The sequence below is a fragment of the Nostoc cf. commune SO-36 genome, assembly GCF_023734775.1.
GTDB classification, from domain to species: Bacteria; Cyanobacteriota; Cyanobacteriia; order Cyanobacteriales; family Nostocaceae; genus Nostoc; species Nostoc commune_A.
The window spans coordinates 2,088,529-2,146,199 of record NZ_AP025732.1 but is presented as its reverse complement, the minus strand read 5'-3'; the positions used below and the strand labels follow the sequence as shown (position 1 = coordinate 2,146,199).

The 57,671-nt window shown below is 41.2% G+C and carries 41 protein-coding genes, 1 tRNA gene, 1 other RNA gene and 6 pseudogenes (2 of these 49 only partly in view); 27 read left to right on the top strand and 22 right to left on the bottom strand.

The window, feature by feature from the left end:
- The 3 genes from ANSO36C_RS09450 to ANSO36C_RS09440 form a co-directional block, all read right to left on the bottom strand.
- On the bottom strand, positions 1-423 hold the start of the coding sequence (locus tag ANSO36C_RS09450; protein ID WP_251959319.1) for an acyl-CoA synthetase. It extends 1,080 nt beyond the left edge of the window; 423 of the gene's 1,503 nt are visible here — the first part of the coding sequence; it begins with the start codon at positions 421-423; the stop codon falls past the left edge of the window.
- Between the two features lie 227 nt (positions 424-650).
- Positions 651-1,631, bottom strand: coding sequence for a magnesium transporter CorA family protein (locus ANSO36C_RS09445; protein ID WP_251959318.1), 981 nt, complete (start codon positions 1,629-1,631; stop codon positions 651-653).
- A gap of 549 nt (positions 1,632-2,180) precedes the next feature.
- Positions 2,181-4,241, bottom strand: coding sequence for a serine/threonine-protein kinase (locus ANSO36C_RS09440; RefSeq protein WP_251959317.1), 2,061 nt, complete (start codon positions 4,239-4,241; stop codon positions 2,181-2,183).
- Between the two features lie 473 nt (positions 4,242-4,714).
- Here ANSO36C_RS09440 and ANSO36C_RS34190 point away from each other — a divergent pair, with 473 nt between their 5' ends.
- The gene (locus ANSO36C_RS34190; protein WP_323374576.1) at positions 4,715-5,989 is read left to right on the top strand and encodes a calcium-binding protein; all 1,275 of its coding nucleotides are present in this window, start codon (positions 4,715-4,717) and stop codon (positions 5,987-5,989) included.
- 253 nt (positions 5,990-6,242) lie between these two features.
- Here the strand turns inward: ANSO36C_RS34190 and ANSO36C_RS09430 are convergent, their stop codons facing one another.
- The 5 genes from ANSO36C_RS09430 to ANSO36C_RS09425 all read right to left on the bottom strand — a co-directional run bounded on the left by ANSO36C_RS09430 (position 6,243) and on the right by ANSO36C_RS09425 (position 8,775).
- Complete coding sequence (locus ANSO36C_RS09430) at positions 6,243-7,481, bottom strand: ACT domain-containing protein (protein ID WP_410174712.1); 1,239 nt, start codon at positions 7,479-7,481, stop codon at positions 6,243-6,245.
- 1 nt (position 7,482) lies between these two features.
- Positions 7,483-7,608 (bottom strand): amino acid kinase family protein, encoded by a 126-nt coding sequence (locus ANSO36C_RS34810; protein ID WP_410174684.1) that lies wholly within the window; start codon positions 7,606-7,608, stop codon positions 7,483-7,485.
- Complete coding sequence (locus ANSO36C_RS34805; RefSeq protein ID WP_410174711.1) at positions 7,587-7,916, bottom strand: amino acid kinase family protein; 330 nt, start codon at positions 7,914-7,916, stop codon at positions 7,587-7,589. The genes ANSO36C_RS34810 and ANSO36C_RS34805 overlap by 22 nt, the downstream gene beginning before the upstream one ends.
- A 4-nt stretch (positions 7,917-7,920) precedes the next feature.
- Positions 7,921-8,085, bottom strand: coding sequence for an amino acid kinase family protein (locus ANSO36C_RS34800; protein WP_410174683.1), 165 nt, complete (start codon positions 8,083-8,085; stop codon positions 7,921-7,923).
- A 120-nt stretch (positions 8,086-8,205) separates the two neighbouring features.
- On the bottom strand, positions 8,206-8,775 hold the full coding sequence (locus tag ANSO36C_RS09425; RefSeq protein WP_251959316.1) for a Uma2 family endonuclease: 570 nt from the start codon (positions 8,773-8,775) through the stop codon (positions 8,206-8,208).
- Positions 8,776-9,051: 276 nt separating this feature from the next.
- Between ANSO36C_RS09425 and ANSO36C_RS09420 the strand changes: the two genes are divergently transcribed.
- Positions 9,052-9,122 (top strand) — tRNA-Gln (locus ANSO36C_RS09420).
- 90 nt (positions 9,123-9,212) lie between these two features.
- Here ANSO36C_RS09420 and ANSO36C_RS09415 read toward each other — a convergent pair.
- Positions 9,213-9,692 (bottom strand): hypothetical protein, encoded by a 480-nt coding sequence (locus ANSO36C_RS09415; protein ID WP_251959315.1) that lies wholly within the window; start codon positions 9,690-9,692, stop codon positions 9,213-9,215.
- Positions 9,693-9,897: 205 nt separating this feature from the next.
- Here ANSO36C_RS09415 and ANSO36C_RS09410 point away from each other — a divergent pair.
- Together ANSO36C_RS09410 and ANSO36C_RS09405 are read left to right on the top strand one after the other, a co-directional pair.
- Positions 9,898-11,121, top strand: a pseudogene (locus ANSO36C_RS09410) (RNA-guided endonuclease InsQ/TnpB family protein).
- 58 nt (positions 11,122-11,179) lie between these two features.
- Positions 11,180-12,487: a hypothetical protein gene (locus ANSO36C_RS09405; RefSeq protein ID WP_251959314.1), complete on the top strand. Its 1,308-nt coding sequence runs from the start codon at positions 11,180-11,182 to the stop codon at positions 12,485-12,487.
- 72 nt (positions 12,488-12,559) lie between these two features.
- Here ANSO36C_RS09405 and ANSO36C_RS09400 read toward each other — a convergent pair whose 3' ends face one another.
- From ANSO36C_RS09400 to ANSO36C_RS09380, 5 genes and pseudogenes are all read right to left on the bottom strand, one after another.
- Positions 12,560-13,705 carry a SpoIID/LytB domain-containing protein gene (locus ANSO36C_RS09400; RefSeq protein WP_251959313.1) on the bottom strand — a complete coding sequence of 382 codons (1,146 nt, stop codon included), beginning with the start codon at positions 13,703-13,705 and terminating at the stop codon, positions 12,560-12,562.
- Between the two features lie 292 nt (positions 13,706-13,997).
- On the bottom strand, positions 13,998-15,173 hold the full coding sequence (locus ANSO36C_RS09395; protein ID WP_251959312.1) for a homospermidine biosynthesis protein: 1,176 nt from the start codon (positions 15,171-15,173) through the stop codon (positions 13,998-14,000).
- 285 nt (positions 15,174-15,458) lie between these two features.
- Positions 15,459-16,522, bottom strand: a pseudogene (locus ANSO36C_RS09390) (ISAzo13 family transposase).
- Positions 16,523-16,718: 196 nt separating this feature from the next.
- A complete protein-coding gene (locus ANSO36C_RS09385) occupies positions 16,719-17,216 on the bottom strand; it encodes an ImmA/IrrE family metallo-endopeptidase (protein ID WP_251959311.1) in 498 nt (165 codons plus the stop codon).
- Between the two features lie 4 nt (positions 17,217-17,220).
- On the bottom strand, positions 17,221-17,586 hold the full coding sequence (locus tag ANSO36C_RS09380; protein WP_104900453.1) for a helix-turn-helix domain-containing protein: 366 nt from the start codon (positions 17,584-17,586) through the stop codon (positions 17,221-17,223).
- Between the two features lie 144 nt (positions 17,587-17,730).
- Here ANSO36C_RS09380 and ANSO36C_RS09375 point away from each other — a divergent pair, with 144 nt between their 5' ends.
- The 6 genes and pseudogenes from ANSO36C_RS09375 to ANSO36C_RS09345 all read left to right on the top strand — a co-directional run bounded on the left by ANSO36C_RS09375 (position 17,731) and on the right by ANSO36C_RS09345 (position 29,112).
- Positions 17,731-18,867 (top strand): restriction endonuclease-related protein, encoded by a 1,137-nt coding sequence (locus ANSO36C_RS09375; protein WP_251959310.1) that lies wholly within the window; start codon positions 17,731-17,733, stop codon positions 18,865-18,867.
- Between the two features lie 3 nt (positions 18,868-18,870).
- Positions 18,871-22,497, top strand: coding sequence for a pPIWI_RE_Z domain-containing protein (locus ANSO36C_RS09370; RefSeq protein WP_251959309.1), 3,627 nt, complete (start codon positions 18,871-18,873; stop codon positions 22,495-22,497).
- Between the two features lie 25 nt (positions 22,498-22,522).
- Complete coding sequence (locus tag ANSO36C_RS09365; RefSeq protein ID WP_251959308.1) at positions 22,523-25,513, top strand: RNaseH domain-containing protein; 2,991 nt, start codon at positions 22,523-22,525, stop codon at positions 25,511-25,513.
- 385 nt (positions 25,514-25,898) lie between these two features.
- Positions 25,899-26,403, top strand: a pseudogene (locus ANSO36C_RS34795) (FGGY family carbohydrate kinase).
- 78 nt (positions 26,404-26,481) lie between these two features.
- Complete coding sequence (locus ANSO36C_RS09350; RefSeq protein WP_251959305.1) at positions 26,482-27,357, top strand: FGGY-family carbohydrate kinase; 876 nt, start codon at positions 26,482-26,484, stop codon at positions 27,355-27,357.
- Between the two features lie 468 nt (positions 27,358-27,825).
- A complete protein-coding gene (locus tag ANSO36C_RS09345; RefSeq protein WP_251959304.1) occupies positions 27,826-29,112 on the top strand; it encodes a mechanosensitive ion channel family protein in 1,287 nt (428 codons plus the stop codon).
- A gap of 335 nt (positions 29,113-29,447) precedes the next feature.
- Here the strand turns inward: ANSO36C_RS09345 and ANSO36C_RS09340 are convergent, their stop codons facing one another.
- A complete protein-coding gene (locus ANSO36C_RS09340) occupies positions 29,448-29,657 on the bottom strand; it encodes a hypothetical protein (protein WP_251959303.1) in 210 nt (69 codons plus the stop codon).
- A gap of 390 nt (positions 29,658-30,047) precedes the next feature.
- On the opposite strand from ANSO36C_RS09340, the gene ANSO36C_RS09335 reads away from it, so the two are divergent.
- The 12 genes and pseudogenes from ANSO36C_RS09335 (at position 30,048) to ANSO36C_RS09280 (ending at position 47,448) form a co-directional block, all read left to right on the top strand.
- Positions 30,048-30,317 (top strand): DUF2171 domain-containing protein, encoded by a 270-nt coding sequence (locus tag ANSO36C_RS09335; protein WP_251959302.1) that lies wholly within the window; start codon positions 30,048-30,050, stop codon positions 30,315-30,317.
- 126 nt (positions 30,318-30,443) lie between these two features.
- Entirely contained in the window at positions 30,444-31,229 is a 786-nt protein-coding gene (locus tag ANSO36C_RS09330; RefSeq protein ID WP_251959301.1) for a hypothetical protein, read from the top strand.
- 222 nt (positions 31,230-31,451) lie between these two features.
- A complete protein-coding gene (locus ANSO36C_RS09325) occupies positions 31,452-32,054 on the top strand; it encodes a hypothetical protein (protein WP_251959300.1) in 603 nt (200 codons plus the stop codon).
- Positions 32,055-32,597: 543 nt separating this feature from the next.
- Positions 32,598-33,090 (top strand): annotated as a pseudogene (locus ANSO36C_RS09320) (pentapeptide repeat-containing protein).
- Positions 33,087-34,238, top strand: coding sequence for a 5-(carboxyamino)imidazole ribonucleotide synthase (locus tag ANSO36C_RS09315; RefSeq protein ID WP_251959299.1), 1,152 nt, complete (start codon positions 33,087-33,089; stop codon positions 34,236-34,238). The pseudogene ANSO36C_RS09320 and the gene ANSO36C_RS09315 overlap by 4 nt, the downstream one beginning before the upstream one ends.
- 60 nt (positions 34,239-34,298) lie before the next feature.
- Positions 34,299-34,482, top strand: a non-coding RNA gene (ssrS, locus tag ANSO36C_RS09310) — 6S RNA.
- 136 nt (positions 34,483-34,618) lie between these two features.
- Positions 34,619-40,507: an ATP-binding sensor histidine kinase gene (locus tag ANSO36C_RS09305; RefSeq protein ID WP_251959298.1), complete on the top strand. Its 5,889-nt coding sequence runs from the start codon at positions 34,619-34,621 to the stop codon at positions 40,505-40,507.
- 167 nt (positions 40,508-40,674) lie between these two features.
- Positions 40,675-41,940: a M16 family metallopeptidase gene (locus ANSO36C_RS09300; protein ID WP_251959297.1), complete on the top strand. Its 1,266-nt coding sequence runs from the start codon at positions 40,675-40,677 to the stop codon at positions 41,938-41,940.
- A gap of 52 nt (positions 41,941-41,992) precedes the next feature.
- Positions 41,993-43,270 (top strand): M16 family metallopeptidase, encoded by a 1,278-nt coding sequence (locus tag ANSO36C_RS09295; protein ID WP_251959296.1) that lies wholly within the window; start codon positions 41,993-41,995, stop codon positions 43,268-43,270.
- Positions 43,271-43,436: 166 nt separating this feature from the next.
- Complete coding sequence (locus ANSO36C_RS09290) at positions 43,437-45,398, top strand: bluetail domain-containing putative surface protein (protein ID WP_251959295.1); 1,962 nt, start codon at positions 43,437-43,439, stop codon at positions 45,396-45,398.
- 300 nt (positions 45,399-45,698) lie between these two features.
- The gene (locus ANSO36C_RS09285; RefSeq protein ID WP_251959294.1) at positions 45,699-46,730 is read left to right on the top strand and encodes a peptidoglycan-binding domain-containing protein; all 1,032 of its coding nucleotides are present in this window, start codon (positions 45,699-45,701) and stop codon (positions 46,728-46,730) included.
- Between the two features lie 364 nt (positions 46,731-47,094).
- Positions 47,095-47,448: a phage holin family protein gene (locus ANSO36C_RS09280; protein ID WP_190941826.1), complete on the top strand. Its 354-nt coding sequence runs from the start codon at positions 47,095-47,097 to the stop codon at positions 47,446-47,448.
- 5 nt (positions 47,449-47,453) lie between these two features.
- Here the strand turns inward: ANSO36C_RS09280 and ANSO36C_RS09275 are convergent, their stop codons facing one another.
- The 3 genes from ANSO36C_RS09275 to argS all read right to left on the bottom strand — a co-directional run bounded on the left by ANSO36C_RS09275 (position 47,454) and on the right by argS (position 50,387).
- A complete protein-coding gene (locus ANSO36C_RS09275; protein ID WP_251959293.1) occupies positions 47,454-47,921 on the bottom strand; it encodes a cobalamin biosynthesis protein in 468 nt (155 codons plus the stop codon).
- A gap of 37 nt (positions 47,922-47,958) precedes the next feature.
- Positions 47,959-48,522, bottom strand: coding sequence for a Uma2 family endonuclease (locus tag ANSO36C_RS09270; protein WP_251959292.1), 564 nt, complete (start codon positions 48,520-48,522; stop codon positions 47,959-47,961).
- 101 nt (positions 48,523-48,623) lie between these two features.
- Positions 48,624-50,387 carry an arginine--tRNA ligase gene (argS, locus tag ANSO36C_RS09265; protein WP_251959291.1) on the bottom strand — a complete coding sequence of 588 codons (1,764 nt, stop codon included), beginning with the start codon at positions 50,385-50,387 and terminating at the stop codon, positions 48,624-48,626.
- Positions 50,388-51,124: 737 nt separating this feature from the next.
- Between argS and ANSO36C_RS09260 the strand changes: the two genes are divergently transcribed.
- Entirely contained in the window at positions 51,125-51,955 is an 831-nt protein-coding gene (locus ANSO36C_RS09260; protein ID WP_251959290.1) for a PEP-CTERM sorting domain-containing protein, read from the top strand.
- Positions 51,956-52,075: 120 nt separating this feature from the next.
- On the opposite strand, the gene ANSO36C_RS09255 is transcribed toward ANSO36C_RS09260, so the two are convergent.
- Positions 52,076-53,344 (bottom strand): tetratricopeptide repeat protein, encoded by a 1,269-nt coding sequence (locus tag ANSO36C_RS09255; RefSeq protein WP_251959289.1) that lies wholly within the window; start codon positions 53,342-53,344, stop codon positions 52,076-52,078.
- A 298-nt stretch (positions 53,345-53,642) separates the two neighbouring features.
- Between ANSO36C_RS09255 and ANSO36C_RS09250 the strand changes: the two are divergent.
- Positions 53,643-53,777 (top strand): annotated as a pseudogene (locus ANSO36C_RS09250) (DUF711 family protein); the annotation flags it as partial.
- Between the two features lie 2 nt (positions 53,778-53,779).
- Here ANSO36C_RS09250 and ANSO36C_RS09245 read toward each other — a convergent pair.
- A pseudogene (locus ANSO36C_RS09245) lies at positions 53,780-54,449 on the bottom strand (2OG-Fe dioxygenase family protein).
- A gap of 239 nt (positions 54,450-54,688) precedes the next feature.
- Here ANSO36C_RS09245 and sfsA point away from each other — a divergent pair.
- Positions 54,689-55,414, top strand: a complete 726-nt coding sequence (gene sfsA, locus ANSO36C_RS09240; protein ID WP_251959288.1) for a DNA/RNA nuclease SfsA — start codon at positions 54,689-54,691, stop codon at positions 55,412-55,414.
- 170 nt (positions 55,415-55,584) lie between these two features.
- Here sfsA and ANSO36C_RS09235 read toward each other — a convergent pair whose 3' ends face one another.
- Both ANSO36C_RS09235 and ANSO36C_RS09230 read right to left on the bottom strand, forming a co-directional pair.
- Positions 55,585-55,986, bottom strand: coding sequence for a fasciclin domain-containing protein (locus tag ANSO36C_RS09235; protein ID WP_251959287.1), 402 nt, complete (start codon positions 55,984-55,986; stop codon positions 55,585-55,587).
- A gap of 233 nt (positions 55,987-56,219) precedes the next feature.
- Positions 56,220-56,387, bottom strand: a complete 168-nt coding sequence (locus tag ANSO36C_RS09230) for a hypothetical protein (RefSeq protein WP_251959286.1) — start codon at positions 56,385-56,387, stop codon at positions 56,220-56,222.
- A 72-nt stretch (positions 56,388-56,459) separates the two neighbouring features.
- Here ANSO36C_RS09230 and ANSO36C_RS09225 point away from each other — a divergent pair, with 72 nt between their 5' ends.
- Positions 56,460-57,119 carry a class I SAM-dependent methyltransferase gene (locus tag ANSO36C_RS09225; RefSeq protein WP_251959285.1) on the top strand — a complete coding sequence of 220 codons (660 nt, stop codon included), beginning with the start codon at positions 56,460-56,462 and terminating at the stop codon, positions 57,117-57,119.
- 224 nt (positions 57,120-57,343) lie between these two features.
- A protein-coding gene (gene htpG / locus ANSO36C_RS09220) for a molecular chaperone HtpG (protein WP_251959284.1) crosses the window boundary here: on the top strand, positions 57,344-57,671 show its 5' end (the start). 1,664 nt of this gene lie beyond the right edge of the window; only the first 328 of its 1,992 coding nucleotides appear in the window; it begins with the start codon at positions 57,344-57,346; the stop codon falls past the right edge of the window.

Genomic DNA, 57,671 nt, shown 5'->3' with positions numbered 1-57,671 from the left:
CAAAGCAATATCAGATGGGAGCGTTTCTGAGGTAAGGATAAATCTCAAATTGTGTTTTTCGGCGAGCGATGCCTGCGGCGGTAAACTACGCAGTATACCTTCAAAATTAGGATGAGCAACAATAATTGATGCTCCAGAATTGGTAATTACATACTCCAATTCTGGGCGCGGATGGGAAACACACAGAGGTACAGCTATGCCACCAGCACGCCAAATTCCCCATTGAGTGGCTACATACTCAAACCCAGGCGGAATCAAAAAGGCAACTCGCTGCTCCTGTAAATCTTCTTCAAAATGCAGAAGAACTGTTGCTATTTGACCAGAAGTGTGTAGCAAATCCCGGTAAGTAAATGCTCCGTCTGTTGCAGCAATTGCTATTTTGTCGTTATGTTCTTCAGCACGAATAATTAATGGGAGATTCACGTTTGTTTACCGATTTAGGGTTGATTCAGTCTAGTTACTGAAAGTATATATAGTAATCCGATTTTATTTACCTTCTACCGACAGGCTTATACCATTTCACAAAATGCCTGATGCAGATACATGAGTTGAGGCGTACAGCCGATTTATTCATTACATTTTTTTTAAATTGCATTAAACCTCGATTTCATCAATAAGTCTGCGAGATTTTATTCGTAACTTTATAGATACTACAACCAACGTTGTTTTTTGACATAAACAATACTAGCAATCACAATTAATGCCATCATGCAGATCACAACTGGATAAGCCCAAGGCTGTTCTAATTCCGGCATATATTTGAAGTTCATACCATAGAAACCAGACAGAAAAGTTATTGGTAAGAATACAGTTGAGAGGATAGTTAGGCGATTAATTCGTTCACCTGTTTTGCTAGCAATATTATCGCGTTGAATTTCCATTAATTCTGACATCCAGACTCTCAAAGCTTGATATTCTTGCCATAGTTTATCAACATGATGAACTAATTCTTGATTGAATAGTTCTTTCACTGGCTGGCTGATCCATTGGCAATCTTCATGATCCATAATAGCCATAAGTAATTTGATACTTTGAAAATTCCGCCGTCCAGAACGAGTAGATTGCCTCATCGTGGCAATTTTTTTGTACGTTGATTCATCACCGGAATTATCTAGAACTTCATCTTCTAAATCATCAAGTTTTCTAGAAATACAGTCAAAAACAGTATGGTAATTATTCAAAATATCTTTAATTATAAGATAATAAAGATAGTCAATTCCCCACTTTTTAATATCTAAATTTCGCTTTTGCAGATTGTTAGATAAAATACTTAAAACTTTTAGTTCATTTATTTCAAAAGTGATAATAAAATTATTTCCAATCACAATATTGCCACGGGCAACCTCAAACTCATGATTTTTTATCTGAGGAGTTAGGATTTCATAGCTGTCAAATAAACAATCTTCTACATCCTCATCAATTCCTACAGGGGAATGATTGAAAATCATGTTAACGCGAGATGGATTGAGTTCAAAGTGCTTGATGATTTTGGCTGTTCCAGTTCGATCGCGGAAGTGAATACAGCGCAACCAAGTATTGTGAGAACCATCAATTTTATTCAATACTGTATCGACATCCGTACTGGTGAATATTTCCAGATTATCTGGATAAAAAGTGAGGAGAATTAGCATATAGCAATCCTAATTGAGTCGTAACAAAATACGGTGACTCACATTGAGCAATAATTTATTTGACTACAACTACAGAGAAAATGTCAAAGCATACAATTTATGATGGTAAGTAGTAAGGAGTTTACTGCTTACTACCAACCTTCAAAACTAACTTAAAAAAGTGCAAGTCGTAAAATTGTAAGTTAAAACACACTTAAATAGCCCAATTACTCTTTAAGAGTTTTGGCACTTGACAGTTAGCATTATATTGAGTTTTTACCAAACAGAATTCAGGAGTCAGGAGCCAGAATGGGCTAAACGCACCGCTACCGCTAACAGAATGAATTCTGCGCGACTGGCGGATAGCGCAGCGTAAAGCCTGCGGCATGGCTTCGCTTAGAGCGAGTATTCGAGCGTCGCGTCTGAATAAACGGGTTTAAGACCCCCACCAAATTGAAAATTTGGTGGTCTACAATGAGTGGCGGGTCTGAATCCCCCACTCATTGATTCTGACTCCTGTTAGCGGTAGCGGGGCGTTTAGCCCATTCTGGCTTCTGAATTCTTCTTCAATCAATTTTTTCCTCTTTTCCCAGATTTAGGGCGAGTACTTGGCGCTGGTGCTGACTTATTTTGCAGAATTGCAATTTCTCTTTGTGCATCTTGATAACTATCTTTTTCCCCTTGCTGTCGGAATAGTTTGGCAGCTTTTTTGAAATCTGCGATCGCACCCTGTTTATTTTTCTGCTTGGTGCGAATCACACCCCGGTTATAATAGGCTAAGGCATTGTTAGCATTAATTGCGATCGCTCGTGAATAATCCTGATTTGCAGCTTTTTTATTTCCTAATTCCAGATAGGCGTTACCACGGTTGTTATAAGCTGCTACATTATTAGTATCTAGTTTCAGCGCAGCAGTGTAATCTTCAACAGCACCTTTATAATCTCCGAAAGAAAAGCGGTGAATACCTCTGTGAATATAAGCTGCAATAAATTTAGGATCAATCTGTAAAATAGTATTGTAATCTTCAGTAGCTTCTACTTTATTTCCCAGATCGCTGTAAATATCACCACGATTAAGATAGGCTTCTATGTATTTGGGATTGATGTTAATTGCATCTGTGTAATCTTTAAGTGCTGCATATTTTTGCTTATTAATAGATTGAGTTAAACCCCTTTGATAATAAGCTTTAGCATCAGTAGGATTATTCTTAATTATTTTATCAAAATCTTGGATTGCTTCAAGTCTTTGTCTAAGGCGACGGCGAAGAATCCCTCGCTGTAAGTAGGCTTCGTTATACTCAGGTTTGAGAGCGATCGCTTTGTTAAAATCTTCAATTGCGCCTTTATTATCCTTCGATTGAACACGAGCTAATCCTCGTCCATAGTAAGCATAAGCGTCTTTAGAATTTAATTTAATTGCTTGGTTATAATCTGCGATCGCTTCTTTGTATTTGTTTAATTCCGAAAAAGCAAATCCTCGGTCAAAATAGGCATTAGCATCTTCAGGATTGAGCAAAATAGCTTGACTAGAATCTGCTTGTGCTTGCTCGTAGTCTCCTAATCGATAATAAGCATCACCTCGCCGATTATAAGCTAAAGCGTTTTGCGGATCTAATTCAATAGACTGATTAAAATCTTGAATTGCTCCTTCATAGTTTCCTGTATTATATTTATTTACTCCCTTTTGGTAAAATGTTTTTTGAGCATCATTTACAGGTTTTGACAATTTCAATTGCCACACTCCAATACCAAGAGTGATACAGCCAGCTATTCCTGCCACAACTAGTAATAATTTTTTCTGATCCTGTTTTTGTTGATCTTGCTCAACATTTTTTATCTTTTTCAGATCGTCTAAAACTTCAGTTGCATACTGGTAGCGCTTACGATAGTCAAAACGCACCATTCGATCAATAATTTTGGCTAATTTTCTGTTAATTTTGAGATTTTTGTTCTGCCAAATTATTTCACCTGTCAGCTTATTTTTCTGATTTCGTATATTAGATAATTCCTTTGCAGATAAACCTAGAAGTGCTGCGATCGCCACAATCCCTAATGCATATATATCGCTATTATATTTGAGGTTGCCGTTAATTTGTTCTATCGGCATATACTCCCCATTGCCAACGCTATTAGTGATGGCTTCATTAACAGTTTCAAAATTAATCAAAACTAACTTTTTATCTGACTCACGACGAATAATATTTGCTGGTTTAATATTCCGATGAATCACGCCATAGCTGTGTACAACAACTAAAATTTCTAATATATCTGACAAAAGACTAATTACTTCGTCTTCTCTCAGAGGTTGTCCCTGAATAATTTCGTCAGTTAAAGGATTACCGGGAATGAACTCTTGAACTATATAAAATTTTTCATTTTCTTCAAAATAAGCAATTAGCTTTTGAATTTGCTCGTGTTCCTGTCCTAGTTCTTCTAAAGTTTTAGACTTGTTAGCAAACAATCGACGTAGAATTGTTAAAGCTTGGGGATTACTACTAGTAGAAAGTAACTGCTTTATGATAAATTGGCTGCCAAGAAAATTAACATCTTCAACTAGATAGGTTTTCTCGTTTTCACCATCATTGAGAACTTTTAGTATTCGATAATGTCCATCCAGTAAATGACTATTCATCGATATAAATATAGTCTGATAAATTGCTAGATTATAACTTATATGTTATTACTGCTGATTTTAAAATATAAATATTTATTTATTAAGTTGTAGGGGCAATTCATTAATTGCCCTACAGCTTAATAAAGTGCAGCCTCACATAAAATTAGTATAAGCGGCTCTAGCCCATTCTAAGAGCTAAATCCACTGACTACAAATCTTGAATTATCTACGCCTACTTATTGCCAAATATTCAGTCTGCTATGCCTGCGGTGTTCTTGTTGCCATCGCATTTGTTGTCTAATCCGTGACTGAAGATTAACTGTATCTGGTATCACTCGTGTGAGGAAGGTGTCTGAGCAATGGCTCACACGAGTTCAAGTCACACTCAAACAAAGGGGAATGATGCAATGTGAAGAATTGTGATAGTCTGTGCAGACAGAGGCTTTTATTTTTATTATGAGGTTCATAAGATTAACTTAACACAACCGAATATGGCTATTTACACGTTAACTACCAACGGAGACAATCTTGTTGGCACCGTTGGTGACGACACATTTAATGGCACTTATGATGGTACGGTAACGGATACCTTTGGTGCTAATGATTTTGTCAATGGTGGCACAGGCATAGATACGCTCTATATTGACCATCTTCTGGATGTTGCCATCACACCGCCTGATAATCTTTGGACTAATGTGAAAAGAATAGAGAGAGTTGAAATTAATACAACAGGTAATGGGGCACAAACCATTACTACAGGTGCTAAATTTCAAGCAGCATTCGCATTCGGCGTAAACCTAAAAACAGAAACATCCGGGGCTGGTGCGATTAACATTGATATGACCACATTCACTGGTGTGGCAACACTCACAACAACATCCATAGCAGGCGCTCAAACTATTGTGACGGGTTCAGGTGTTACTACAGTAACAGCAACATCCGATGCAGGGGCACTGAATATTAAAGGTGTAGGTCTTAAGACGGTTTCTGCAACCACCACTGGGGCGGGTGCGCAGATTATTGGTGACGGTAGTGGTAATGGTCGAAATCTTACCCTAGTGAACGCCACATCAGCTGGAGGTGTACAAACTATAACAAGTACCAGTTCAAGTGCGGTTGTAGTGAATGCAACATCCAGTGTGGGGCAACAAATTATTACAACTAATTCAGGTGCAGATACCATAACGGCATCAACAACAAACGCTACTAATATAATTAATACGGGGGCAGGCAACGATAGGGTTACGATTTCGGCTACGACTTCGGGTAGTTACACTGTTAATGGCGGTACAGGGAATGACACTCTCATTGGTGGGGCTGGGAATGACACTCTCATTGGTGAGGCAGGGAATGACAGCTTAGTTGGCGGCGCAGGGAATGACAGCTTAGTTGGCGGCGCAGGGAATGACACTCTCATTGGCGGCGCAGGCAATGACATCTTGACAGGTGGTATTGGTAGTGACAGGTTCACCTTCACGGCTAAGACACAAGGCATTGACACCATCACTGACTTCAATGTAATAGATGACACAATAGTAGTTTCAGCATCTGGTTTTGGAGGAAACTTGACGGCTGGAGCTGTTATCACGCCTGCCCAGTTCAGGTTAGGGACGGTAGCTCTGGGTGCTGGGGATCGATTTATCTATAGCAACACAGGTGCGTTGCTATTTGATGCGGATGGCTTAGGGGGAATTGCAGCGGTGCAAATTGCTAATCTCACGGGCAGCCCAAGTCTCACCAATGCTGACATTCTGGTAATTGCCTAGTGTTCCTTTGGGTGACTTCTATTGCACAATGTTGATGCCCATTAGTTGGATGCCTAAGTCGGGAAGGTGACTTAGGCATCCAAGTGATGGGACTGTATAGCAGTTGCCAAAGCCGTTAGGACAGTTGGTAGCAAACGCGCCTTCAACAGCTTAAATTGTGATTTTATTGCTGTCCTAAGCTCCCTGTCTGTTGCTATACTTACCAGAAAAGTAAATAAACCACGCAGTTAATTACGAATTATTCAGTCAGTTTTTACGCCGGCACGACAAATTTTTCGCTACCAGCCAGTTTAAAGGCTGCATGAATGGCTTGCAAAGCTTTAACACCTTGCTCTTGTGCCACGACACAGCTAATTTTGATTTCTGAAGTGGCAATCATTTGAATATTAATTTGTTGTTGGGCTAAAGCTTCAAACATTTTAGCGGCAATACCTGGTTGTCCCACCATTCCTGCGCCGACAATACTCACCTTAGCGATCGCACTATCTAAAACAACTTCACCCCATCCTAATTCTGCCGCTACTTGGGTGAGCATTTCTTTTGCATTTTCTCCATCCATCCGCGAGACTGTAAAAGCAATATCTCGTCTGGGAACACCATCAATTACCCGACAGCGCTGAGATTGGATAATCATATCAACGCTAATATTATGCTGCGCTAACAGTCCAAACAACTTCGCCGCCATCCCCGGACGATCTGGTAATTGGCGAATAGCAAGACGCGCTTGGTTCAAATCGAGAGCTACACCACGAACGGGGGGTGGGGAGTGAGGAGTTAGGAGTGAGGAGTTAGGAGTAAAGAGTTCTCCCCTGCTCCCTGCTCCCTCCTCCCCTGCCTCTATTTCAAAGGCGGTGCGGAGTGCGCTCACAGCGCGATCGCATTGGTTGGCATCGACTACGCAACTAACTTTAACTTCGCTGGTGGAAATCATTTGGATATTCACACCTGCTTCTGCTAGGGTGGCGAACATCTTCGCAGCCACGCCGGGACGGCCAATCATTCCCGCACCTGCGATACTGACTTTGGCAATGTTATGTTCTAACATTACCTCGGCTTCTTCCGATTTCGGGTTAGATTGACTCCTCAGTGATGGGGCGATCGCTGCTGCTACTGCTTCTGCCCGTTTTAATATTGGTGTTGTAACAGTAAAGGCAATGTCATTACTATTACCTTCATGAACTGACTGAATAATCAAATCTACGTCTACTTTCTGCCGCGAAATTTCGCCAAATAACCTTGCTGCTACACCTGGTTTATCGGGTACGCGCAACAAAGCCACCTTCGCTTGGTTAGTGTCAAATTCTACAGCATCTACTGGACGGGCAATTTCTAGATTGATTAGCGATCGCCCTTGGGGTTTAGCTGATGTCACCCAAGTACCGGGGGCATCTGTCCAGCTAGACCTAACCACTAGGGGAACACCATAGTTACGGGCAATTTCCACGGCACGGGGATGCAATACTTTTGCGCCCAAGCTAGCTAATTCCAACATTTCATTGCAGGTGATGGCATCCATCAACTGAGCTTCGGCAAACTAAGCGGGGGTCTGTAGTGAGAATCCCAGGAACATCTGTATAAATTTCGCAAAAATTCGCTCTTAATGCAGCTGCGATCGCCACTGCTGACGTGTCGGAACCACCACGACCAAAGTCGTAATTTCCATCTCTCCGGCGCTGGAGATACCTTGGAACCCGGCTACAACAACTACTTTACCTTCATTTATGTGGCGATTTAGGCGAGTAGTTTCAATATCCACAATCCGAGCGCGGCTGTATTCGGCTTCGGTAACAATTCCTACCTGAGCGCCAGTCATGGAAATTGCTGGTTGTCCAAGTTCCTGCAAAGCCATGCTGAGTAAGGCAATGGTTACTTGTTCGCCAGTGGAAAGCAGCATATCCATTTCCCGGCGGTTAGGATTTGAAGAAATTTCATTAGCTAGTTTGACGAGTCCATCGGTGGTCTTTGCCCATTGCCGAAACCACTACAACGATAGAGTTTCCAGCTTTGACCGTTTTATAAACACGCTGTGCAACAGCTTGAATACGTTCGACTGAACCGACAGATGTACCACCGTATTTCTGAACTATGAGCGCCATAACTTTTTTTTAATCAATTGTGCCTGCTTCGCTCAACCCTTCCGCCGGGTCAAGAAGCTTTCAAGGCTTATCAGTTATATAGTTTACTAAATATCGTGCAGAATACGCTATCATAATTGATTATTCAAAAACTACATCTTCGTAGAGTGCTGCCATTGTTTCCTCAAAATCCACGCTGTTGAGTCTAAATGATTGATGTTCTGATGTATAGGATTGTAAAACCCACATCCCTTGCTCATTGCGTCGAAAACACTCAACTCGCTGACGTTTTGTATTAATTAAAACATACTCTTGCAGACTTTCCAGTGTTTGATAATCCGCGAATTTGTCGCCGCGATCAAAGGCTTCAGTAGAATTAGATAAAACTTCGACAATTAAACAAGGAAATCTTTTATAAGCTGGCGTTTCTTGATCTCGTTGGTCGCAAGTAACCATCACGTCGGGGTAATAAAAGCGATTTAGAGATTCAATTCGGGCTTTCATATCAGCAATGTAAACACGACAACCAGAGCCACGCACATGATTACGGAGAAGGGCAAACAGGTTTCCAGCAATGGTGACGTGTGGATCAAGCGCTCCAGCCATTGCGTAGATGTAGCCGTCTATATATTCATGCTTGATATTGCTCTGTTCCTCCAGTTGGAGGTAGTCTTCAGGAGTAAAGTATTTTTGTTGGGGCGAGGCTATCATAGTTGGAATTTCAAGGTTTGAGTGATGCTAATTTCTAGGGTAGCGTTTGCTGTTAGTAGTTCACTATGAAATATGCGCTTTAACCCTGTAAACGTGAGTTCGACGATACAGCAAAGCACTGATTCAAGGATTCACCCCAAAGTCACGATAAGAGTCTAATTGCAAGGATTTCGACCAATCAATGCCCGGCTCTAAAAATCTCTTATCTGAAATCAACTATTAAAGTACTTGACATTAACCTAGGAGTAAGTGCTATATTAACTGGTGTGAAGTCATTGGGGCGTCGCCAAGTGGTAAGGCAGCGGGTTTTGGTCTCGCCATCCCTGGGTCGAATCCTAGCGCCCCAGTAACTATAAAGGGCAGGTATAACAACCTGCCCTTTATAGTATCTAGTTGTATTTTTAAGATGTGTTTTAAAGCATCTAATTCTACAAATGCTACTTATCAGGCGATTTAAGAGCTTGATCTAGAGTCTGCCGAGCCTGTTCTGCTTTAGCTCGTGCTTCTTGGTAACGCACATTAGCTTGGGCAAAATTTTTGAGAACTTTAAAACCTTCCTTGAGTCGAGTAATTTCCTCTTCTGTCACCGACTCGTCGGTAAACAGAATATCAACAGCTTTGCGAATTTCCAACGCTTCAGCTCGTGACTCCTGAACTTTCAGCTTGAGCGTGGCCAGATTACTTAAAACCTGGACAGCTTGTGTAATGGTATCTTCACCACTAGCAGTATCAATAGTTGACTCTTTAACCTCAATCAATTGTTGAGGGCCAAATCCTTCTTCCAGTTCCGTGGGTAGCTTACCAGCATCCATCAGTTCCATCAGTTGATCCATTGCTTTATCACGGGCTTTGGCTGAATCTTTTCCAGAAATAGTAAGGATAATTTCTGGGCTTTGAGCGAGAGTGTATTGAACCATATTTGAGCAGAAAGTTTGCTGGTTAACCAAGCTGAGGGAAACAATTATAACACGTTGCGTCTCAGGTCGAAATTCATGTGATTTATGAGTGTGATGCGTAAAACCCGCGCGATTCATCCGGGGGATATAAGCGAATAGCCGAATTCATTCGGCTATATTATGCAAAATATGCTAGCATAATGCAATAGTTGGTTGGTCGAGCCAAGTGATAATTTACGAGTTCAAAGTTAAAGGAAAGAATAAGCAATATTGTGCAATAGATGACGCTATTCGCACATCTCAATTCATTCAAAACAAGTGTTTAAGACAATGGATGGATGTGAAAGGGTTGAGTAAATACGACCTCAATAAATATTGTGCTGTACTTGCTGCCGAATTTCCCTTTGCAGACGACTCAATTCAATGGCTCGACAATCTGCGGCAGAACGTGCTTGGTCAGCAATAGCTCGGTTTTACGATAATTGCAAGAAGAAAGCCAAGGGTAAAAAGGGGTTTCCAAAGTTTAAAAAGAATTGCCGTTCAGTTGAATACAAGACTTCCTGGATGGGCACTCTCAGAGAACAGGAAGGCGATTACTTTTAGAGACAAAAAAGGGATAGGAACTCTTAAGCTAAAGGGAACTTATGACCTTAATCATTACAACATCAAACAGATTAAGCGCGTCCGATTAGTACGTCGCGCCGACGGGTATTATGCTCAATTTGCTGTCGATGTTGATATTAAGGTTGAAACTCAACCTACCTTACAAGTAGTCGGTATTGACTTAGGGTTAAAATATTTCATTGCTGATAGTAAAGGTTCGGTTGAACCATCACCCCAGTTTTACCGTAAATCTGAGAAGCAGTTAAACCGAGCGAACCGCAAGAAGTCCAAGAAGTTCAGTCCCGCAAGAAAGAAAGCCAAAACTAGGCAATCATCCAACTACCACAAAGCTAGAGTTAGGTATGCGAGGAAGCATTTAAGAGTAAGTAGGCAGCGAAAAGAGTATTGCAAGCGTGTTGCACACTCCGTCATCCAATCTAATGATTTGGTAGCTTATGAAGACTTGAATGTGAAGAACATGGTAAAAAACCGACATCTAGCTAAATCAATATCTGATGCTGGGTGGTCAACTTTTCGTCAATGGCTAGAATACTTTGGACACAAATATGGGAAGGTAACTGTTGCCGTTCCTCCCCATAATACGAGTCATAACTGTTCTAATTGTGGGGAAAAGGTGAAAAAATCCCTATCTACAAGAACTCATGTTTGCCCACATTGCAACTATGTGGCAGATAGGGACTTAAACGCCAGCATAAACATCTTGAGATTAGGATTAACTACGGTGGGGCACACCGGAAGCTACGCTTGGGGAGATTTGCCCTCTTGGGCAGTTGGCGCAAGCCTGCTGTCTAACGGCGAGTCAGTGAACCAAGAATTCCCGCTGTAATAGATAGGGGAGTGTCAAACTTAAGAAAAGGGAATAAGTTTTAACAGGAGGGAGAGCAATGGCTCCTAGTCCCACCATCATGCAAGCTGTGGAACAACTGGGCTACCGTGTCACCGTTGGTGATGTGGCAACTCAAGCAGGATTGAACGTCGCTGAAGCTAATCAAAGTTTATTAGCCCTGGCATCTGATGCTGGCGGACATTTGCAGGTAGCGGATTCAGGCGATATAGTTTTCCTTTTTCCACAAAATTTTCGAGCAATTTTGCGTAATAAATACTTCCGGCTACGATTGCAAGAATGGTGGAAAAAAGTCTGGAGTGTTCTGTTTTACCTGATTCGCATTTCTTTTGGAATATTCTTAACTGTTTCCATCGCCCTGATAACTATTGCCATCTACATTATCATTACCTCTATGAATTCAGATCGTAATGGCGACAATCGGGGCAGTAATTACGGCGGTGGGGGGTTCTTCTATTTTCCAAATTTATTTTGGTATTTTAGCCCAAATTATGACACTCACTACCAGGAACGACGGCGTGAAAGGCGAGAAGAAAGCGATCTAAATTTCTTTGAAGCTGTCTTTTCGTTTTTGTTTGGCGATGGTAATCCTAACGCCAACTTAGAAGAACGTCGCTGGCAAGAAATTGCGACAGTGATTCGGAGTAACCGTGGTGCAGTGGTAGCAGAACAAATTGCCCCATATTTGGATGATCTTGGCGAGGGCTATACAAGAGAGTACGAAGATTATATGCTGCCCGTTCTAACGCGATTTAATGGGCAACCGGGTGTAAGTCCAGAAGGGCAAATTGTTTATTACTTCCCAGAGTTGCAGGTGAGTGCAGTAAAAAAGCGCCGTCATGCAATATCAGATCACTTAGAAGAATTTCCCTGGCGTTTTAGTGCCGCAACTTCCGGGCAAATTATGCTGAGTGCTGGATTGGGTGTACTAAATTTTGTTGGTGCTTTAGTACTCGGAAGTTTGTTGACAAATGGAACTGTTGTTGCCCGATTGGGTGAACTGGGAGCTTTTGTAGTTTTTGTGCAAGGAATTTATTGGCTGCTATTAGCTTACGGAGCAGGTTTTTTAGGCTTACCATTATTGCGTTATTTCTGGATTCAGTGGCGTAATGGCAAAATTGCCGATCGCAACCGCGATCGCATTTCCAGAGCAAGGATATTGGCAAGCCCTGATGCACCTTTGCAACAAAAAATCGACTATGCCCAACAATTTGCCGCAGAAAAAGTCATTGGCAACGAAGATTTAGTGTATTCTAGCGAAACTGACTTACTCGACCAAGAAGTTGAGCGTTCCGCAAAAATTGACGCTGAATGGCAAAAACGCTTAGAACGCGGGAGTGGAGAATAAGAAACAGGGGAGATAAGGGCACAAGGGGAATAATCAATGCCCAATCCCCTATGCCCTATGCCCCATCCCTGATTACTTCGCCTGAATTGGTGTTAAGGCTACACCTTGATAATAATGTCCCAAAATTTGCAGGTGGTTCGCTCCTTGGCGAGCCAGATTGTACGCCCCCCACTGACTCATACCTAAACCGTGACCGAAACCAAGTCCTTGCAGCACAAAACTTCCATCTGCTCCCTTGGTAACGCTAAATCGGGTGCTTTTTAGCTTGAGGGCTGTTCGCACTTGTTCACGCTGTAGAATCTTTGTGCCCTTGTTACCGACAATTCTCAAGACTTTAACACTGCGAAAAGGTGAGTATGTCTCTGGAACCATCGCCGTCACGCTGCCCACTTCAGGGAATTTAGCACTAATCTCACTGGGGGAGAAAGTTTTTACCCAATTACACGCGCTGATATTTTGATCGTAGTCTTGAACAGCCCGCAAATAAGGGAGGGCATTTCCCCAAACATCTTCCACGTTTTCGGTGTGTCCCCCAGAACAGGCGTGAAAGACTGAGAGAATAATCCGGTTTTTGTAAGTTAGTACCTGCCCTACTGTTTCATCAACTGCTTTGTAAGTAGCAGGAGATTCACTAATGACACCTTTGTAAATTTGCCAACGATCAGGGGTATTACCTAAATCGTAAACGGGATTATTCCGTTGTTTTTCTCGTTCGTAGAGGGCGTAGGTGCGGGCTGCGATCGCTTGAGCTTTTAAAGCTTCTTGGGGCCAGCTAGCATTCATTTCGCCACCAAGAACACTGTAGAGATATTCTTGGTCATCAACCCAGTTAACTGCTGTTAAGCCTTTTTCTGTGGGGACAACCAGAGTTCTGCCGCGATACCAGCGATCGCCAATATAAACGAATCCTTTACCAGTTGGCTCAATCCAAAATAAACCAGACTGCCACTTATCTAAAGCAACTCCGCCAGGAACTGCTTGGGCATAATATGCGCTCATCGCTGGTAGCTGTCCGAGAGTCCGGCCAGTACTATCCTTGACGATCCCAGTGGTAGAACTGCCCACTTTTACCTGATTAACGCCCCTTTCAATTGCCACGCGCAGGATTACAGACGCTTGGGCTGGGGCAACCAAAGCTATCCATAAAAAGATACCTAGCCACCAATGACGTGCTTTAATCTGGGAAAATAAAGAGCCTAAGTAAAGTTGGAATTTCATGCTGATCATCTAATCACACAGTATTTAATTGACGCTCTGGATTATGGCGTCTACTACTTTAATGATGAGACACTTCTCCAACATAGGAGGTTGCCACTTCCTACTAATTATGCATTTTGCTTCAGTCATAAGGTAGAAATCAAGCCAACTGGATAGGGGGCAGGAAGCAGGCTTTCAAGGGTAGGTTTTTTTAAGCAGAAGAGAAGTTGAAACCTTGTCACATCAATATTCTTATCAATGATTACCTTTTTATTACCCTATCCCCTATCCCCTATCCCCTATCCCCTATCCCCTAATGAGTATTCGGAATCAGCCGACCACAGGGATAAGTTGCTGTTTGCTGTGAAGCACTTTCAGCCACTGCTGCTGGAATCTGATCTGATGGTTGGGATTTGGCTGCTAGATAGTCTTTTTGCAGTTTCTCTAAAATGGCTTCTCGCCTGTCGTAAATGCGCTTCAGGGGGCGAGGCTGGCATTTGTTAAGAACATACGCTGTCACCAGTGGTAGAGCGATCGTGCTATCGGTATAACAAACGATTGTGTTAGGTAACTCATCCGGGTCAATCTTACCCCAACTAACGGCTTCCGATGGGGTTGCTCCAGATAAACCGCCTGTATCTGGACGCGCATCAGTAAATTGTATAAAGTAATCGTGTCCTCGTTCTTCTAACCCTAAAACTTCGTGAAGTTGCGGTTGAGTTTGTAGCAAAAAGTTCTTAGGGCTACCACCACCGAGAATTACAGCCGCACTTTTACCTCCTGATTCACGGGCATTATAGGCGATCGCTGCTGTCTCATTCACGTCAATTGATGGATCTATCACCAATTGCGAACCTTCCAATGCTAAAGCTGCCACGTTCATCCCAATTGAGCTATCTCCTGGAGATGAGGTATAAATCGGTACGCCATATTCATAAGCTGTAGCTAACAAGCAGGAATGCTGCACACCCAATTGCTTTTCTACTTCCCGAACATATTTACCTAGTAAATGGTGAAACTCAGCCGTTCCCATCCGCTTCTGAAACGCCTCTCCTTGGAGAATCTTGCGGATGAACGCATCAGTTTCTAGCAGCACATCATAACCAAAGATAATGTCATAAATGCGAATAGTACCTTCTTGGCGCAGTTTCACATCATCCAAAAATGGATTACCAGCAAAGAGTTCAAAACCCAAACCGTAGTGCATATCGTGGTAAAGATTTGCACCAGTGCTAATCATCCAGTCAATAAAACCGTTGCGAATTAAGGGCGCAAGCGCTGAAACCCCAAATCCTGCTGGTGTCATCGCACCGGAAAGGCTAACTCCCACCGTGACACCTTCCGTTAACACATCACGACTCAATAACTGGCAGATTTCCCGCAACCGCGCTGAGTTGTAAGCGGTAAAGTATTGATCAATCAAATCCACCACATTGATATCATTCGATATAGGTGTAGGTGCGATTTTTTGACCCAGCTGTTTAGACATTTTGGCACTCCCGAACAGTAAACACGCCCGAATTTAATGTTATCTAGGTTTCAGCCAAAGTGACAGCAATACTTTTTTATCACTAGCTTGAAAAAGTAAGTGGGAAGTAGGAGAAGAAACCTTTTTCCTCCCTTTTGGGATTTTCCTATAATTAGCTGTTTTGAAACCTTATGAGCATTTGACAGGCACATTAGTTACATTGCTGCGAAATTGCACCATAGCTTCACTAGCGCCAAAATGTGCTGCAATCTGAGGTAAGGGACTTGCAAGAAAATAAAGTACCAGCTAAACAGGGACAATAGTAATATCCCATTTGGGTAATGTTTCAGAACGCTGCCATTGGGGTTGGTATTGTTCTAACTCTTGCGAGAGAACCTTGATTCCTTTGTGATATGTGGTTTGAACCAGATGTACAATGGGAGCAATTCCTTTCCAAGTCATATTGGCGGCCCATTGTGCTGCGGCGGCAACAGAATCTAAAATCGCACCATTCCAATAGTTCTCCAAGGCAGCCCAACACCGCTCTATTGGATTGTACTTGCTATGGTAAGGGGGATAATAAATCAGTCGAATTTTTAAATTAATTGCACAAGACAACTCAACCATGCGTTTGATAAATTGTGTGCGGTTACTGCGAGTAGCGGCACCGCCATCAAGATCAATCACCCACTCATCAAGTTCCAGGTAATTGTGTTGATTCTCATGCCACCAAGCGGTTAAACAATCGACGATAAAATCACTGGTTTCCGCCGACTGACCCAAGTAAATCGATAGCTGGTCATTATGTGTATTGAGAATGCCAAAGGGAACTAAGACTGATGACCACTGTGTATCGTGGTCATCAGCAGCTTTCGCCTCCATTGTCCGAGCTTTACCGCCTCTAGAAAGGTTGCCAATCTTCACCTTAGCTTTAGTATCTATAGACACTCGCAACGATTTGGGGTTTTCATCTGATGCCTGATTCTCCCGGAACACATTCTCGAAAATGGCATCAGTTTGCGGAATCTTTTTCAAGGGTTTCGTTTTTTGTGTTTTTTTAGGCGATACCCTAAGCGATTGAGAATTTCTCCACAAGTTTGACGAGATGGCAATTCGCTCTCGTTATAGCCATGAACACTTACTAATGCTTCTCTTACTGCTCTGGCACTAATGCGGGCATACAGAAAGGTCGATTGAAATTTAGGGTCGGCTTGAGCTTGAGCATCCACCAATGAACGAATATCTGCTTCTAAGTTGGGCAATACCTCAATACTATTGTGTCGTCCCCTTGCCTGATAATTCTCTACACAGACTATCCCCGTCCGCCTTTCATGCAAGCCGAGTTGCACACTCTGGCGATTCCATCCCATAACGGTTTCTGCAATGCGTGCTGAACTATCGAAGTAATCTTCGGTAACTTTTGCCATGAAATCTCGTTTGCGATTGCTAGTCAGTTTCTGTGCTGCATCTTTAAAGGTCGATTTGATGGTGTCGGTGAGCATGAATTGAGGGATTCCCATTCTAGATATTTAAACTAGGCGCGGACAGTTCACCGCTTCTTCTCTTCTAGAATGGCTGGTATTTTATTTTCTTGCAAGTCCCTAACTGCATGTTTCGTTGTGTCGCCCATAATAAACCACGTTTGGGAATTTGCAGGCATCCCCCTAGATAAGTTGCTTCATCTTCGTTGTTTTGTTTGCGTTTTGGTAGTCCAGTTACCGAATCAAAGCCTACAGGCTTATGATTGAACAACACATGGGCTATTTCATGCATCAGATTTGATTCATACCGTGCAGGTGCATGACGCGGGTTGTATACAATCCATAGTGGGTTATAGCGTATAATCCCTGCTGACCACCCATCGCTAGTAAGTAACACTGCTACTTGCTCTGGCTCTAAATTCGGAACCTGATCGGGTGTAAAAAGTGTTGCCCCTAACTTGGTTGCTAGAATGTCTGCGGGTAACGGTTCAAACGATCGCACTCGAAGTAAGCTTCGTTGTTCAGTTGCGATCGCTTCACAGCGTTGCCTAAATTCCGGCGATAGACTTTGAATTAATGGCATATATTTAGGGATCTTGCTTCAATTCGCCATTATTTTGAGAGAGATCGCGATACGCTGCTTTAACTAAAGATGCTAAAGCATTAGCGATCGCTGGATCAAGGTTTTTGTCAGCGCGTAGTTGAATAGCGATCGCTTCAGGCGTATCCAGTTGATCCTCCTCTGAGGTTCTAAACAACTCCGCAGGCGGCACTTCTAGCCAGTTACAAAGTGCCAGAAAAGTTTCCATATCCGGCATTTTGCCACTCTCTACTCGTGAAAGAGTGGATGGACTAACATTACCAATCTCCGCCGATGTTTCCCGTAGTCCTCTGCTGCCGCGTTTTTTGCGGACTAGGCTTGCTAACCGTTCTATATCTAGATAACTTCCCATTCCTTTGCTCCTGTATCACAAAAGAATAAACTGTCTCTTAGTTGACACAAAATAAATAATATTGTACGGTTTATGAAACAAATGTATCACGCTTGAAAAAGTTTGTGCTGTTAAAAAAATCCTTTAAATGAAGGATTACCTTCAATGAGAAGTAATGAATTTGATAATCTCATCCTTGGTTTAGCAGAGTTTGTCCGTCGAGATGGCAGGTATCCATATCCTGAACTGCTTCGTCACGCTCTTAATAAACTAGCTTTAGAGCTAACTGCTGTAACATACCCACGGACTCTAACTGGTCTTTTAGCATTACTCGAAAAACCTGTAAAAACTTGGTATCCAGGGCGCTTACTGCCAAAAGAGTTTGACTCTGATTTTGGTCTGCTTTATGAATGGGGGTTGAGTGAAGAAGCAAGCCGATATTTATATGAGGAACTACTTGAAAAAACCAAGTTGTCAGAGTTTGCCACCACTTTAACCAAGCAAATTGCCATAGAGAATTTCCAGTTTCAGAGAATTTTGGAACGGTTACAAGAACTTTACAACAACGATAGCGATCCTGAGCGCATTCAGCAGGAGTATGTTTTGCTGCGTCTATTTTTGATTGAGAATCCATACACAACTCCGGCACAGCTTCGTAAAGCATTTTCTACGACACGACATATTTCTATTCAAGAAGTTGGCGAACTCTACGATGAGTGTGAAGAAAATGAGCCTTGTTGGAATTGCGATCGCTGCGGCCCTTTGTTTAAAAAGTATGGAAAGTTACGTGGTATTAAACCCAGTGCTTGCAACGACCATCGCCAAAATTTGCCCTTTATTCGACAAATTACCTGGAAACAAGGGCTGCGTCGCCTGAAGTTTGGTATCCATTTGCGTATTTGTTTACCGGGTATTCCTGAGATGCGTTTATTTAAAGCGTTGGAAGAACTTCAAAACAAATATTCAGATCAGCTTTGTGCCATCCATCTTTATCCAGGTATTGATCGCTATGACTTACAACTACGCTTCTGTGACCAATCAACCTGGGCTGTGGATATCAAAGATTACCGAAGCCCCTACAATTTAGCGCCAAAGCTGACACCTCTATTCGGTGAGGGCGATCTGCGTTATAACGAGAGCTTTTATGTTATTCCCATCCAACGCCTACAACAACGAGAGGACTACATCGAAATTCTTCGTGAACAGGCGACAAAGCTGCCTAGCAGTACTCATCTTTTGAGTGATGCTGTATTTGAGGAAAGGGTTATCCATAAAATTGAGCAGTTGCGCGAAGGAAAATAGTCCATGAGCCAGATGAGCTTATTTGAAGCACCGACCGAGTTTAAAGACCGGCTCGAACAGCTGAAGGAAGCAGGTTTGGATCGTATTCAAGCTGAATTGTTGCTTCAGGTAGAGCTTGGCTTTGCTCTGATGGAGTATTTGAAACTTGATGATGAGCCAGTCACCGCACCTTGGGCAATCTTGAGTGGAATGCCTTTGAGACATCCACGCTTACAGAGTTTGAATCAGATGGAACGTCGAGCGATCGCTAACACTCGCCAAATAGTTCCATTTTCCGCCCGTTTCGCTTGGTTAGGCGCACTGCGTTCTTATCTAAGGATTCCTCTAGATTGGCGTAATTATGACGAATTCACTCCGCAAAACTGGGATAGCTATATTATTAATGCTGCCAAAAATCTTCGGCATCAAGTTCATCAACATTTGTACGAACGTTGCTTAAATACCAATTTAGATTTCCGGCTTCGCAAAGTTAAACGAGTAGAAGCCGGAACCACTTATCAATTTGAGGCAAAGACAGGAGAAGAGACGGTTATAGTACCAGTCAGATTTACACAGCAGCAGGTACGAAATGCACAAATACAGCCGTCACCTTGGTTTGCTACAACTCCTTCTCGTAGTTCGTTTTCGCTTCGTATTTCAGATTTAGAGTTAGATGCAGCATGGATTGATCAGCGAGAAGAAGCGTTAGCGCGTCAATATGGCTGGGAGCAAACTGCCAAAGGACACTGGGTTGATCGTTTTCGCAAAATTAACTTCCACAAAGTTCAGGAGAACGGAACACTGTTTCCGCAAGAGGAGCAAATTCTTGAGTTAGATGGATTCACAAACATTGCAGGTATGGTTGCCTCTGGAAAAACCACGGTTTCGCAGTTGTTCAGTGTTAATATTTTGCGGCATCATTGCGATCGCCGCATCACGTTAGTCGTTAGTGATGTGCAATCAGCGATTAAACTAGCAAACCAAATTAACTGGTGGTTTTGTAACGATCCAGAGAATGATGATCCAGTAGCAGTGCCAATCTTGGGGCGCAGTAAACGCGATGCACACCTTCAGAGTTTTTCTGCTTCAAAAGATTATCAAGAACATCGACAACGCGGACAGCCTCACTGGGGTGAGCGTTGGCTAGGAACAGCTTGTCCTCTCCAAGGTCAGCTAAAAGAGCGTGATTTTATTCAACTTCTAGACGGCAAAGCTCTTAAAGCAGGAATTGAACCCTGTCATACTCTAAAAAAGATGCCTAAAAGCGATCGCAGCAAGCGACGTAAAAACCTCGGTTCATCCTATTTGTGTCCATTCTTTGATAAATGCCCATCCCAACAGGTTTATCGTGATATGCCAAATGCTCGTGTTTGGATTACAACTCCTGGCGCGATGGCAATGGCAGGATTACCGCGTCATTTAGAGTTGCGCCCGATCAAAATCGGTGAACTCGTCAACGAACAATCAGATTTTGTGGTCTTCGATGAAATAGAAACAATCATCAAGTGGTTTGATGACACTTATGCTGAGGAGGTGGTTCTGACTGACGGTGGTAATAGCGGCGTTTTTGATGATATTGGCGTGAAAACTGAACAATTCTCAAAAACTAACCGTGTTATGCCTCCATCAACGCAACGATGGACTGGAGCAGAACGTGATGCACAAAAAGCAATTACAGCAACACTAACCCTACTCGATAAACAGGTTGGACATCAATTTCTCCGAAAATGGATCAAGCGAGGTTACTTTACACCTAACTCCCTTTTGTTCAAATTTGCGCGTCGTCTTGCTGGATTGGAAGAATTTGAACCTTCTGATACATCTGAGGCAGTTTCAAGAGCAAATACTCGACTTGTTCAGCCAATTGTGCGTTATTTTGATGCACTGCTTAACGAGGATGATCCCTTGCGGATGGAGCCTTCATCTAACCCAAATCGAGATCCAGTCTTTCGCCTTGCGCGTCTTATGCAAGAAATCAATAGTACTGGAGAAAGTGCTTCAGATGAAAATATCTACAGGGCTTGTAAAGCTTGGATTATCGAATTTTTCCGAAATACAGAACGGCGTTTAGCGCAACTGCGAACAGAATTGGAGAATCGCAATCAAAGTTCTCAACAACAGCGACGTTCACCGAACGGGGATGAGCCAGATGTAGATACTGTTGAAACGTTGGCTTATCGCCTCCAATTTGCGCTGACGATCGCTCTTTTAGATCGGCACACTCGAATTGTCTTCTATGAATGGCACAACCGACCCCAATCAATCAACGATGATTCACCCCATCGTCGGATGCCTGCTGCAATGTTGAATATTTTGCCATTGCCTCCCACGGGGCGACAGTTCGGCACTTATTATTCCAGAGGAAATGACGATAATAAAAGCTCCAGAAATGGCAGCAATAATGCATTAACGTTGTTTGCCTACACCAATATTGGACGCTGCTACATTTTAAACTTTCATCGTTTATTAACAGATTTTAACGGTCAACGTAGCCCCAATGTGCTGGCACTTTCTGGAACATCCTACTTACCGCATTCTACCAGCTTTCACGTTGCTAATCCGCAAGGGGTTTTAATGCCAGAACAGGGGGCGAGAGATGCGATCGCTCAAAGCCATTTCAAATTTCTTCCCCAATTCAACCAAAAGAACCAACCTCTCCGTATTTCTGGTATGTCCGAACGACGCAAAATGAGCTTGTTTCAGGAAATAGCGCGATCGCTCGTTGGTACTAACGGTACAGGGCATTTAGGGCAAGAACTTAGGGAATTAAAACATCTTGGCGAAAATGATTTAAGTAACCATTGGAAGGATCGCGATCGCCTTCTTTTACTAGTCAACTCATACGATCAAGCTCGTTGGGCAGCAAACGAAATTCGCAATTGCTGGTCAAGTATGCAGGACTTTGTTTATCACCTAGTTCCTGACAATATAGAGACATATACGGAAGATAACTTTGATGAGCTAGCAAAATTTATCAAACCACCTGATAAGGGTGCGCTCAATCGTGCAGATATTGAAACTTTTGGGCAAACTAAGGGAAAGATTCTTGTTGCTCCTATGAATGCGATCGGGCGTGGTTTCAATATTTTGAATGCCAACGGTAAAGCCGCATTTGGTTCTATTTACTTTCTGACTCGTCCATATCCACACCCACATGATACACAGGCGATCGCCCAAGAAATGAACCGTCGCGCTTTAGACTGGGCGGATAAAGCAGACTTTCTCGCATGGCAACAAGGAGACGGAATTGTGCAACGTGCTGAAAAGGTGCGCCAACTAGCGGCGCGTTACTGGCGATCGGTTGAGCAACGTTCCTACTATAAAACTCTGCGCGATAATCAGGAATTACTTGCTTTTCCTAGATTTGACCTTGCTGCAACTACTGCTGGATTAGTTATTCAAGCCGTTGGTCGTCTTTTGCGTGGAGGTGTCCCATTTCGTGGTTATTTTGTCGATGCAGCTTGGGCACCCAAGAGTGCTGCAAGGAAAGCTGATCCAGAATTATCTGAACTAGATACAGAAGAGACAAGTCTTCTGGTTGCTATGCTTCTACGAATCTGCGACTACGCCAGCGAGGAAAACACAGTAGGAAATGCGCTTTACAAGCCTCTAGCCGATGCACTGGAAGGAATCGAAGATTTGCATTGGTAAATTTTTTGTATAAAGGATATTCATAATGCCTAAAAAAGACGTGCAACCTCCTATTCTCTTACCTGCCAGAATGAATCTTGCAGAAGATGCTCTTACAGATTTAGAAATTGCGGTACTTGAGTTTCCATTTTTAGGAATTGTTGGTGACTTTTGTAACAGCATGGAACAAGTTCTGTTGCCTCAGCGTAAATCAAAGGTTCGTTGGCCGTATCGACAGTTAAACAATGGATTGCTTGCCTGTGCATCAACATTGACACATGGTTTTGAATACTTTAATACAGGCGATTATCGAGCATTAGCTGTAGGAACGGTTGAAAATCCACTGCGAGTTCCAACTCCTGAGAAAATACATGAGTTAGTGATTATTTGGGCGCAGGAGTGGGCAAAGCAATTTGATGGCAAGGGTAAAGCAGATCAGGTAAATAGTGTTTGCGATCGCTTCCTTGAAAACATGGCCATAATTCCCACTAATTGGAATTGGCAACCTATTACTCCAAAAACGCTTATTCAAAACATCAATGCCGAAAAAGGACTGGGATACCAAGCCATTCCTAGTTTCTTGGCAACATTGCTACATGGAAAAAAGTGTGTCATTAGCTCTGGGCAAAGAGAGCAAGAAATCCAGTGGCGCAAAGTACAAGGCGGTGGTTCTGGTCGTACTGGACTATTCATAGTCAGTCAAGCATTTCCGGCACTGTACACAGATGACTATGGCAACGAAAGGGAAGGTTATTTTGTCTATCGCTTGGATTTTCGCGTTCAGACTCAAGCAGGACGATTCAACCAAAATGGCAAGCTTCAACCGTGGATTTTTTTGCATTTAAGTTGCCAACGATATGCTCATGAGCCATTAATCGAAACTAATTATGGTCGTGAAATCTCTGTACTGATGGGAATGAATGAGGAACGTTTATCTGGTTACGAAGTAGATTCAACTTTGATCCGTCTTACCATTGAGAACAATGGAAGAGAAGATAGTAATCTGTGGAAATTTCAATTACCAAATCTGTTAGCTGCATTCAAAGCGCGTCCCCTTGAAACAACCGATAACATTCGTTGCAACCCTTCTAGATACGGCAATTTAGATAATCATCCTAACTGGAATAGAGATGAATATTATTTAGTTCATGCTGAAGGATACAAGTATGAACATGAAAACCATAAAAGAGGACATAGTATTAAACCAGGATTTAGTTTACAGGAACGCGGTGATATTGTTGCTCAAGTGTTAGAGCTTCTAAACGGTGTTTTAATATCAGATAATCCAATGCAATCTGATATTCCTGCTCCATCTGGTCAAAAAACACCCTTGGCGATGCGTGATTACGAATATATTTCTCAACCTCCAAGTTTTACAAAACAACAAAAAGAAAATCTGACTGAAAAAGAAATTAAGCAACGTGTAAATAACCGTCGTCAAGAGAGACAAACGATCATTGCTGATGCGATTGAGCGGGCGTTACAAGGAAAACCCACACATCTTTTTATTCTGTGGCGCGAACGAGATACCTATGATGTAACTTGCCAGACATTGCGTGATGCTTTCCTGCTCAATGAAGGAGAAAATTTTCCAGAGCATATCAAAGTATCATCTGTGTGGATTGATGATCCAAATCTCTTGAAACCACTCGACACAGCCGGACTTTCAACTAAAGATGGTCAAGAATTTGACAAACAGATTCGCAAGCAGCATCAAATGAAACTCGATGCATGGCGCAACTTTTTGAAACATAAGGTTATTGCTTCAATTGACTCTACTACTAAGCCTTACTGTTTTGCAATTATTGAAATTGGACAAACGAAAAAGAAGGGAGTTCATCCTAAACAAAGCATTTATAGAGTGGTTCGTGAAGCTTGTGTGTTAGAAAAAATCGGTTCCCAAATGGTGCAAACAGTTAAACCAAAATCATCTGACAAAGAAGATGAAAGGACAGATACATCGGCATTTTACAGCAAGAAGACAGAAGGACGTATTCTGAATGCTGTACTGGATGTAACGCTACGCCAAGTTGGGGCACTTTATGGACTGCCCTCAGAAGTCTATGAACGGGCAGGAATACCCAAAGAAATCGCCCAAAATCTAGATGTAATTGCCCTTTGTCGCCGAAAAGCTACTCAAGGACAAGATAATATTCACTATGCCTTAGCTGTTCGTCTGCGGGCAAATGGTGCAGTTGATGTGTTATTCCCCGATCGCAACAATTGGATTCCTTATGCAGAGGCGGGGATTGAACTGGGACAGATTTTCTCACGGGTACGGTGCGTAGGCGTAGCCCGCCGCAGGCATCGCAATTACAAAACAGTTCAGTTAAAGGGAATAGAGCTTGCAAAATTTGCGGCGGATGTACTAACGCTAGTAAGCGAAAAACCTACCCTTGTCTTAATCGAAGCCGACGTATGGCGTAATGAACGTGGTGAAGAAAACGGAGGTCAAGCTTGGTTCCAGCTAAAAAATGAATATCTTCTTGCAAAACGGGATATCTTAGACTTCCAACACGTTCCCGGTCATGCTTGTGTATATCCTCGTGACCATAACCAACTTAGGAACCTGCTAGGAATAATTCGCTTCCGCACTGGCGACGAGACAACTCAATACATCACCAATCGCCAAGCTTGGAATGAGAATTCTCCAGCACGAGATTTAATTCGCTTAAGTGGTTTTTACGATATCTCTGTATCTGAGTTGCTTCATTACTTCTCTATTGGAAAATTACCGAAAACACAAAAAGCTCAAGATACCCCAACAGCACGCGAACTCTATATGCTCGATTCTCAAGATGACGAATACGGTGTAAATATTGCATTCAAGCACCAGCAGATGTTAGAAATGCTTCCTTTCTTCATTCGTTCGGATTTTCAAAAAACAGAAGAAAGCCTAAAATCAATTTGCCGAGTACCGCACTACTTACGAATCTCACCAGCATGGTCTATGGGTAATATTCATTTACCATATCCAATGCATTTAGGCAAACAACTAATAAAGGATCACTTATGCATTCTTGGTGTAGAAGTTTGAATTTCTCATCTATGAGCAAATTATACATATTGCTTTTGTCTATACAGATAGGATTATAGGAGACAAAGCCGAGAATTTGGAAAAGTCAATTGTTTACTATGAAGCTGCTTTAAAAGTTGTTAACCGCGCTCAACTTCCTGAACAACTTCGAGGCTGAGTAAGCGATCATATTTGGATGGACAAATACTCCTTCCTGCATAGCTTGCCATATTAACGATCACTTCTCTACCCGATTTGGGCGAGACGGGATTGGTTAAAGGATCACTAGTCTAATTCTTGCAGGTACACTAAGGCATTATCAACTTAAGGAGCGATTTGTTGCTTTATTACAGCAACAAATCTAATTTGGGATTCTTAAACTTTTAGGTATTTGAGGATTAGCCTAATGCTACTTGGCATAGATTTAGGAACAGGCTCTGCTAAGGCATTGCTCCTGGCGACAGACGGAACCGCTATCGGTGAAGCATCAAGACCATATCCAGTTCATGCACCTCACCCCGGATGGGCTGAGTCAGAGCCAGGAGACTGGTGGTTAGCTGTTGCTTGGCTGTTAGGAAGGCAGTGGGAAATCATGCTGATCAAGTACAGGCGATCGCATTTTCAGGACAGATGCATGGTGTTGTTCTAACTTCGGAGTTGGGTGAGCCACTGCGTCCTGCTATCCTCTGGGCAGATACTCGCTCTAGTACCACGCTTAACACTTATCATTCGCTCAATGCGGCTATTCTAGAGCGATTGGGCAACCCGATTACAGCTGGATGGCTGGCTCAACTTTACTGTGGCTACGAGAACATGAGCCTACTGTCTACGCCCAAGCGCGTTGGGCACTTCAGCCAAAAGATTGGCTACGGTTACGGTTGACTGGAGAAGTTGCAACCGAACCATACTGACGCTAGTGGTACTTTGCTGTATGATGTTGTGTCAGACAACTGGGCCATGGGATGCAATTTCAGCCCTAAATCTGCGTTGTGATTGGTTGCCAAAAATTATTCCCCTCTAGTGCGATCGCAGGCTACTTAACAGCTAGTGCTTCAGAGCATCTTGGCTTAAAAGTTGGCTTAAGAGCGATCGCTGGTGCTGCGGATACAGCCGCCGCCGCACTTGGTAACGGACTACTAGAGCCTGGTTTGGTTCAACTAACCATTGGCACAGGCGCTCAAATCATTACACCTCGCTCCCAACCAATTCTTGATCCTCATGGTCGCACACATCTATATAGAGCCGCCGTACCTAACCAGTGGTACACCCTTGCAGCAATGCAAAATGCCGGATTAGCGCTTGAGTGGGTGCGAGGTATCCTCGGCTTGAGTTGGGAGCAAGTCTATACTAAAGCGTTTTCTGTTCCTCCAGGATGTGAAGGGTTGACATTTTTGCCATACCTCACAGGTGAGCGAACTCTTCACCTTGACCCTTATGCACGCGGGGCATGGGTGGGGCTTGGACTTCATCATACACAGGCGCACCTGATGCGATCGGCTTTAGAGGGAGTTGCTTTTTCCTTGCGACAAGGTTTTGAAGCACTTGAGGCAACAGGTTTTAAAGCGACAGAACTGCGTTTAGCAGGCGGTGGAACCGTAGAAATGCCTTGGAAACAATTACTTACTGATGTATTGAGAATACCTCTCTATGCAACTACAGTTGCTGCTGCTTCCGCGCGTGGTGCTGCTCTACTGGCGGGTATCGGCATTGGTGTATACGCAGATGCTAATGATACAAGCGAACTGGCAGTCACACCAACGCTTGCTGCAACTCCCCAATCAATTGATTCAGCCCTAGAAGAGGCTTGGATGCGATATCAATCCCTTTATCCACGGCTTTCAAAGAAGCTGGAATATAAAAAGTAACAGTGTTAACATCCGAGGTACTCAGGATATTTTTTAGTACTGAAATATGCAACTTTAAATTAAAGTTTATCTCTTGATTTTGTTTCAGTTAACAAATAGGTGTACCTAAATTTAGTTAATATTAATTAGCTGGAGTAAATTTATCCTGTTAGAATATTGATGTTTTCTTCTCACCGTTGGCGACTGCTATCAAAATATTTCAATATACTCATTGTAATAGTAACTTTTGTTTTGCTTTTATGGTTAACTCCTGTAGTTGCTCAAGCATTAACAAAAGCTCCGGTAATTTTGGATGGGCAACAGATTTTTCAGATCAGCGATTCTGGCCAATATAGCGCTCAAGAACGGACAAATTTAATCAATTCATAGCTAAAAAATGCGATTCAAACTTCTGAGTCTATTCAAGTTAAAATTGAAAAACGCAATCAACTACCTACTATTTTGCTAAATGACCGCTATCTATTAACAGTGACAGAACAAGATACTGTTCCAGGTAGCACAGTTGATGAGCAGGCAAAAATTTGGGCACAACAAATTGAAGAAGCGTTACAGCAAGCTAACTTAGAGCGAACTAGAACATATCTTCAACAAACAACTTTTGTAGCAGTAGCAATTTTATTTATAACTGCCGGATTCAGTTGGCTATTGGGATGGATTAGGCATCACTTTTTTCGAATAATATCACAACGCTTAACTACTAATAGCAATTCCATACCTAATTCGGAACCACTTAAAGTATTAGAATTATTTTTTAAATTAGTGTTGGTGAGTATGCGTATCGGACTTTGGATAAGTGCGATTCTTTACATCACTAATCTCTTTCCTTTCACTCGTCAATGGAGCTACCAACTTTCAAATATCCTAATCACCAGTTTCACCTCACCTATTCTGACATTAGGCAAGAATCCTTACTCTTTAACTGAATTAATAATTTTGATTGGTTTGTTGTTCGGCTTAGTTATCTTTGCTGGAACCATAACCAATTTTTTACGTTCTCGCATTCTCTATTTAACTGGAATCAATCGTGGCGCTCAAGAAGCGATTGTAATACTTTTTAAATATGGTCTGATTTTTATTGGCACACTGGTACTGCTACAAATCTGGGGGCTTGACATTAGCTCTTTGACAATCTTAGCAAGTGCTTTAAGCGTTGGCATTGGCTTTGGTTTACAGGATATTGCTAAGAATTTTGGCAGTGGTTTAGTACTAGTATTTGAGCGTCCGATTCAGATTGGAGATTTTGTGGAAGTTGGAGAATATACAGGTACTGTAGAGCGAATAGGTGCCAGAAGTACCGAGATTCGTACTCTTGACCACGTTTCCATCATTGTACCCAACTCTCGCTTCTTGGAAAAAGAAGTAATCAACTGGAGCCACCGCAACCCGATTTCTCGCCTTCATCTCCCCGTTGGCGTTGCTTATAGTTCAGATCCCAAAGCAGTGCAAGATGCTTTGTTAGAGGCAGCCTCTAAGCATCCCAACGTCTTGCAGACTCCTTCTCCTTTGGTATTGTTTAAAGAATTTGGCAACAACACCTTAAATTTTGAGTTATTAGTTTGGACTGCGGAACCCAATAAACAATTTTTGCTCAAAAGTGATTTATACTACAATATTTACGAAAATTTACAGCAAAGACAAATTGAAATTCCTTTTGCTCAATTAGATTTACATGTGCGTTCTGGTAGGTTAGAATTTACGCCAGAAATGCAATTAGCTCTAATGCAGATGGTTGAACGATTATCAAACAATGAGTAACACATGGAGCCAATCAATCTAAATAAAACTTTCCTGCTTGTGCTGATAAATTAAAAGGGTTATGCTGCAACGCTTGACATCAAATAATAGTCAATAATTAACAAAATATATCTGATGTTGTTACATTAAGTTTAGGGTTCATTTGATAGTTATGCACCTGATTGCCTACTAAAAAAAATCCCCCGAACGGTCGGGGGCTAATAAGTCAGAAGATAATATCAAACCTAGTAGTTGCAATGCTAGCGCTCACATCGGGGTGCAGAAACCTTTCAAAAGTTTGAATCTCTTTTAAAAAAAATTGTGATAACTAACACAAACTAACGCCCCAATAACGCTTAATCCTTTTCATGCTCGTCTTGTGAGTCTTGTGGTCGTTCTGTAGCAGCAGGATTGACCACAGTTCCTTGAGCATCGAATGGGTAGCCCACAGCTTCAGGAAGAATATCCTGCGGGTCTACTGTTACGTCGGTAGCAGTATCAATCTGTCCATTATCATGGGTGTGTTTGATCGAACCGCTTTTATGGCTGGCATGACCACTTGGCATGAGTTTATCCTTAATTAGTGAGGGAATACACCCGATTCTAAATTTATTTAGTATCCTATTCCCCTATCTTGAGGTTTAAATTAAATCTATGATTTATCCCTAGCAATCACCTTTTGTAAATTTCCCAAAAAACGCTATTTATCATACGCATAAGGCATCGCAAAACTTTTTGGTCTACTGACAGACCTATCGTTGTGTACTTCACCTTCCTTGAAATCTGCTGTAAATTACTTATTTTGGTGCAATACCATCTGTCTGTAGATTGAAGCATATCGTCAAGAGTGCAAAGTATTCTCTAATGTAATTGCATAAAAACTTATCTGTTTACAAACAAAACGACTCTGTAAGATTTAGGTTTTACATTTTACCAATTCAATTAATAGGTACAAAATGGACGTATCACAGATTAAAGAACATCTTCCTGTTTATGCAGAAGGCCCAGGCGGGTTATCAGGGGCATCTGACACACATATTGGAAATATCGACTCCGTGGAGGAAGGCAAGTATATCAAATTGACGAAGAATAATGCTCCTGATGGGCAACACCACTGGTTTCCTATTGAGTGGGTAAGGGCAGTAGATGAACGAGCCGTTTATCTGAAAAAAACGGTGAATGAAGTGATAGAAGAATTGCTCAGTGAGCAGCCTAGTGGTATTTAAAATTGTTAATTGTTGAGTGGATAGCGCTACACCATCTTTTACCAAGGTGGCGCTTTCCCATTTAGCATACAGATCACACTCCCTGCAATCAATATCTTCTGTACCCTATCCCACCAACTAATCCAAATGGCTAATAAAGAGCTAGAAACGCTCAAAAAACTAGCTTTTAACCAATCTGAGCGCGGTTTAGAACAGCCATTGTCACTGCTAAACTCCAAGGCTAGCTTACCCAAAGAAAAGCTTAAGCCAACTATGAACTGGTGGTTTCTAAAAATAGCGTCTATTACAGGATTATTATATTTACTTTTTATCGTACTTTCTCCTACCCCAACTCCTCAAGAAAACCGTAGAATTGGGAATACAGAAGTTATTATATTTAGTTTGATTTTGCTGTTTAACTCAGGTTTGCTAGATAGCATAGATGATATCTCAATTTCAGGGACGGGAATTGCACTCAGGAGACTTAAGCAAGAAGTTCAGGATGATATCAATAAATTGCAAGATGAGCAAATCGCCGAACTAAATAGACAACAAAGGCGAATTGACTTGCTTCAGGATCAACAATCAGCAACATTACAATTTCTAGTTAGATATCTGATTGATGGCAATGAGCTTCGGCATATGATTCAGCTTGATTCCCAAGAAGAATTTAACTTTGAATTTGACAATGATTTAGCAAGGGAACTGAAGCATCTTCGAGCAATGGGATTTATTAATAATTTTCTGGATAAAGGGCTTGAAAAAGTTCAACAAGATGGAAAGGGAGATTTGAAAAACTATTTTCATATTACAGAAGAAGGTAAGTCGTATTTAGCTTTGAGAAGAACTTTAGGAATCAATGAAATTCCTGGACAAGGTAAAGATGGACGATGGCATCGAGATATTAGGGAGACTTCAGCAAGAATAAAGTAGTAAATTAAATATCTGACAGTTTTGATAAATTGTAATGAATCAATACCTTGGCTAAAAAAAGTAGTCGAGTTTTTGCCCAAATAGCTCAACATAAGACTATGCTTGATTATTAGGCAAAACATAAAACCCTACTAAATGAAGCTGAGGTGATATTTGTTCTTTGTGTTCATTTTAGCTTAATTTGTAAATACCCTGTTCACATTAAAAAGATTTTAGATAACTATGCCAATTAAAAAACGCATTGAGCTTAATCAAGGATGTTTCCTTAATCCCACAAATCAAAAGATAATTGTCAATTTAACCAGTGAAAAAATTTTAAGTTTAGTTACGCAAGAATTAAAAACTCGCTACTCGCCAGAAACTCAGAAAAAAGCCCTTGAAAAAAGTTCTCAGTTGTTGCCTATTTTTGTACTTCAAGAATTATTAAAGCGCCAAGATCAGGTAGTAAACGTTAACCCAGACACCTTAATAGTGGTTAACTGTCAAATACTAGATGCAGAGGTCGATGACTTGGGATTCGATTTAAATATCGAAGCATATTTTGTAATTGCAGATACAACAGGTCAAAATCATTTCCGGGCTAATAAGATAGTCCTTTGGTCGAATATATGGGGTGATGAAGAACAGATTTTTGATTTAGAAGATGAACTAGGTGAGCAATTCTGGACAAATTATCAAATCCAGTTACTTTTTGATGAAAAAGAGCAGCAAACAGTTGAACTAGAAGTATCACAAACAGATGATTATGCAGCAAGATTAGAATTTTATCCATCACTGAAAATATTTTCACCATCTATAGTTCCTTTTACGGTTGATGACTTTTAAAATCTGCCAGTATCGGTACTGAATTCAATATCATTATTTGCGAAACTTAATGATATTACTCTGTGCTGTAGCTACTTCTTCAAAATCTAGTTTGTAAACTTTTTTCGTATTGTTAATTACATCTTTATTTAAGTTACTTATTCTTTAAGTACAATTAAAATTAACTATTTGGATTGAGGTTTTTATAGTAGATATATTGTTAACTAAGGATATGTAGGTTTTAGCGATCGCTAGTTATATAGGTTATAAATAACCACTGCACATATACGCCTACAAATCGCTATATTAGGAGGAAATATAAATCAACTGATTTGAGAAGTAAAAAGTTTGCTCGTAACGTGAGTCGCTAACGCATAGCTAAGTTATGCTAAAGGCTCAGACTTTGGAAATTGTAAATTCATTACGTTACAAAATATTAAGCTAGGAAATATACATCCCCAAGTCCAGTGGCAAGGCTGCGAGTCCAATTAGGATAATCCAGTCTTGCTAATATTCAAATGCGGTAATTAAATGCAGCGATTAGATACCAAATTGACTCTCGATATGTTTTGGCGACAAGGGTTGGCGCTCCTTCTAGGAATTATTATCTGGTGCGTGGCAGATCCCGCACTGGCAGTAGACTGGACTCATCCACTGTCATTTAGCAATGCAGAGTTGTCAAGACGTGATTTTTCTGGTGAAAGTTTACAAGCAGCAGAGTTTTCTAATGCCAATATGGAACTGGCTAACTTTACAAACGCTGATTTGCGGGGAGCAGTCATGAGCGCTTCGGTGATGACAAAAGCAAATCTCCACGGAGCAGATTTAACTAATGCAATGGTTGATCAGGTAAACTTGACTAAGGCAGATTTTGAGCGATGCAGTTTTCAAAGAAGCTCTTTTGCTCCGCGCCATATTTAATGATGTGAATATAAACGGTGCAGATTTTACAGATGCAATTTTGGATCGAGCGCAAATCAAAGAACTGTGTACAAAAGCCAGTGGTGTGAATTCCAAAACAGGCGTGCAAACTCGTGATTCTCTAGGATGTCAATGAAACGTGTTGGTATAATTGGTGGCGGACAACTTGCCTGGATGATGGCGGATGCAGCACAGAAGCTAGGAGTAGAATTGGTAATACAAACTCCTAGCGAACACGATCCGGCCGTGTCAATCGCTCAGGAAACTGTTTTCGCTCCAGTTGATGATGCAAGTGCTACGGAAATATTAGCTGAAAAATGCGATATTATCACCTTTGAAAACGAATTTGTTAATCTGCAAGCTTTATCTGATTTAGCACAGCAAGGCGTTTGTTTTCGTCCCAGGTTAGAAGCTTTAGCTCCTCTTTTAGATAAATATCATCAGCGTTGCTATTTACGCGATTTGGGCTTACCAGTTCCCCAATTTTTCGCCCTTGACGATGTAGAAAATCTCAAATCAAAAGTAGAATATCTAGGTTTTCCAGTAGTTTTGAAATCCCGCCGCCACGGTTATGATGGTCAAGGTACTTTCATAATCCAGGATTTTGCTACTTTAGAGCAAAAGCTAAGTGATGAAACCACAACAACTTTAAATCAATCATTTTTCTTGTTAGAAGAATTTATCCCTTTTGAAAGAGAACTAGCAATAATTGCAGCGCGTTCTGTAGAGGGAGAAATTGTAACTTATCCAGTAGTGGAAACTCAACAAGAACAACAAGTGTGTCGGCGGGTGATGGCGCCAGCCGAGATTACACCTAATCAAGTAGCAGAAATCCAAGCGATCGCACATACTCTATTAAATAGCCTAGAAGTAGTAGGAATTTTTGGAATTGAGCTATTTCTGGGTACTAATGGCAAAATCCTGGTAAATGAAATTGCACCCCGTACCCACAATTCTGGGCATTTTTCTATTGATGCCTGTGAAACTTCTCAGTTTGAGCAGCACTTGAGAGCAGTTTGTGGTTTACCTTTAGGGAATCCGGCTTTGCAATGCGCTGGCGCTGTGATGGTGAACCTACTGGGGTATGAAAATTCTCACAGCGACTATCAAAGCCAGCGTCAACAAATAGCAGAAATTCCCCAAGCGCACGTTCACTGGTATGGGAAGACAGAATCACGTCCTGGGCGGAAGTTGGGACATGTTACCGTTTTGCTGGATAATCAGAATCGAGAGGAAGCGATCGCGATCGCCCAGACCATAGAATCTATCTGGTATCCCAGGTAAGTCGATCAGAAACTTTTGATGTTGAACACACAACATCTTTTGAAAAGCTATAATGAGTTAGTTGCACTACGACGTTGGTGACTGCCATCAAGTTTTTTGATCTATGCCTTTAATGACAAGGGAGTCAACTGTTCTCGTGGCAGTATACCGGGCATGTACCCGGAAACTTTAAACGAGGAATTTAGGTTCCCACCTGGATAAACCCAGGTCATAAACTTAGGTAAAACGGCGTCGCGGTGAACTTAAAATTATTAGCTCCCAAAATCAGTTAGAATTTGGGAGCTTTAATTATTTCAATCAGTTTAAAATAAGCGAACTGACAGTAAAGATTGTCATGTTTTTGGGAAACCTAGATACTGAGGTTTCAAGAATTACGCCCTATGGTCAGCATTCCCGGATATCACGTTAGCAAAGAACTTTACAATGGTTCTCGAACCTTGGTTTATCGCGCTAATCGAGAAAGTGACCAAAAATCTGTGGTGATTAAGCTGATGAAAACTGTTTATCCCAGTTTCAGCGAATTAATCCAGTTTCGGAACCAGTTCACCATCGCCAAAAATTTAAATCTACCTGGAATCATCCAAACCTCTAGTCTGGAACCCTATCAGAATGGCTATGTGTTAGTGATGGAAGATTTTGGGGGAATTTCTCTCAAAGATTATTTGACCTCTGTAGAGACACAATATATCGCGTCTTTACAAGAGTTTTTACAAGTAGCGATCGCACTGTGCAATACATTAGATATTCTAATTCGTAATCGAGTGATCCACAAAGATATTAAACCCGCCAATATTTTAATTAATCCAGAAACTAAAGAAGTTAAGTTAATAGACTTTAGTATTGCATCTTTGTTGCCACGAGAAACTCAAATCTTGATGAGTCCTAATGTGTTAGAAGGAACACTAGGCTATTTATCACCAGAGCAAACTGGACGAATGAATCGGGGGATTGATTACCGTACTGATTTTTACTCTTTAGGTGTAACTTTTTACGAGTTATTAACGGGGGAATTACCATTTCAATCATCCGATCCGATGGAATTGGTACATTGTCATATTGCCAAACTTCCGCCTTTAGTACATGAGATTAATCCCCAAATTGCGCCTGTACTCTCATCTATTATCTGCAAATTGATGGCGAAAAATGCCGAAAACCGCTATCAGAGCGCATTTGGGCTGAAATATGATTTAGAAAATTGTTTGGCTCAACTCAAAGAAACGGGGAAAATTGTAAGTTTTCCAATTGCTCAACGGGATGTGTGCGATCGCTTTATTATCCCAGAAAAACTCTATGGTCGTGAGCAAGAAGTTGAAACTCTGCTCAAAGCCTTTGACCGCGTTACCAACAATCAGACGGAATTAATGCTGGTAGCTGGTTTTTCTGGTATTGGTAAAACTGCTTTGGTCAACGAGGTTCACAAACCCATTCTCCGGCAGAGAGGCTACTTTATTAAAGGGAAATATGACCAGTTTAATCGTAATATTCCCTTCTCCGCTTTTGTCCAGGCATTTCGAGACTTAATGAGGCAATTGGTAAGTGAAAGTGATATCCAATTGTCAACTTGGAAAAATAAAATTTTACAAGTGCTGGGCGATCAGGGGCAAGTTATTCTTGAAGTAATTCCAGAACTAGAACAAATTATTGGTCAACAACCACCTGCAACGGAACTCTCACCAAGTGCAGCCCAAAATCGCTTTAATTTACTCTTCCAAAAATTCATTCAGATATTCACCACCAAAGAACATCCACTAGTAATTTTCCTTGATGATTTGCAGTGGGCTGATTCTGCGTCACTCAAATTGATGCAGCTGCTGATGAACGAGTCAGGAAGTGGCTCTTTACTTTTAATTGGAGCTTATCGAGATAATGAAGTCTCTACCGCACATCCGTTGATGTTGACTTTAACGGAAATTCGCAAAGCTAATGCTACGATTCACAGCATTACTTTAGCCCCACTTACTAAAGCTAGTTTAAATCAATTGGTGGCTGATACCTTGAGTTGTTCAGTTAAAGCTGCCCAACCTCTAACGCAACTCGTCTATCAAAAAACTCAGGGAAATCCATTTTTTATAACGCAATTTCTCAAAGTATTGTATGAAGATGGACTGATTACGTTTAATTTTGCTCAAGGGTATTGGCAATGTGATATTGCTGCTGTGAAATCTCTGGCTCTCACCGATGATGTGGTAGAGTTCGTAGCATTACAATTGCAGAAGTTGTCAGCAGCAACGCAAAATGTGTTGAAATTAGCCGCGTGTATTGGCAACTCTTTTGATTTGCTAACCTTAGCAATTGTTTCTGAACAATCTGAAACCGAAACGGCAGCATCTTTATGGAAAGCTTTGCAAGAAGGGTTAGTTTTACCTACTAGTGAAGTTTATAAATTCTTTCAAGAGAATGGGCATGATTCTGGCTCCAATCCTTTAAATTCCAATTTCCAACTCCCTATCTACAAATTTTTACATGACCGTGTGCAGCAAGCTGCCTATTCGCTAATTCCAGACGAAGAGAAACAATTTACACATCTTAAAATTGGTCAATTACTCTTACAAAACACATCTGAGTTTCAGCAAGAGGAGCGAATTTTTGAGATTGTCAGTCAGTTAAATCGAGGAATATTGCTAATCACCCAACCGACTGAGCGTCAACAATTAGCTCAGTTAGATCTGAATGCTGGTCGAAAAGCGAAAGAAGCTACAGCTTATGGTGCAGCAATTCATTACTTCTATTCTGGAATGCAGCTGCTGACAATTAATAGTTGGGAAATCGCCTACGAACTGACTCGAAGTTTATACGAAGAAGCTGCCGAAGCTGCCTTTCTCAATAATGAATTTGACCAGATGGAATCTCTAATCCAGGTCGTTATCGAAAAAACAACCACCTTACTAGATAGAGTGAAAGTTTATGAAGTGCAACTCCAAGCTTATCAGGTACGGAATCAATCATTCAAAGCGATCGCAATTGGGCGTGAACTTCTCGCTCAACTTGGGGTAACATTACCTGAATCAGTAACACCTCCAGACATTCAACAATCTGTAGTCAACACACTCTCCACCTTGGCTGGCAGAAGTATTGAGGGCTTAGTTGATTTGCCATTGATGGACGATACCAAAGCTTTGGTTGCGTTACGGATTATGGCTAGCATTACTCCCGCCATCCACCAAACAGCCCCTTATCTGTTCCCAATTATTGCCTGTGAAGAGGTGAATTTATCTCTTAAATACGGCAATGCACCACTTTCTGCACCAGGATATGCAGATTTTGGAATTGTACTTAATATTTGTAACCAACTCGAATCAGGCTACGAATTTGGCCAGCTAGGTTTAATGCTTGTGGATAGACTTCAAGCAAAATCTGTTCAAAGCATGACTCTATTTAAAGTGGGTGCATTGAATCAATTTAATAAACAACATATTCGCACCTCAATTAGGTTATTACAGGAATCCCATACTTTTGGATTAGAGACAGGCGATTTTTTTCATGTGCTGGCATCGATGATTTTTAAGTTATTCTATGTCTATTTAAGTGGCACAGAAGTTTTGGAAATTCTCTTAGCAGATATCAAAGCTTACGAGTCTAATTATGCCCATAATCAACGCTTATTAAATTGGTCTAATATCGTTTCTCAAACCATTAAAAATCTCACCGAATATAGTGACTATGACTATCCAGACTCCTTGATTGGTGAAGATTGTCAAGAAGAACTCTTATCTGCGCTTCTCCAAGAAAAGGACGAATTAACACTACATATATTTTTCTTAAGTAAGTTAACACTCAGTTATTTGTTTGAGAATTTTTCGGCGGCAGTTGAGAGTGGAAATCAGGGAGAGCAATACCTCAATGGTGGCGCAGGAATGTTATCTGTGCCTGTTTTCTACTATTACGATTCTCTGTCTCGTCTGGCTGTCTATGCAACTGCGGAACCATCTCAACAGGAGCAATTACTCTTAAAGGTTAGTGAAAATCAAGAAAAATTGCAGTTTCGAGCCAAATTTGCACCGATGAATTTCCAGCATAAATTTGATTTGGTGGAAGCAGAACGCCATCGGGTTTTGGGTGAAAAAATAGCAGCGATAGAATTATACGATCGCGCCATCACTTTAGCGAAAGAAAACGAATATATCCAAGAAGAAGCCTTGAGTAATGAGTTAGCTGCCAAGTTCTACCTCGAATGGGGCAAAGAAAAAATCGCCCAAGCTTATATGCAAGAAGCTTATTACTGCTATGCTCGTTGGGGCGCTAAAGCCAAAAGTGAAGACTTAGAAAAACGCTATCCTCAACTCCTGGCTCCCATCTTACAAGGGCAGCATCATCGCTTTCAAATAAGTTCAACTGTCGATTCATCATCATTTCCACATCAAACCATCCACACAAACCTTTCTAGCAGCAGTATTTCTGAAGCTCTCGATTTTGCCACCATCTTTAAAGCCGCACAAGTTCTTTCCAGTGAAATTCAATTAGAGCAATTACTCACTACCCTTTTGCAAGTGGTGATGGAAAATGCTGGAGCGAAAAAAGCTGCTTTACTTGTACTCGAACAGGGCAACTTAATGGTTAAAGCTGTAGCCACCATCAATGAAGGGGTGAATTTAGTATCTGTACCATTGTCAAGCAGCCAAAACATTCCGATCGCATTGGTAAACTATGTCAAACACACCTTAAAAACTGTAGTGCTGGATGATGCAACAGTAAAAAACGATTTTATTACTGACCAATATTTGATGCAGCAACAACCCAAAAGTGCGTTGTGTACGCCGATTTTGCGTCATGGCCAATTAATCGGGTTAATATATCTGGAAAATAAATTGACGATTGGCGCATTTACAAGCGATCGCACCGAAGTTATCCAACTGCTATGCGCTCAAGCCGCCATCTCTCTAGAAAATGCCCGTCTTTATCAAGAATCTCAAAATTATGCCCATCAATTAGAGCGATCGCTTGCTCAACTTCGTGCTAGCGAAGCTCGCTTCCAGAAGCTCGCTGATAATATTCCTGGGGCAATTTACCAACTACATTTAAATGCTGACGGTTCAGTTTCAATGCCCTACGTCAGTTCTGGCTGCTACAACCTTTATGAGGTGACAGCAGAGGAAATAATGACAGGAAAGCAGAGTTTTCGTTCTATGGAACATCCAGATGATTTTGCCAGTATTCAGCAGGCGATGAGCTACTCTGCTGAAAACATCACACCATTTCGACACGAATGGCGAATTATCACATCTTCAGGAACCATAAAATGGCTTCAAGGTGCTTCCCAACCAGAGCGGCAAGCTGATGGCTCGATTATATGGGATGGTGTAATCATAGATATTAGCGATCTCTACGAGGAGCTTCGCTTACGCAAACTTGCTGAAGCCGCACTACAAGAGTCTGAAGCTGATTTACGGCACAAATCTCAGGATTTAGAAGAAGCGCTGCAAAATTTCCAACAAGCCCAATTACAAATGGTGCAAAATGAGAAAATGGCAACCTTGGGTAACTTGGTTGCTGGAGTGGCACATGAAATTAATAATCCCATTGGGTTTCTCAAAGGCAGCCTCAACAATGCCGAAGAGTATATTCAAGACTTACTCGCCCATATCCAATGCTACCAACAACATCATTCCACTCCAGCGATCGCAGTCATTGAGCATGGCGAAGAAATTGACCTAGAATTCTTGGCTCAAGACTTACCAAAGCTCGTAAGCTCAATGAAGGTGGCTTCAGAACGGATTAAAGACATTAGCATTAGTCTTCGCACTTTCTCCAGAGCCGATACAACCGAAAAAGTTGCTTGTAATCTCCATGAAGGGATTGAGAGTACCCTGTTGATTTTGAAGTATCGCCTCAAAGCTAATGAAAAGCGTCCAGCAATTGAAGTTATCACCGAATATGGAAATTTACCACCAGTTAAGTGCTTTTTAGGACAGTTAAATCAAGTATTTATGAACATCCTTGCTAACGCTATTGATGCCTTAGATACTTCGTGTGAGGGGCTTTCTTTTGCCCAAGCCCAAGACAATCATCACAAAATACTGATTCACACCGAAGTATCCAGTGAGAAAAACATGGTAGCAATTCGCATCAAAGATAATGGTCAGGGGATGCCAGAGGAGATTAGAACGCGGATATTTGACCACCTGTTTACAACTAAAGAGGTTGGAAAGGGAACAGGATTAGGATTAGCGATCGCTCGTCAAATTGTCGAAGAAACCCACAATGGGCGGTTGAGGTGCAATTCTGTGCTTGGTGAAGGAACAGAATTTGTCATTGAGATTCCAGTATTTTAATTAATTTGCGATTTTCCTCTCAATGCATAACGCTTCTAATTTTTCGGTAATCTGGAGAACAGGAACAGCATAATTCTACTAAATCTGTATAACTTGATTCTAAATGAGGTAGCGTTCAGAGTTAAAATGACACAATTGCCTTAAATTGTGGTCAAAACTACAAAAAATTGTTAAAACAACTAACTAATACCGTATTTCCAGCCTCGGTCTTCCGACTAGAGAGTGGTTTAACTTTTATTCATCAAGAAATTCCCACTACTCCTGTAGTTGTGGCGGATGTTTGGGTGCGTGCTGGAGCCAGCCTAGAGCCAAAACCGTGGTTTGGCATGGCGCACTTTTTAGAACACATGATTTTTAAAGGTACGGCGACGCTACCCCCTGGAATGTTCGATTCCAAAGTTGAAAACCGGGGTGGCGTGAGTAATGCGGCGACAAGCTATGATTATGCTCATTATTCACTCACCACAGCTGCCCCTTATTTAAAAGATACTCTGCCCTACTTGGGAGAACTACTACTCAATGCGGCAATTCCCGAAGATGAATTTAGCCGAGAAAGGGATGTAGTGCTAGAAGAAATTCGCTCTTGTCAGGACGATTCCGACTGGATAGGATTTCAAGCTCTAATTCAAAGCATCTATCCGCATCACCCTTACGGACGTTCGGTGTTGGGTACTGAGCAAGAATTGATGCAGCAGTCACCAGAAGCAATGCGCTGTTTTCATCACGCCCACTATCAGCCGGAAAATATGACGGTGGTAATTGCCGGGGGTATAGCCCAGCAACCAGCTTGGGAAATGGTAAATCACTCATTTGCTGATTTTGCCGAACGCTCTAATTGTCCGCAGTTGGAGAAAGTGGCAAAGCCTGTGATAACAGGTATTCATCGTCAAGAACTGTGTTTACCACGCATAGAACAAGCGCGATTATTGATGGCGTGGCTGGTTCCTGGAGTAGAAGATATCCGTACTGGCTATGGTTTAGATTTTTTGTCAGTGTTATTGGCAGAAGGGCGGACTTCGCGTTTAGTGCGTGATTTGCGAGAAGATTTGCAATTAGTACAGGGAATTTGCAGTAGTTTTTCTCTACAACGGGAATCGAGTTTATTTACAATTACTGCTTGGTTAGAACCAGAAAATTTGGAAGAAGTTGAGTCTTTAATTTGCGCTCATTTAGATGATTTGCAGACTAAAGGAATTAGCGAACAAGAACTTGCTCGTACACGCAGGCTGCTATGTAACGAGTATGCTTTTTCCACCGAAACACCAAATCAACTTACAGGGCTTTATGGATATTACAATACCATTGCCCAAGCTGAATTAGCTGTGACATATCCCCAGCAGATTCAGTCTTTTGATGCCAAAGAACTGCAAAAATTAGCTAAACAGTATCTCTCACCGGAGAATTACGCGGTTACTGTACTTAAACCGTGTTAGTCATTAGTAAAAGACAAATGACAAATGACAAATGACAAAGGACAAAAGATAAATGACAACCTTGCTGCAAAAATCATCTATCCATCGCACCGTATTAAATAATGGCATTGTCGTGCTAGTTACAGAAAACCCTGCTGCGGACATTGTTGCGGCGCGAATCTTTGTGCGTGCTGGTAGTTGTAACGAAAACCGGGAGCAAGCAGGGTTGGCACATTTGCTATCGGCAGTGATGACAAAGGGATGTGATGGACTTTCTAGTTTGGAAATTGCTGAAATTGTCGAGTCTGTAGGGGCGAGTTTGAGTGCGGATGCTGGCACTGATTATTTTTTGTTATCTTTCAAGACGGTAACATCTGATTTTGCGGAAATTTTAGCATTGGCAGGGCGGCTTTTGCGATCGCCTACTTTTCCTGAAACTCAAGTGGAACTAGAACGGCGTTTAGCACTCCAAGATATTCGTTCCCAAAAAGAGCAACCGTTCAATGTCGCCTTTGAACAAATGCGGCAGGTAATGTACCAAAATCATCCCTACTCTATGTCAGTGCTGGGAGATGAAACCACTATGAGTAGCTTAACTCGCACAGATTTAGTGGAGTATCACCAAACTTATTTCCGCCCAGATAATGTAGTAATTAGCATTGCTGGCAGAATCACACCCACAGATGCAGCAACGTTGGTAGAAGAAGTTTTTGCTGATTGGCAAGCGCCAGCCCAAGCACTACCAATACTGAATTTACCTGAAATTAAAGTTGAACCACAGGTAAAAATTAAACCAGTACAGACACAACAATCAATCGTGATGCTTGGTTATTTGGGGACATCGGTAAGTTCTGTTGACTACGCCCCACTAAAGTTGTTGTGTACCTACTTGGGAAATGGGCTTTCTAGCCGCTTGTTTGTCGAATTGCGGGAAAAACGCGGTTTAGCTTACGAAGTATCTGCATTTTACTCCACAAGGCTATTTCCAGCATCCTTTGTAGTTTACATAGGTACAGCACCAGAGAACACCAGCATCGCCCTAGAAGGACTACGTACAGAAGTAGATTTATTGTGTACTACGGAAGTATCCGAAAGCGCACTCCAAGCTGCTAAAAACAAAATTTTGGGACAGTATGCCTTGGGCAAACAAACGAACGGTCAAATTGCTCAAATATACGGTTGGTACGAAATTTTGGGCTTAGGAATTGATTTTGACACCAAGTTCCAAGAATTGATTATGGCTGTGAGTGCCCAAGATGCGATCGCTTCCGCTTGTAAGTATTTAAAAGAGCCTTACCTGTCTTTAGTTGGTCAAGAAGAAGCAATTAATCGAGCGATCGCATCTGCTTGATTTTTAACGTGCGATCGCAGTGTTTCTGAAAAATGTCCCTTTTGGTATGAGATGATCTGAAAGGATAACGGTTAAAGATGAATTCACTTAGACTTTCCCCCTAACCAAAAAGTATTATAGCAATACTACTTTTGTACTTCATTCTTCAGATCAGGAACATAAGTTTATGAACTCAACCACAACTTATACTTACGATGCTGCTGGTGACTTAATAGCTGAGAGGATAGACAACAACAGTGATGGGACTATAGACTCAGTTATTACTTACCGCTACAACGCGACATTAATTATCGCTGATTATGAGAGCCAGAGCATAAATGATGTTGTCTCAACCTTTACTTATGATACCAACGGCAACGTGATATCCTTGAGCCGTGACGAAAATAGCGACGGCATAGTTGATAGTATTCAAACTTCTACTTATGATACCAACGGCAAATTGACATCCTTTAGGGAGGACAACGGCGACGGTATAGCTAGTTTTATCCAAACTTATACTTATGATGCCAACGGCAACCAGACATCATCTAGCTTTGACTACAACGGCGACGGCATAGTTGATGAGATCCGAACTTATACTTATGATGCCAAGGGCAACCAGACATCCTATAGCTTTGACGACAACGGCGACGGTATACCTAGTTTTACTTACACTTATACTTATGATGCCAACGGCAACCTGATATCCTCTAGCGAGGACTACGGCGGCAGTATACCTAATCGTATCTACACTTATGCTTATGATGCCAAGGGCAACAAGATATCCTTTAGCAGTGACGAAAATGGCGACGGCATAGTTGATGCTATCCAAACTTATACTTATGATGCCAAGGGCAACCAGACATTCTTGAGTGAGGACACCAACGGCGACGGCATGGTTGATTATATCCAAACTTCTACTTATACTTATGATGCCAACGGCAACAAGATATCCTTTAGCCGTGACGACAAGGGCGACGGCATAGTTGATTATATCGAAACTTATACTTATGATGCCAAGGGCAACCAGACATCCTTTAGTCTTGATGAAAATGGCGATGTCATAGTCGATTATATCAAAACTTATACTTATGATGCCAACGGCAACAAGACATCCTCTAGCACTAACGGCTTCGGCAATGATGCTGTTGAGATTTTTACTTATGATGCCAATGGCAGGATCACATCCTCTAGCAGTTATGACAACGGCAACAGCATACCTTATTATGTTGTAACTTCTACTTATGGACGTGCATCCGCTAGCTATGACCTCAACAATGATGGTGTAATTGATGCGGTTGGCATTTACAGCTACGATTTGAGCGGCAAGCTGACCTCACAGAAGATTGACAATAATCGTGATGGAATCTTTGATCAAGTAACTGTTTACAGCTATGATGCTAACAACAGACTAGCTGCACAGGTAGCTGACAAAAATAATGATGGCATTGCTGACGAGATTATCACTTACAACTATGATGCCAACGGCAAACTGACTTCAGCAGATATTGATAGCAACAGTGATGGCACTACTGATGCCATTGCTACTTATCTATATGATACCAATGGTCAATTAATCAGCAAGACCACCACAGAGGGAAATGTGCTAAACATTACTCTAAATGGTGGTAACGGTGCAGATAAACTCACTGGTGGGGCTGGTAATGATAAAATTTCTGGCAAAAACGGCAACGATCTGCTTTTAGGATTAGCCGGAAATGACAAACTAGTTGGTGGTAACGGTGATGACATTCTTAATGGTGGCACTGGGCGTGATACTCTAACAGGCGATCGTGGTACTGATAAATTTGTGTTCAACAGTCTGAGTGATTCGTTGCTGTCTGGCTTTGATAGAATTACTGACTTGAACATTTGTGAAGATAAAATTGATGGGCTATATGCAGTTAACGCTGCTAATTTAGTTCAACTTGGCACTGTTGCTAGTTTAAATCTCGCAGATGTCCAACAGATATTGACTGCAACTGCTTTTGTGGCTAAAGGTGCGGCAACTTTTACTTTCGGTACAGGCAATAATCGACAGACTTTTTTAGCACTCAATGATAATATTAATGGATTCTCTGCCCTCACAGATGCCGTAATTGAGATTAGTGACTACAAAGGCAACTTGGCTAACTTAGCGATTGTTTAACTTCAGTTGCTGACCAAAACTAGGGTATGGGGCATAGAGAATTAAATAATTCGTAATTCGTCATGACGCTCAATGACTAGTTGGCGGAGCCTCTCGTAGAGAAGAGGCTCCGCTAACGTAATTCGTAATTACGTTTTGTGACAGGGATTTAGCTTAGGTGTTCAATACTTTGAAAAGTCACAAGGAGGAGCAATTCTGAACCCAAGGATATTGAATTATGTGTGATCACTTTCTATAGCAGCTGTTTTTTAGACCAAGCGGCTGTACCATTAGCATGAGAATATTCTGGGAGTAAATTCCATGCAAAGCAGCCTGACAGCAAGTATTTTGAGTTACTTAAAATTACTAGACCCAACTGTAAATCGCTGTAGAATGGAAAAACGGCAAAAAATTTGGTGGACAAAGAGGTCTAAATCTTTATCAGCCATCGAAATACTCTTGTTCTGCATTACGCCTCTGCTTATTGCCTCAACGGCTGTAGTATCAATAGCAGCACCACAAAAAATTGCTCAAATAAATCCTGGAGATACCATCAACCGCCCTACCCTTAAAGTTGGTAGTCAAGGTGAACGCGTAACTGAACTTCAGGCAGCTCTGAAACTTTTGGGTTTTTACTCTGGTGCTGTAGATGGTACATATAATGAAAATACGGCCAGTGCTGTTGCCCGGTTTAAACAAGCAGCTGGCTTGAATCCAGATGGCATTGTTGATGCCAGCACTTGGCAAAGACTTTTCCCAAAAGAACCGATAGCAGCATCAAACGTCCTTTCACCCCAGCCAAGATTTAACTCGGCTACAAATTTTCCGGTTCCAAACCAGACTAACAACCTCACCAACGTTGCAAATATCAACCCCAACCCCCCAAGACGAGCTGTAACACAAGTTCCGACTAGCCCTGAACCAAGACCTACCACCCCAAGAAGAGCTGTAACACAAGTTCCGAAAAGCCCTGAACCAAGACCGGCTACCCCAAGAAGAACTACAACTTCAAGCACGCAGAAAACGCCGAATCGGCCTACATCCACTACTCGAACTCAGTCAAACACACAGACTCGGCAAACTACTCGAACTCAGCCAAACACAACTACTAAGCGAACCCCTGGTATTCAATACACCTCAGAAGGAATGCCAATTTTGCGTATAGGATTACGTGGTTCTGAAGTTGTTAAGTTGCAACAACAACTGAAAAAGCTTGGTTTCTTGAAAGGCGATGCCGATGGAGACTTTGGCGAGACAACCGAAGCCGCCGTGAAAGCTGCACAAAAGCGCTATGGTTTAGAAGCTGACGGTGTAGTTGGTGGCTCTACTTGGGAGGTTCTTTTACGGCGTTAACCTTAGCCCTACCTTCAAGCTTGCTAAATACAGCATCCCACATCACGCGTCTGTAACCATAAGGTGCATTTATTGGAAATCCCCAAAGTACAGAGGTTTTTCAACTTCGAGAAACCTCCGTAGGGGTTTTATGCTTCACAGCATTTTTTATCAATTCATTGCGGTACATCCTGCAATACGATAAAGATATGCCGATTAGAAATATCTCTTTATGCCTAGCACTAAAAAATTACATTGCTTTTGTCCTGATAAAAGATAATGGCAACTTTAAAAGTCAAGCACAATGACGCCTAATCGTGTTACAGATCACAACTGGCAATAGTGAAATTAATTAAACTTACTGCTAATTCATCTAAAAAAACTTATGCAACACTTTTTATTAACTTGGCTCGGTACTGCGGTAGCGTTATTCATTACTGCTAATATTATTCCAGGATTCTTTATCAAGAATTTTGTGACTGCCTTGATCGCTGCCCTTGTTATTGGTCTGGTTAATGCATTTATTAGACCAATTTTGCGAATTTTAACGTTCCCGATTACCTTACTCACTTTTGGTTTATTTACATTAGTAATTAACGCCTTAACCCTTTGGCTGGCAAGTGCCCTAACTCCTGGTTCTGGTTTTGAGATTAATGGCTTTTTACCTGCTTTGTTAGGTTCAATTGTGCTAGCAATTGTTTCTAGCGTAATTAACTATTTTTTGAGAGTTGTTGAGTAGAAAAATTAGTGAAGTTCTGTAATACTAATATTTGAAGCTTGGGCAACAGCTAGCGTTAATGCTCCTGGTTGCCCTTGTAGCTGAAAAATTTGTTTAGGAACTAAGAACTTGACTTGCAATTCCTCTATGTTTGTAAAGGGGTAAACAGTCAACGATGTGAGTTGAGAGGCTGCAAGAATAGCCGCTGCCTCTGCTACGCTAGGTGTACCTACTTTATGGTCGGTAATTGTGGCAGGGTTGGGAACACAGACACAGCGAAGGATTTCGGCAGAAAAGGTTTTTAGGGGCAAGTTGCGGAGATGGCAAAGTTTTGCTAAACCAAATTCTGAGGCTTTAGTGTCAATGGTAGCAATACCTGCGATCGCACTTTGAAAAAGTTGATTTTCTCGAAAGACTTGCTCAATTGCTTGATCAATCAACTGCCATGAGGTTCCCCGTTTACAACCGATTCCTACCCATAAAACTTGTTGCACTTGGTGTATTTCCTTATTCAATTCGTCAGAGTTTGGTTTACTCCAATAGCCAACCAAATAAATCTCCTACAGTCAGCCTCAACTCACTTGCAAAATCTGGCACAGGGAGTAAAGCTTCTAGTTCATCCAACATGACTGGCTGTTGATTGCGGATGTATACAAATACCGTTTGTTCTTCTGGATCAATCAGCCAACCCATTTGTGTTTCATAATTTAGGCAATGCAGAATATTTTTTGTAACTTTCGTCTGTCTTTGGTCAGGTGATAGAATCTCGATAGTCCAATCGGGAGCTGCTGAAAATAAATTTGCTACCCTGCCATTTTCTTTGCGAGGTATTCTCTCCCAAGTAAATACCGCTACATCCGGGATAATTGATCTGCCACCAAAAGTACACCGCAGTTCTGGATATGCTCGTGCAACTCTTTGGGGTTTCAATATAGCATTAATAAAAATAATCAGTTCACCTTGAATAGTGCTGTGTTCTCCCTGTGCCATTGGTTTTTGAATAATTTGACCATTGATGTATTCACTAGCGGGTTTTGTTTCTGATAACATTAAAAACTCTGCCAGAGTTATGTTTTTTGATGCTGTCCGTACCATAAGCGATCGCCTCCAAGCCCAGCAATTTTGATTAACAAACCGCAAAGACGCAAAGAAAAAATCAGCTTAACTCTTACTCTGCGTACCTATGCGTTAAAAAATTACATCCTCTCCAATACCTCAATTCCCAACAAAGATAGCCCCAACTTCAGAGTTCTAGCAGTCAAATCACATAAAACCAAACGAGATGTGCGCTGTGGTTCCTCCGCATCCAAAACTTGCACTCCCTGATTGCGATCATAAAACTGATTAAACTTCTTACTCAGTTCATACAAATATTCACATAAACGATTGGGCAGCAAGTCTTGCTCTACAATACTAATAACTTCATCCAGTTGAAGTAAATATTTTGCCAACGCTAATTCTGTTTCATGCTGCAACAGAACGGCATTGTTTCCCAACTCCTTAAAGTTAATATCACCCTTGCGGCTAATCCCCTGAATCCGGGCATAAGCATACAGCATATAGGGCGCAGTATTACCTTTGAGATCCAGCATTTTGTCATAGCTGAAGATGTAGTTACTGGTGCGATTTTGGCTTAAGTCTGCATATTTAACTGCACTGATGCCAACGATCCTAGCAACTTTATTAATAAATTCTTCAGTTTCTTGGCGCTCTTCTTCTTGTAATCTAGCTTTTAGGTCTGCATGAGTACGAGAAACAGCTTCATCTAACAAATCCCGTAACCGCACAGTATCCCCAGAACGAGTTTTAAATTTCTTGCCATCTTCTCCTAGCACCAACCCAAAGGGAACATGCACTAATTCCACATCATCGGGAATCCATGCAGCTTTCTGTGCTACTTGGAAAAATTGAGCAAAGTGGTTTCCTTGTCCAGCATCGGTTACATAAATTATCCGTTTTGCTTTATCCTGCTGAATCCGGTAGCGGAGGGATGCTAAATCTGTCGTGGCGTAGTTATAGCCGCCATCTGATTTCTGCACAATTAAGGGCAAAGGTTCACCTTCTCTATTTGTAAACCCTTCCAGAAAAACGCATTTTGCGCCCTGATTTTCTACCAGTAATCCAGATTTTTCTAAATCTTCCACAACGCCAGACAGTAAGGGATTATAGAAAGATTCTCCGCGTTCAATGACTTGCACATCTAGCAAGTCATAAATTATTTGAAACTCTTGCCGTGATTGTTCACACAGCAGTTTCCAAGCATGCAGTGTATCTTCTGCACCTGCTTGTAATCTGACGACTTCCTGCCGTGCTGTTTCCTGAAAAGCTTCGTCTGTTTCAAAGCGTTGTTTGGCTTGGCGATAAAAAGAGACTAAATCTCCAATATCTAAAGCATTAGCGGTGGTAAGTGCGTCTGGGTAAACTTCCCGCAGATAGGTAATTAACATTCCAAACTGCGTACCCCAATCACCTACATGATTTAACCGCAAGACATCGTGCCCTTGGAATTCTAAAATTCGGGCTATGGAATCACCAATAATTGTCGAACGCAAGTGTCCGACGTGCATTTCTTTAGCAATATTCGGACTGGAAAAATCCACAATTTCCCGCTTCGGCGTTTTCGCGGCTGGAACTCCTAGTCTAGGATCAGCTTGGATTGCATTTAGTTGTGCTTCTAAGTATGCCGTTTTCAATTTGAGATTGATAAATCCTGGCCCAGCGATTTCTGGCGGTTCGCAGATTTCGGATACATCTAATTTATCAACGATCGCAGATGCGATCGCTCTTGGTTGCAATCCTTTCTTTTTACTCAAAGATAAAGCCACATTCGCCTGATAATCGCCGAATTTAGGATTACTAGCAGGAACCAAAATTGGATCTACTCCAGCGACATCAGCGCCAAAAGCCGCGACTAAAGCCTTCTTAACCTGATCTTTTAGTTTTTCTTGTGTAGAGTTCATATATAAATTTTATCTGTGAGAGGGGAAATGTAGCTCTGGAAAAGCTTGATTATTTTAACCTTATAAAGATATTCGTCAAGTCCAAGCAAAGACTGTCATCCTAAATAACAGTCCCCTTAAATTGTCTCCCATCCTCAGCATAAGAGACTTCCAAATTCTGACGATACTGAAGTTAATTTTGACATTGCCCCCTAGATAAGACAAGTTGTATACATAACAGCTTAGGTAGTAAGCACTGAATTGCTTACTCCAAAAAATAAACTTATTCACCCAGGTTTCATCGATTAGATAGACTACTACGTTTCCCAACGTAAGTACGCAGATAAACTTTGCTTGTATAGAAGCAAGTAACTTTGATCAAAGCTAAGTTGATACCCATGACAGCGTACTACTACTTATCGACCTCATTCAAATAAAAATCCTTATAGATTAAGCTTTTAGCCTTTACTATATAAATTGCATATCTGATTTTTATAAAAAATATAAATTTTTAATCAATTTTTCATTACATACAACGTTTCCAGCCTAAGTGTCAATAACAGTGTGTCTCCAGACCATAAATAGTTTATTTTCAGTATAAATACTTTAAATAAAGAGCTATTTAAATATACTAATAAAAACAAAAAAACAGATTGACTTCGCAAAATTGTATTTGTTACAACTAAAAGATATCGAACACAGATAACTGCTGAAAATAGCATTATCTAAATTGCTTTCCCTACTTAATGACTCCTAATATGAAACATAATTTATTTACTGCCTTCATTGCAGCTACAGCTACCTTGAGCGGATTATTTTCTCAAGTAGAAACTGCATCTGCTACTGGTTTTACTTGGAATAGTGCATGGACTCAGCCAACGGTATATAACAAGTCTCAAACTAGTTTTAACGACACCCCTTTTCAACAATTTGTCCAAGCAGAAAGCGTAGCTCTACCAAATAGCGGGCAATTCAAATTAGATCCTAGTAACTTAAACCTAAAATACGACTACGATGTTTCTGTTTACTTCATCAATGAAGGCGCAGGTTATAGAAATCAGTTAGCCTTCGATTCTACAGGAACTACTAATAAGTCTGGACTGCTTTTTAATGATATTTCTTGTGCAGGAGCCGGGTGTATTCTTGGCGGGAGTAATACACTAAAATTAGGTGATGGGGTCAAAATTGGTAATATTACCGGAGGCAGTCAACTTGACTTCTGGTTAAGAGCTGATGGTTTTAATCGTGGCAACTCTGCCAATATCTTTGGTACTGAAACTGGTTCTAACGCTGACGGACTACAGCACGCAGTTGCTTACGCTTACAACAACTATATCCTCCTAGCATTCGAGGATTTATACGGAGGTCTAAACGCTTCAGGGGTAGATTCTAAAACTGGTAAGCAGAACGAAGGTTCTGATCGTGACTTTAATGATGTTGTCGTCGTTCTTGATATCGGCGAGGCAAATGTTAAAGCGTTAATCGGTGCTAGCGTTCCTGAACCATCTGTTACTCTATCAATGTTTGCAGTGGGAGCAGTTAGTATGTTTGGATTGCGTCGTCGCCGTCAAAGTCGCACTTCTAACTAAATTTTGAAACGTGCTTAATGTAAGGTACGTTTAGTTTGTGAAAAAAATAACAAGTGAGTGAGCGAATTTTCACCCGTATAAGTGTACGGGTGAATTTATATGTGTAGTGGTATTTATATTTTATCTACCGCGATCGCGTTCTAAATCATCAATGACTTTTTGCAAATACCACTCATCTGACATTCCAGGATGGTAATCTTGCTTATGCTGAATTAATCGTTCGGCAATTTCCCAATATCCCCCAACCATTCGCAAAATTCGCTGGCGTAACAGATGAGATTTTTGCTTTTTTGACTCAGGACTAAATTTCTGGATTTTTTCTAGGCTACTTAAGACTTGTTGATAGTTTCCCCAATCTTCTTGTTCACAAAAAATACTCGCCGCCCGTTGATAATTCTCCACGGCATTTTGTATTTCTTCTATGCAAGTATAGGCAATGCCACGATTGTAGTAAACTTGAGCATCATCAGGATTGATTTGCAGTGCTTGGGTGTAATCTTGAATTGCATCAAGATGATTTCCCATTGCCCGATAAGTATTACCTCTAGCAATATATACTAGGGGATCTTGTGGTTGCATCTGGAGTGCTTGGTTAAAGTCTGCGATCGCTCCTTGATGATCTCCCAATGCAGAACGTGCTTTGCCTCGGTTACGATAGACAATGGCATCTTGAAAATTTAGTTGCAATGCTTGATTAAAATCTGCGATTGCTTCTCGATAATCCCCCATTTTACAACGCACAACTCCACGGCAGCAGTAAGCTTGGGCATCTTGCGGATCAGCTTTTAATACCCAGTTTAAATCGGCAAGTGCCTCTTGGGTATCTCCCTTCTCAGCCTTTTCTAACAATTGCGTGAAATAATCATTGGTGGATAAAATCGGCGCATTAGTAGAATGGGATTCCTGAAGAGGAGATTTTTCTGGGGGTTGTAGCTGTTTAATTCGTTCTAAACAAAGACGACAATTTTCTTTGTCTTGTTGCTCTAGATATAATTGTGCAGCCTTTTTGAAGTTAGCGATCGCATCTTGAATGTAACCTTGTTTGCGCCGCACCATTCCCCGCAGATTATAAGCAGCAGCATAATTGAGATTGAGACGGATAGCGCGTTCAACATCCTCCAGCGCCCCTGACAAATTTTTCAGCGCCACCCTAGCCAATCCACGACAATAATATGCCTCTACACTCTCAGGATTCAGCTTTATTACTTCGGTATAATCTGAAACAGCTTTAAGGATTGCTCCTGAGTCATAATGTGCCAAACCCCGTTGCAAATAAGCTTCGCTAAAGTAAGGTGTCAGTTGTAAAGCATGGTTAAATTCCTCAATTGCTCCAGCGTAGTCTTTTCGCCTAGCCTTTTCCAATCCTCTATTGTAGAATTCGTCATTCATGGCATTTGTTTGGTTGATTCACTTAGTTGAATTCCAGCAGGCTTGTTTGGTAGTCTAACCTATGCACTCACCTTCATATTTTAAGTATATTTCGTACTTTTTGGGAAGTAAAACCAACACACTACCCTATGTTGTTAAGTAAGTAGGCATGATTCAATAATAAGATGTCATTGCGAGTGAAGCGAAGCAATCCCAGAGACTTTGCGATTGCTTTGCTTCACTCGCAATGACGGAACATATTATTATCAGTAAAAATCTATGGTTACTCTAGGCTGATGCTTCCTGTTTGTGAAGATATTTGGCAACTTTAGCCATCAAGTTAGATAAACCACTATCAGCACGATTATTTCCAATTACAAATAAAAAAGCTGGGGAAATAACTAAATTCAATTCCCCATATCTCGTAGATTGTAAAATATTTACGGTTAACTAAAATTATTCCGAAAGTAAGCTGGGAGAAGTTAGTACAAAAACATCCCTACTTCCCTGAGCATCAATCTGTGGTTTGATAGGAGTAGTGAAGTGGAAAAAATCATGATCATTGACTAATAAGAGTTCTCCCGGATTTAGAACTTTACTAAACACAGGCTTTTCTTTTGTGCCAGCATATAGATGTGTTTCTCCACCTTGAATATTATCTCTATCTACTGAAAATATGCCAATAAAATCAGTACCATCTTGATGGATACCTTCAGGCGCTGGATTACCCAAATTATCTACTGAACAAATAGTTTCTAATTTGATGGACTCCGATTTCAGCTTCAGGATGAAGTCTACAAGAATCACTAAATGCTAAGAGAAGATTCTTAAAAATATCAAGTTCTATGAGTGCATCTTCTAATTCTGCAAACTCTCTTTTGATGTCACCCACTAATGGATTGTACTCTTTACTTTGAAAGAGGTAGCCATGAGGTAATTTGATTAACTGATTTCCCGAAACTGTGAACCGAGATAATCTTCTGGAACGGTAATAGCCTTTGATATAAGGGTCAATAGGCATATTACTAAAAAATGGCTTGAAACCTTTTGGATTAATTGAAGTTACTTTTCTGAGAGTAAACAGAAAAGCATATTCTAATTCCGTTGATGTCCACACTTTTTGCATAGGATTTACCTCCTTGCACGTTGAAATTTTCCCGGTTTTTTATGGGAGTCTTATAATACCTAGTATATGCTACTTTTTATTAAAATGTTGTAAATTTAACTACAAAAAGTGACAATACATGATATGTGAAGTTACTGGAATTCTGTCATAGGGCGGAGTTGGTGCTGAAAAGTTTTGCTGATGGGGGTTCGGTGGGCAAGGAATCGACGTATATTTACTAACAGCAACAAGGTTCCATAATGATAGATTGGCTTTACCGTTACCCGCCTTTGTATCCCGGTATTTTGCTCAAGCGTTACAAGCGGTTTTTTGCTGACGTTCAACTTACTTCTGGCGAAATAGTCACAGCGCACTGTCCCAATACAGGGCCAATGACTGGAGTATCGACTCTCCAAAGTGCGGTACAGCTTTCTAAAAGCGATAATCTTAACCGCAAATTGGCTTACACTTTAGAACTAATTCAGGTACATGACAACGAGCCGACTTGGGTAGGTATAAATACTTTTTTGCCCAATCGGGTAGTAAAGCTAGCTTTGGCGAAACACCTTTTCTCAGAACTGGGTGATTATAGCCAAATTAAGGGCGAGGTGGTTTATGGACTAGATAAAAAAAGTCGAGTGGATTTTTTCTTGACGGGGAGTGATGAGGAACCCCCGATTTATTTAGAAGTAAAAAATACAACTTTGTCTGAGGGTAGATTAGCGCTATTTCCTGACACGGAGACTACCAGAGGACAAAAGCACTTGCGAGAACTAATGGCGCTACTACCTCTAACTCGTGCGGTGATGCTTTACTTTATTAATCGCGGTGATTGTATCGAGTTCTCCCCTGGCGATCGCACAGATCCTATATATGGTAAATTATTGCGGGATGCGATCGCTCTCGGTTTAGAAGTCTTACCTTGCCGTTTTGACATTTCCCCCGAAGGTATCCGTTATTTGGGTTTGGCAAAACTAAAAATTTGATTACATCTAATCAAATATAAACGCATAAAACAATAAATCCATCTAGAGAGTATCTAGATGGATTTATTGGTAATTGATGTTTAGTAAAAAACATTCAACCAGACAGTAATTAAGAAACGACTATAGGTAGTCGCCGTCCCAGAAATAGCATTGGCTATTCTGAAGCTTGCTTATGCAGGAATCAAAACTGTGTCAATTACGTGGATGACGCCGTTATCAGCAGCAACATCTGCTGCTGCAACAGTTGCATCATTGATTTTAACGCCATTAGAAGCGTCAATTTTTACATCTGAACCTTCAACTGTTGTAGCTGTCTTCAGCTTAACTACATCAGCAGCTAATACTTTTCCTGAGACTACATGATAGGTCAAGATTTTCTTGAGCTTGGGAATATCTTTCAGTAATGCGTCTACTGTACCTGCTGGAAGCTTGTTAAACGCTTCATCAGTGGGTGCGAAGACGGTAAATGGGCCGGGGCCTTTCAGTGTATCTACTAGACCGGCTGCTTGGATTGCTGCAACTAGTGTGTTGAAAGAACCATTATTAGCGGCGGTATCAACTATATTGGCCATGTGTTTTACCTAGTTCTGTGTAATCTGTTACAAATCTAAACCATTTGTTTGATAAAATCTATCTATCGTTAGACGTATGCCGAATCAATTTTCTTATTGATATCATAAGAATTTACATATATTTTCATACAAATAAATAAACGCTTTTGAGGCTTGAGGGTTGTAACCACAGTTAACATCTGAGCCACAAAAACACTGCCAGTCTTGGTTTGAGAGCCAAAACTAGTCCGTCGCTAGATTACAGCAGGACGAATAGCTCGTTTAGCAGCATTAACTGTCAGGACTTCTGTTAGTTTCTTTTCCTGTTGTTCTATTTTCTGCGCCATTTCCTCTACCAGTTTTTTGACACTGGTTGGGGTTTTTCCCAATCTTCTGGGGGTATAAGATGCTGTTACTTTCACAATTTTTTCGGGAATTCTGTAGTTGTATACGCACCAAATTTGTTAATCTATCAACTTAGGTAGGTATTTTTTATGCAACTCATCACCTCCTTAGATATTAGAAATTCGGAATATTTATCCAAAAATCGCCTCATCAGCTACCATCACCAGTTGCGTTTAATTTTTTCACTGGGTAATCAAGTAAAAAACGTTCTGGAAATTGGGATTTTTAATTCTCTGTTAACAGACCTATTAAAGAATAATGGATACAACGTCTCTACTGCTGATGTTGACCCCAACCTCAAGCCAGAAATGATTTTGGATTTAACTACAGATTTTTCCTTACCGAAAGATAAATTTGATGCTATTGTCCTGTTTCAAGTGCTAGAACATTTCCCCTACGAACAGTCAGAAGAAGCATTGAAAAAACTTGCCATTGCAACCAAGAAATTTTTAGTGATTTCGATTCCCTATTGCACCCAATACCTCTCGTTTCAGCTTAAAACCTCTTTCTCCGGCAGACCAAGGCATTTATTACTCAATATGCCAAAATTCTGGAGTACAAAGCCAGTCTGTGACGAACACTACTGGGAAATGGGTTTGAAAGGATATCCCAAAAAGCGGATTTTAAACTCTGTTGCCAACGCTGGGTTAACTGTCAAGCAAGAATTTATCGATCCTACTTATCCATACCACTATTTTTTGGTGTTAGAGAAGAATTCCAGCAATACATTAGACAGCAGTCTCAACTAGACTAATAGATCTGCGTTGAAAATCGGGGGTTGGGAGTAGGGAAATCCGAATCAGAAAATGGGGGCAAACTATGCTCAAAAAAGGTGCATCGCCTAAGCTATGCTTTTAAAATTCTAATTGGTATCATGCCCTTCTGTGTTCTCCGGGTTTATCCTGGAAAACAGAGGGTTAGCCTGTATTAGCCACTATCATCATTTCAGATACGAAATCGAAAATTACCAATTATGCTAGAACAAGGCACTATCAGTATTCATACTGAGAATATTTTCCCAATCATCAAGAAGTCGCTTTACTCAGATCATCAAATCTTCTTGCGGGAACTGGTATCCAACGCTGTAGACGCCATCCAAAAGCTAAAAATGGTATCCCGCGCCGGCGATTATGCTGGAGATATCGGCGAACCAGAAATTGAAATTGCCATTGACAAAGATAAGAAAACTCTATCCATCTCCGATAACGGTATCGGAATGACCGCAGATGAAGTTAAGAAATATATCAATCAAGTTGCCTTTTCTAGTGCTGAAGAATTTATTCATAAATACGAAGGCAAAT

Bases quoted from the DNA above. Each gene is read 5' to 3' on its own strand.
- ANSO36C_RS09445 (WP_251959318.1), bottom strand. From the start codon at position 1,631: ATGCTAATTCTCCTCACTTTTTATCCAGATAATCTGGAAATATTCACC.
- ANSO36C_RS09440 (WP_251959317.1), bottom strand. From the start codon at position 4,241: ATGAATAGTCATTTACTGGATGGACATTATCGAATACTAAAAGTTCTC.
- ANSO36C_RS34190 (WP_323374576.1), top strand. From the start codon at position 4,715: ATGGCTATTTACACGTTAACTACCAACGGAGACAATCTTGTTGGCACC.
- ANSO36C_RS09430 (WP_410174712.1), bottom strand. From the start codon at position 7,481: ATGTTGGAATTAGCTAGCTTGGGCGCAAAAGTATTGCATCCCCGTGCC.
- ANSO36C_RS34800 (WP_410174683.1), bottom strand. From the start codon at position 8,085: ATGGCGCTCATAGTTCAGAAATACGGTGGTACATCTGTCGGTTCAGTC.
- ANSO36C_RS09425 (WP_251959316.1), bottom strand. From the start codon at position 8,775: ATGATAGCCTCGCCCCAACAAAAATACTTTACTCCTGAAGACTACCTC.
- ANSO36C_RS09415 (WP_251959315.1), bottom strand. From the start codon at position 9,692: ATGGTTCAATACACTCTCGCTCAAAGCCCAGAAATTATCCTTACTATT.
- ANSO36C_RS09405 (WP_251959314.1), top strand. From the start codon at position 11,180: ATGGCTCCTAGTCCCACCATCATGCAAGCTGTGGAACAACTGGGCTAC.
- ANSO36C_RS09400 (WP_251959313.1), bottom strand. From the start codon at position 13,705: ATGAAATTCCAACTTTACTTAGGCTCTTTATTTTCCCAGATTAAAGCA.
- ANSO36C_RS09395 (WP_251959312.1), bottom strand. From the start codon at position 15,173: ATGTCTAAACAGCTGGGTCAAAAAATCGCACCTACACCTATATCGAAT.
- ANSO36C_RS09385 (WP_251959311.1), bottom strand. From the start codon at position 17,216: ATGCCATTAATTCAAAGTCTATCGCCGGAATTTAGGCAACGCTGTGAA.
- ANSO36C_RS09380 (WP_104900453.1), bottom strand. From the start codon at position 17,586: ATGGGAAGTTATCTAGATATAGAACGGTTAGCAAGCCTAGTCCGCAAA.
- ANSO36C_RS09375 (WP_251959310.1), top strand. From the start codon at position 17,731: ATGAGAAGTAATGAATTTGATAATCTCATCCTTGGTTTAGCAGAGTTT.
- ANSO36C_RS09370 (WP_251959309.1), top strand. From the start codon at position 18,871: ATGAGCCAGATGAGCTTATTTGAAGCACCGACCGAGTTTAAAGACCGG.
- ANSO36C_RS09365 (WP_251959308.1), top strand. From the start codon at position 22,523: ATGCCTAAAAAAGACGTGCAACCTCCTATTCTCTTACCTGCCAGAATG.
- ANSO36C_RS09340 (WP_251959303.1), bottom strand. From the start codon at position 29,657: ATGCCAAGTGGTCATGCCAGCCATAAAAGCGGTTCGATCAAACACACC.
- ANSO36C_RS09335 (WP_251959302.1), top strand. From the start codon at position 30,048: ATGGACGTATCACAGATTAAAGAACATCTTCCTGTTTATGCAGAAGGC.
- ANSO36C_RS09330 (WP_251959301.1), top strand. From the start codon at position 30,444: ATGGCTAATAAAGAGCTAGAAACGCTCAAAAAACTAGCTTTTAACCAA.
- ANSO36C_RS09325 (WP_251959300.1), top strand. From the start codon at position 31,452: ATGCCAATTAAAAAACGCATTGAGCTTAATCAAGGATGTTTCCTTAAT.
- ANSO36C_RS09315 (WP_251959299.1), top strand. From the start codon at position 33,087: ATGAAACGTGTTGGTATAATTGGTGGCGGACAACTTGCCTGGATGATG.
- ANSO36C_RS09305 (WP_251959298.1), top strand. From the start codon at position 34,619: ATGGTCAGCATTCCCGGATATCACGTTAGCAAAGAACTTTACAATGGT.
- ANSO36C_RS09295 (WP_251959296.1), top strand. From the start codon at position 41,993: ATGACAACCTTGCTGCAAAAATCATCTATCCATCGCACCGTATTAAAT.
- ANSO36C_RS09290 (WP_251959295.1), top strand. From the start codon at position 43,437: ATGAACTCAACCACAACTTATACTTACGATGCTGCTGGTGACTTAATA.
- ANSO36C_RS09285 (WP_251959294.1), top strand. From the start codon at position 45,699: ATGCAAAGCAGCCTGACAGCAAGTATTTTGAGTTACTTAAAATTACTA.
- ANSO36C_RS09280 (WP_190941826.1), top strand. From the start codon at position 47,095: ATGCAACACTTTTTATTAACTTGGCTCGGTACTGCGGTAGCGTTATTC.
- ANSO36C_RS09270 (WP_251959292.1), bottom strand. From the start codon at position 48,522: ATGGTACGGACAGCATCAAAAAACATAACTCTGGCAGAGTTTTTAATG.
- argS (WP_251959291.1), bottom strand. From the start codon at position 50,387: ATGAACTCTACACAAGAAAAACTAAAAGATCAGGTTAAGAAGGCTTTA.
- ANSO36C_RS09260 (WP_251959290.1), top strand. From the start codon at position 51,125: ATGAAACATAATTTATTTACTGCCTTCATTGCAGCTACAGCTACCTTG.
- ANSO36C_RS09255 (WP_251959289.1), bottom strand. From the start codon at position 53,344: ATGAATGACGAATTCTACAATAGAGGATTGGAAAAGGCTAGGCGAAAA.
- sfsA (WP_251959288.1), top strand. From the start codon at position 54,689: ATGATAGATTGGCTTTACCGTTACCCGCCTTTGTATCCCGGTATTTTG.
- ANSO36C_RS09235 (WP_251959287.1), bottom strand. From the start codon at position 55,986: ATGGCCAATATAGTTGATACCGCCGCTAATAATGGTTCTTTCAACACA.
- ANSO36C_RS09225 (WP_251959285.1), top strand. From the start codon at position 56,460: ATGCAACTCATCACCTCCTTAGATATTAGAAATTCGGAATATTTATCC.